At 72.3% G+C, this 57671-nt stretch carries 42 protein-coding genes; 22 read left to right on the top strand and 20 right to left on the bottom strand.

Annotated features, from left to right (window positions below):
* Positions 1–159 precede the first annotated feature (159 nt).
* From ACTG9Q_RS11965 to ACTG9Q_RS11945, 5 genes are all read right to left on the bottom strand, one after another.
* Entirely contained in the window at positions 160–1281 is a 1122-nt protein-coding gene (locus tag ACTG9Q_RS11965; RefSeq protein ID WP_455572781.1) for a GH12 family glycosyl hydrolase domain-containing protein, read from the bottom strand.
* Between the two features lie 91 nt (positions 1282–1372).
* Positions 1373–3016 (bottom strand): alpha-amylase family protein, encoded by a 1644-nt coding sequence (locus tag ACTG9Q_RS11960; protein WP_455572780.1) that lies wholly within the window; start codon positions 3014–3016, stop codon positions 1373–1375.
* Positions 3007–3966, bottom strand: coding sequence for a TIGR03885 family FMN-dependent LLM class oxidoreductase (locus ACTG9Q_RS11955; protein WP_455572779.1), 960 nt, complete (start codon positions 3964–3966; stop codon positions 3007–3009). Before ACTG9Q_RS11955 ends, ACTG9Q_RS11960 begins: the two co-directional genes overlap by 10 nt.
* A 113-nt stretch (positions 3967–4079) precedes the next feature.
* Positions 4080–7286, bottom strand: a complete 3207-nt coding sequence (locus ACTG9Q_RS11950; protein ID WP_455572778.1) for a S8 family serine peptidase — start codon at positions 7284–7286, stop codon at positions 4080–4082.
* 139 nt (positions 7287–7425) lie between these two features.
* Positions 7426–8124, bottom strand: a complete 699-nt coding sequence (locus ACTG9Q_RS11945) for a DUF899 domain-containing protein (RefSeq protein ID WP_455573079.1) — start codon at positions 8122–8124, stop codon at positions 7426–7428.
* 243 nt (positions 8125–8367) lie between these two features.
* On the opposite strand from ACTG9Q_RS11945, the gene ACTG9Q_RS11940 reads away from it, so the two are divergent.
* The 5 genes from ACTG9Q_RS11940 to ACTG9Q_RS11920 all read left to right on the top strand — a co-directional run bounded on the left by ACTG9Q_RS11940 (position 8368) and on the right by ACTG9Q_RS11920 (position 13561).
* A complete protein-coding gene (locus tag ACTG9Q_RS11940; RefSeq protein ID WP_455572777.1) occupies positions 8368–9336 on the top strand; it encodes an alpha/beta fold hydrolase in 969 nt (322 codons plus the stop codon).
* A gap of 340 nt (positions 9337–9676) precedes the next feature.
* Positions 9677–10297 carry a thermostable hemolysin gene (locus ACTG9Q_RS11935; protein ID WP_455572776.1) on the top strand — a complete coding sequence of 207 codons (621 nt, stop codon included), beginning with the start codon at positions 9677–9679 and terminating at the stop codon, positions 10295–10297.
* An 18-nt stretch (positions 10298–10315) separates the two neighbouring features.
* Positions 10316–11878, top strand: coding sequence for an AMP-binding protein (locus ACTG9Q_RS11930; RefSeq protein ID WP_455572775.1), 1563 nt, complete (start codon positions 10316–10318; stop codon positions 11876–11878).
* 4 nt (positions 11879–11882) lie between these two features.
* On the top strand, positions 11883–12839 hold the full coding sequence (locus tag ACTG9Q_RS11925) for a TauD/TfdA family dioxygenase (RefSeq protein ID WP_455572774.1): 957 nt from the start codon (positions 11883–11885) through the stop codon (positions 12837–12839).
* On the top strand, positions 12839–13561 hold the full coding sequence (locus ACTG9Q_RS11920) for a class I SAM-dependent methyltransferase (protein WP_455572773.1): 723 nt from the start codon (positions 12839–12841) through the stop codon (positions 13559–13561). Before ACTG9Q_RS11925 ends, ACTG9Q_RS11920 begins: the two co-directional genes overlap by 1 nt.
* Before the next feature lie 113 nt (positions 13562–13674).
* Here the strand turns inward: ACTG9Q_RS11920 and ACTG9Q_RS11915 are convergent, their stop codons facing one another.
* Positions 13675–14895, bottom strand: a complete 1221-nt coding sequence (locus ACTG9Q_RS11915; protein WP_455572772.1) for a glycosyltransferase 87 family protein — start codon at positions 14893–14895, stop codon at positions 13675–13677.
* Positions 14896–15151: 256 nt separating this feature from the next.
* Here ACTG9Q_RS11915 and ACTG9Q_RS11910 point away from each other — a divergent pair, with 256 nt between their 5' ends.
* The 7 genes from ACTG9Q_RS11910 to ACTG9Q_RS11880 all read left to right on the top strand — a co-directional run bounded on the left by ACTG9Q_RS11910 (position 15152) and on the right by ACTG9Q_RS11880 (position 22514).
* Positions 15152–15820: a response regulator transcription factor gene (locus ACTG9Q_RS11910; RefSeq protein ID WP_455572771.1), complete on the top strand. Its 669-nt coding sequence runs from the start codon at positions 15152–15154 to the stop codon at positions 15818–15820.
* 84 nt (positions 15821–15904) lie between these two features.
* Positions 15905–17335 carry an aspartate aminotransferase family protein gene (locus ACTG9Q_RS11905; RefSeq protein ID WP_455572770.1) on the top strand — a complete coding sequence of 477 codons (1431 nt, stop codon included), beginning with the start codon at positions 15905–15907 and terminating at the stop codon, positions 17333–17335.
* Positions 17332–18351, top strand: coding sequence for an NAD-dependent epimerase/dehydratase family protein (locus ACTG9Q_RS11900; RefSeq protein WP_455572769.1), 1020 nt, complete (start codon positions 17332–17334; stop codon positions 18349–18351). The genes ACTG9Q_RS11905 and ACTG9Q_RS11900 overlap by 4 nt, the downstream gene beginning before the upstream one ends.
* Entirely contained in the window at positions 18351–19358 is a 1008-nt protein-coding gene (locus tag ACTG9Q_RS11895) for a glycosyltransferase family 2 protein (RefSeq protein ID WP_455572768.1), read from the top strand. The genes ACTG9Q_RS11900 and ACTG9Q_RS11895 overlap by 1 nt, the downstream gene beginning before the upstream one ends.
* Positions 19355–20431 carry an endonuclease/exonuclease/phosphatase family protein gene (locus ACTG9Q_RS11890; protein WP_455572767.1) on the top strand — a complete coding sequence of 359 codons (1077 nt, stop codon included), beginning with the start codon at positions 19355–19357 and terminating at the stop codon, positions 20429–20431. The genes ACTG9Q_RS11895 and ACTG9Q_RS11890 overlap by 4 nt, the downstream gene beginning before the upstream one ends.
* Before the next feature lie 2 nt (positions 20432–20433).
* On the top strand, positions 20434–21429 hold the full coding sequence (locus tag ACTG9Q_RS11885; RefSeq protein ID WP_455572766.1) for a glycosyltransferase family 2 protein: 996 nt from the start codon (positions 20434–20436) through the stop codon (positions 21427–21429).
* A complete protein-coding gene (locus tag ACTG9Q_RS11880) occupies positions 21426–22514 on the top strand; it encodes an endonuclease/exonuclease/phosphatase family protein (RefSeq protein WP_455572765.1) in 1089 nt (362 codons plus the stop codon). Before ACTG9Q_RS11885 ends, ACTG9Q_RS11880 begins: the two co-directional genes overlap by 4 nt.
* On the opposite strand, the gene ACTG9Q_RS11875 is transcribed toward ACTG9Q_RS11880, so the two are convergent.
* The gene (locus ACTG9Q_RS11875) at positions 22420–24354 is read right to left on the bottom strand and encodes a glycosyltransferase (RefSeq protein ID WP_455572764.1); all 1935 of its coding nucleotides are present in this window, start codon (positions 24352–24354) and stop codon (positions 22420–22422) included. The genes ACTG9Q_RS11880 and ACTG9Q_RS11875 overlap by 95 nt on opposite strands.
* 368 nt (positions 24355–24722) lie before the next feature.
* Here ACTG9Q_RS11875 and ACTG9Q_RS11870 point away from each other — a divergent pair, with 368 nt between their 5' ends.
* The gene (locus tag ACTG9Q_RS11870) at positions 24723–26291 is read left to right on the top strand and encodes a S8 family peptidase (RefSeq protein ID WP_455572763.1); all 1569 of its coding nucleotides are present in this window, start codon (positions 24723–24725) and stop codon (positions 26289–26291) included.
* A gap of 89 nt (positions 26292–26380) precedes the next feature.
* Here the strand turns inward: ACTG9Q_RS11870 and ACTG9Q_RS11865 are convergent, their stop codons facing one another.
* From ACTG9Q_RS11865 to ACTG9Q_RS11855, 3 genes are read right to left on the bottom strand one after another with little or no spacing between them, the layout of a single operon-like run.
* A complete protein-coding gene (locus ACTG9Q_RS11865; RefSeq protein WP_455573078.1) occupies positions 26381–27622 on the bottom strand; it encodes an FAD-dependent monooxygenase in 1242 nt (413 codons plus the stop codon).
* 8 nt (positions 27623–27630) lie between these two features.
* Positions 27631–28677: a type III polyketide synthase gene (locus tag ACTG9Q_RS11860; RefSeq protein ID WP_455572762.1), complete on the bottom strand. Its 1047-nt coding sequence runs from the start codon at positions 28675–28677 to the stop codon at positions 27631–27633.
* A gap of 3 nt (positions 28678–28680) precedes the next feature.
* Positions 28681–29394: a class I SAM-dependent methyltransferase gene (locus ACTG9Q_RS11855; protein WP_455572761.1), complete on the bottom strand. Its 714-nt coding sequence runs from the start codon at positions 29392–29394 to the stop codon at positions 28681–28683.
* A 27-nt stretch (positions 29395–29421) separates the two neighbouring features.
* Here ACTG9Q_RS11855 and ACTG9Q_RS11850 point away from each other — a divergent pair, with 27 nt between their 5' ends.
* A complete protein-coding gene (locus ACTG9Q_RS11850; RefSeq protein ID WP_455572760.1) occupies positions 29422–30210 on the top strand; it encodes a UbiA family prenyltransferase in 789 nt (262 codons plus the stop codon).
* Here the strand turns inward: ACTG9Q_RS11850 and ACTG9Q_RS11845 are convergent.
* Entirely contained in the window at positions 30195–31469 is a 1275-nt protein-coding gene (locus ACTG9Q_RS11845; protein WP_455572759.1) for a cytochrome P450, read from the bottom strand. The two genes, ACTG9Q_RS11850 and ACTG9Q_RS11845, sit on opposite strands and share 16 nt — an antisense overlap.
* Before the next feature lie 157 nt (positions 31470–31626).
* Here ACTG9Q_RS11845 and ACTG9Q_RS11840 point away from each other — a divergent pair, with 157 nt between their 5' ends.
* A complete protein-coding gene (locus ACTG9Q_RS11840; RefSeq protein WP_455572758.1) occupies positions 31627–32787 on the top strand; it encodes a carboxylate-amine ligase in 1161 nt (386 codons plus the stop codon).
* Positions 32788–32889: 102 nt separating this feature from the next.
* On the opposite strand, the gene ACTG9Q_RS11835 is transcribed toward ACTG9Q_RS11840, so the two are convergent.
* The 3 genes from ACTG9Q_RS11835 to ACTG9Q_RS11825 all read right to left on the bottom strand — a co-directional run bounded on the left by ACTG9Q_RS11835 (position 32890) and on the right by ACTG9Q_RS11825 (position 35418).
* Complete coding sequence (locus tag ACTG9Q_RS11835) at positions 32890–33711, bottom strand: SDR family oxidoreductase (RefSeq protein WP_455572757.1); 822 nt, start codon at positions 33709–33711, stop codon at positions 32890–32892.
* Positions 33712–33724: 13 nt separating this feature from the next.
* The gene (locus tag ACTG9Q_RS11830) at positions 33725–34666 is read right to left on the bottom strand and encodes a Ppx/GppA phosphatase family protein (RefSeq protein WP_455572756.1); all 942 of its coding nucleotides are present in this window, start codon (positions 34664–34666) and stop codon (positions 33725–33727) included.
* Positions 34667–34782: 116 nt separating this feature from the next.
* A complete protein-coding gene (locus tag ACTG9Q_RS11825; protein ID WP_455572755.1) occupies positions 34783–35418 on the bottom strand; it encodes an META domain-containing protein in 636 nt (211 codons plus the stop codon).
* A 182-nt stretch (positions 35419–35600) separates the two neighbouring features.
* On the opposite strand from ACTG9Q_RS11825, the gene ACTG9Q_RS11820 reads away from it, so the two are divergent.
* Both ACTG9Q_RS11820 and ACTG9Q_RS11815 read left to right on the top strand, forming a co-directional pair.
* Positions 35601–36194 carry a TIR domain-containing protein gene (locus tag ACTG9Q_RS11820; RefSeq protein ID WP_455572754.1) on the top strand — a complete coding sequence of 198 codons (594 nt, stop codon included), beginning with the start codon at positions 35601–35603 and terminating at the stop codon, positions 36192–36194.
* Between the two features lie 7 nt (positions 36195–36201).
* A complete protein-coding gene (locus tag ACTG9Q_RS11815) occupies positions 36202–38586 on the top strand; it encodes a KGGVGR-motif variant AAA ATPase (protein ID WP_455572753.1) in 2385 nt (794 codons plus the stop codon).
* Between the two features lie 179 nt (positions 38587–38765).
* Here ACTG9Q_RS11815 and ACTG9Q_RS11810 read toward each other — a convergent pair whose 3' ends face one another.
* Together ACTG9Q_RS11810 and ACTG9Q_RS11805 are read right to left on the bottom strand one after the other, a co-directional pair.
* Positions 38766–42182 carry a ThuA domain-containing protein gene (locus ACTG9Q_RS11810; RefSeq protein ID WP_455572752.1) on the bottom strand — a complete coding sequence of 1139 codons (3417 nt, stop codon included), beginning with the start codon at positions 42180–42182 and terminating at the stop codon, positions 38766–38768.
* 152 nt (positions 42183–42334) lie between these two features.
* Positions 42335–43690 (bottom strand): glycoside hydrolase family 76 protein, encoded by a 1356-nt coding sequence (locus ACTG9Q_RS11805; RefSeq protein WP_455573077.1) that lies wholly within the window; start codon positions 43688–43690, stop codon positions 42335–42337.
* A gap of 557 nt (positions 43691–44247) precedes the next feature.
* Between ACTG9Q_RS11805 and ACTG9Q_RS11800 the strand changes: the two genes are divergently transcribed.
* Positions 44248–47712: a ThuA domain-containing protein gene (locus ACTG9Q_RS11800; protein ID WP_455572751.1), complete on the top strand. Its 3465-nt coding sequence runs from the start codon at positions 44248–44250 to the stop codon at positions 47710–47712.
* A 78-nt stretch (positions 47713–47790) separates the two neighbouring features.
* On the opposite strand, the gene ACTG9Q_RS11795 is transcribed toward ACTG9Q_RS11800, so the two are convergent.
* The 3 genes from ACTG9Q_RS11795 to ACTG9Q_RS11785 form a co-directional block, all read right to left on the bottom strand.
* Complete coding sequence (locus ACTG9Q_RS11795) at positions 47791–49665, bottom strand: S8 family peptidase (protein WP_455572750.1); 1875 nt, start codon at positions 49663–49665, stop codon at positions 47791–47793.
* Between the two features lie 381 nt (positions 49666–50046).
* The gene (locus tag ACTG9Q_RS11790) at positions 50047–51597 is read right to left on the bottom strand and encodes an MDR family MFS transporter (RefSeq protein ID WP_455572749.1); all 1551 of its coding nucleotides are present in this window, start codon (positions 51595–51597) and stop codon (positions 50047–50049) included.
* A gap of 32 nt (positions 51598–51629) precedes the next feature.
* Positions 51630–52217 (bottom strand): TetR/AcrR family transcriptional regulator, encoded by a 588-nt coding sequence (locus tag ACTG9Q_RS11785; RefSeq protein ID WP_455572748.1) that lies wholly within the window; start codon positions 52215–52217, stop codon positions 51630–51632.
* Between the two features lie 152 nt (positions 52218–52369).
* Between ACTG9Q_RS11785 and ACTG9Q_RS11780 the strand changes: the two genes are divergently transcribed.
* From ACTG9Q_RS11780 to ACTG9Q_RS11765, 4 genes are all read left to right on the top strand, one after another.
* Positions 52370–53656 (top strand): glycoside hydrolase family 18 protein, encoded by a 1287-nt coding sequence (locus tag ACTG9Q_RS11780; protein WP_455572747.1) that lies wholly within the window; start codon positions 52370–52372, stop codon positions 53654–53656.
* Between the two features lie 80 nt (positions 53657–53736).
* A complete protein-coding gene (locus tag ACTG9Q_RS11775) occupies positions 53737–54252 on the top strand; it encodes an RNA polymerase sigma factor (RefSeq protein WP_455572746.1) in 516 nt (171 codons plus the stop codon).
* On the top strand, positions 54242–54949 hold the full coding sequence (locus tag ACTG9Q_RS11770; protein ID WP_455572745.1) for a hypothetical protein: 708 nt from the start codon (positions 54242–54244) through the stop codon (positions 54947–54949). The genes ACTG9Q_RS11775 and ACTG9Q_RS11770 overlap by 11 nt, the downstream gene beginning before the upstream one ends.
* 62 nt (positions 54950–55011) lie before the next feature.
* The gene (locus tag ACTG9Q_RS11765) at positions 55012–55596 is read left to right on the top strand and encodes a hypothetical protein (protein WP_455572744.1); all 585 of its coding nucleotides are present in this window, start codon (positions 55012–55014) and stop codon (positions 55594–55596) included.
* On the opposite strand, the gene ACTG9Q_RS11760 is transcribed toward ACTG9Q_RS11765, so the two are convergent.
* Entirely contained in the window at positions 55580–57307 is a 1728-nt protein-coding gene (locus ACTG9Q_RS11760) for a chitinase (protein WP_455572743.1), read from the bottom strand. The two genes, ACTG9Q_RS11765 and ACTG9Q_RS11760, sit on opposite strands and share 17 nt — an antisense overlap.
* Positions 57308–57671 lie beyond the last annotated feature (364 nt).

Genomic DNA, 57671 nt, shown 5'->3' with positions numbered 1-57671 from the left:
GGTTGTCTGTCCGCCTTGTGTTGAAGGCGTCGCGGGAATCTGGAGCGGTGTTTCGGCGCGCACGGCGCTTCACTCGTTCGGCCCAGCGCTCAAAAGGGCCTCGCCCCGGTCGGTGAACGGCGCGTACACCGACCGGGGCGAGGGGTTTCGGGGGTGGGGTCAGGTGCAGGTGGCGCCGTTGAGGGTGAAGCCGTTGAAGGTGCCCGTCGTCGAGCCGGTGGCCTGGTAGCCGATGGCCACGCTCTGGCCGGGGGCCAGGGTCGAGCCCCAGCTGGGGGCCACCGCGGTGATGCGGCTGCCGGACTGGCTCAGGGTGGCGTTCCAGCCGCTGGTCATCGTCACGCCGCTGGGGACGTTCCAGGTGGCTCGCCAGTTCGCGGCGGGGGAGGAAGAGGTGTTGGTGATGGTGGTCTCCGCGGTGAAGCCGCCGCTCCAGGAGTTGGTGATGCGGTGGGTGGCGCGGCAGGCGCCGGGGCCGCCTGGGTTGGTGGTCGTGGTGGTGGGCGGCGTGGTGGGGCCGCCCGCGGAGACGCTGAAGGAGTTGACAGCCAGGCCGGGGCCGCCGCGCCAGGGCTCGAAGCCGAACTGGACGCTGGTGAGGTACCAGGAGCTCTGGATGTGGCCGCGGCGCATGGCGTCGTTGGTGAAATCGTTGACGCTGATGTTCAGCGACGTCGTGGTCTGCTGGCGGACGTAGGAGATCACGTTCCAGCCGATGTTGCCGAACCACACGTCCCAGGTGGCGCCCGCCAGGTTCGCGGTGCCCACGCGGCTGCCGATGGGCTGCGGCGGGCCCTGGTGCGAGCCCCAGATCATCAGCTCGGCGCCGGTGTTCTGGCCCGACTGGTTGGGGTTCGGGTCGAACCACAGGTCGTAGGCGGCGTTCCAGTAGCCGTCGGCGGTGCGGTAGCTGACGCTGCTGGTGATGGCGCCCATCCGGCTCACCTGCACCGGCAGGCCGCTGTTGGAGCTGCAGTTGCCGTAGTGGCAGCCCGCGTAGATCGACGGGTACCCGGCGGGCGCGCCGTTGGTCGGCACGTCGTGGTTGCCGCTGGTGATCGTGAATCCGGTGTCGCTGACGCTGATGCACTGGCCCGCGTTGTCGCCCCACTCGTTGTTCTGGACGACGTAGCGGCCACCCTGGATCTTGGTGGAGCCGTACTTCTCGCAGATCGTGGTCGCGGCGGAGGCCTGCGGCGGGCTGACGGCCACCACCAGGCCGACCACCACTCCTGCGAGGCCGAGCGCGAGCGCGGCAAGCCGGGATCTCCGTGAGTTCATGGTCGCGCAACTCCCTTGTCGAACGGCCGGAACGGGTGGGTTGAGAGCGCTCCCAACCCACCCTAGCCGTTCGACCCGCGATGGTGAAGGGCTACTGCGAGAGGCGGAACCACCGGCAGCCGTACGGCTCCAGCTCCAGGCTCACCGAGCCGTCGGACACCGGGACCGTGCCGTCCACCAGCACGTCGCTGAGTTCCCCGTCGGGCAGGTCGAGGCTCGCCTTGACAGCGGAATCCGACAGGTTGTGCAGGACGACAATGGTGCCGTCACCGAACGCGCAGGAGTGCGCGAGGACCGCGGGGTCGCCCGCGTCGAGCACCTCGACCTCGCCCCACGCCAGCTCGGGGCACTCGCGGTAGCACTCCACCAGCAGCTTGATCCACGTCAGCAGCGAGTCGGGGTCGCGGCGCTGGGCGGCGACGTTGACGTGCTCGGGGCCGTACTCCCCGGTCACCATCGGGGCCGGGAACCTCGACGGGTCGGCGGAGGAGTAGCCCGCGCCGGGCCCGCTCTCCCACTGCATCGGCGTGCGCACGGCGGCGCGTCCCTCGATGGCGAGGTTCTCGCCCATGCCGATCTCCTCGCCGTAGAACAGCACCGGCGTGCCGGGCAGGGAGAACAGCAGGCTGTAGACCATCCGGATGTGGCGCTGGTCGCCGCCGAGCATGGGCGGCAGGCGCCTGCGCAGGCCGCGGTCGTAGAGCTGCATGTCCTTCTCCGGGCCGAACGCGGCGAAGACCTCGGCGCGCTCGTCGTCGGACAGCTTGTCCAGCGTCAGCTCGTCGTGGTTGCGCACGAAGGTCGCCCAGTGCGCGTCACGCGGGGGCACCGGCCGCTCCCGCAGCGCGTTGGCCAGCGGCTCGGCCTGCGCGCGGGCCAGCGACAGGTACATCTGCTGCATCCCGACGAAGTCGAAGCACATGGTCAGCTCGTCGCCCACGCCGTCGGCGTCGCCGAAGAACGGCATCGTGTCGGCGTAGGGCAGGTTCACCTCCCCGAGCAGCACCGCCTCGCCGTTGCGGCGGGTCAGGAACGCGCGCAGGTCGTTGAGGTACTCGTGCGGGTCGGGCAGCGCGGAGGCGTCGGACTGGCCGTCGGTCTCCAGGAAGAACGGCACCGCGTCGACGCGGAAGCCGGACAGGCCCAGCTCCAGCCAGAAGCCCATCACCTTGGCCATCTCGTCGCGCACCGCCGGGTTGGCGACGTTGAGGTCGGGCTGGTGCTTGTAGAAGCGGTGCAGGTAGTACTGGTCGGTCTGCTCGTCGTGCTCCCAGAGGCTGTCCTCCTTGTCCGGGAAGACCACGCCCTTGGGGCCGTCGGCGGGCGGCTCGTCGCTCCAGACGTACCAGTCGCGGTACGGCGACTCCCGGCTCTCCCGCGCGCTCTTGAACCACGGGTGCTGGTCCGAGGTGTGGTTGACCACCAGGTCGGCGATCACGCGGATACCGCGGTCGTTGGCGGTGCGGACGAACTCGACGAAGTCGCCCAAGTCGCCCAGGCGCGGGTCGACTGAGTAGTAGTCGGTGATGTCGTAACCGTCGTCGCGGTCCGGAGTGGGCAGGAACGGCATCAGCCACAGGCAGGTGACGCCGAGCCGGGCGAAGTAGTCCACCCGCTGGGTCAGACCGAGGAAGTCACCGCAGCCGTCGCCGTTGCCGTCCTGGAACGTCTCCACGTCCAGGCAGTACACCACCGCGTTCTTCCACCACAGGTCCGCTGTCCTGGTCAGTCGCACAGTTCCCCCAACACCTTCGCGCCGAACGCGTCGATGAACGCGTCCTGCTCCTGGCCCACGTGGTGCAGATTGATGATCTCGAATCCAAGGTCGGCGTATCCGCGCAGCAGGGCCGTGTGCTTGCCCAGGTCAGCGGAGACGTTCACCACCTTGCCGACGTCGGCGGGCGAGACGAACTTGGCGGCCTCGTCGAAGTGCTCGGCCAGTTCGAGGTCCCAGCAGACTGGCGGGGCGAACACGTTGCCGCGCCACTGCTCGTAGGCGATGGCCATCGCCTCGTCGTCGCTGCCCGCCCAGCTCAGGTGCACCTGCAGCGCCAGCGGCCCGCGCCCGCCCGCGTCCCGGTACGCCGCGACCATCGCGCGCAGGTGCTCCTCCGGGGCGTTGACGGTGATCAGGCCGTCGGCCCACTCGGCGCACCACCGCGCGGTCTCGACGCTGACCGCCGCGCCGAACAGCGCGGGCGGCTCCTCCGGCCGCGTCCACAGCCGGGCCCGGTCGACCTTGACCAGCCCGTCGTGGGAGACCTCCTCGCCTGCCAGCAGCGCGCGGATGACGTCGACGCACTCGCGCAGCCGGGCCGAGCGCACCTCCTTGCGCGGCCACCGGTCGCCGGTGATGTGCTCGTTGGACGCCTCCCCGGTGCCCAGCGCCGCCCACAGCCTGCCCGGGTACATCGCCGAGAGCGTGGCGATGGCCTGGGCGGTCACCGCGGGGTGGTACCGCTGGCCGGGCGCGGTCACCACGCCGAACCCCAGCGACGTGGCCTGCAGCGCCGCGCCCAGCCATGACCAGGCGTACCCCGACTGGCCCTGCCCGCTCGTCCACGGGGAGAAGTGGTCGGAGGACATCGCCGTGCCGAACCCGGCCTGCTCGGCCCGCCGCACGGCCTCCAACAGCCGGGACGGGTGGATCTGCTCGTGTGACGCGTGGAACCCGTATACCGCCATGCCCGGGAACTACCCCGATTTGGCCGAGGTGACGCACCCCGCCGCGGAGGTGGGCGAACGGGGTGCCGCCCGCCCCTGCGGATGGCACCCCGGCACGCCTAATTCAAGGGCGCCTACTTCAGGGCGTACGCCCTGATGATCGTCTGGTCGACGGTCCCGCCCCCGGCGTCGCGGGCCTGCGCCCTCAGCGAGACGAACTCCGCGGTCGCCGGGTGGAGCAGGACGGCCTGCCAGCGGTCGCCGCCGCCCAGCACCGGCGCCGGGCGCCAGGTCCTGCCGTCGTCGTAGGACACCTGCACAGCGGGCTTGCGCACACCCTCGGTGGTGGACCCGTTGCGCTGGACGTACACCGGCACGGTGAACGCCTGGCCCGACGGCGCCCGGTTGCGGTCGTCCAGGGACGGGGCGAACCGGACCGCGAGCAGTGGCAGCGCGGCGGGCTCGTCGCCCGCCCCCGGCGCGGACCGGAAGGTCCAATCCGCGACGACCTTTGTGGACAGGGGGGACACGGACCGGGTCGCCTCGGCGTGCAGGCGGTAGGTTCCCGAGCCGCCGGGGTCGGTGCCGTCGAGGGCGCCCGCGTACTCCGAGGAGGCGATCAGGACGTCACCGCGGTGCAGGGTGGTCCTGGCCGTGTCGGTCGTCGAGTGGCCCCAGTGGTTGGGGTCCTGGTCGGTGAACATCGGGATGGATGCCTGGAACGCGTCGCCGTGGCGCCCTGCCCACTCGTCGACCCAGTAGTGGGCCGGGAACGCCGGGCCGTACACCGCCGCGTTCCACTTCTGCGCGGTGGGCCGGTCGAACTCCACCGGGCGCGCCACGGCCTGGAAGCCGTCCAGCGCGCCCGGGTTCTGCGCGTTCGCCTGGTCGAAGGAGTTGTGCCAGGCCACGCCACGTGAGAAGTACTCCGTCACCGTCAGCGGCAGTGGTCCGCCCGCCATCGACGCGATGTAGCCCGCGGCGTCCTGCCCTGCCGCTGTCGTCCGCACCGTCACCAGGTCGCGGTCGGCGAAATGGCGCTCCAGGTCGTCCGGGACGCCGCCGTCGTGGCTCCACCCGACGTTGTACTGGTACGGGCTGCCGATGAAGGTGCCCCTGGCGTCGGGCCTGGCCAGCAGCGAGGAGATCGAGAGCGTCGCCTCGCCCGGCGCGGTGGTCCTCGACGGGGCGAACGCGATGTCCTCGAAGGTGTTGCCTATCAGGCCGTTCCCCGTTGTGCCCCAGTCGGTCCGCCGGTCGAAGAACAGCTCGGCGCGGCCCATCGCGGCCTCGGGGCGGTCGATGGTGACCGCGATCGGGTTGCCCTCCCGGGCGTCCACGACCATCGAGGTGTCAGCGGTGACGGCGAACGCGGGCTCCTCGAAGAAGGTCAGCGGCCAGCGGCCATCCGCGGGGCTCTGCACGAACGCGTCGAAGAAGTACTCGCCCTTGGGGATGCGCGTGGTCAGCGTGCCGTCCGGGTCGTGGTTCACGTACGCCGTGGGCTTGGCGATGTCCACGAACCGGTAGAAGTACTCCGAGGTGCGCTCGCCGTCGAGGTTGAGGAAGGTCAGCTCGACGTCGTAGCTCTCGACCTCCTTGTGGACGCCGACCGGCGTGCGCACGGTGCTGGTCCCGTCCGTCGCGCTCACCGCCCCGCCGAAGGCGCCGTCCAGGGAGCCCAGGGACGTCGTCGCGGTCACCGTGACCTCGGCCTGGCCGCCCGCCTCGATGGTGACCTCGGCGGGGGACACGGTGAGCATGCCCGCGGGCGCGGCGGCGCCGGTCTCGTGGCGCAGCTCGGCGCTCACCCGCAGGGTCACCGGGGTGGTGGCGCTGTTGGTGTAGGCCAGCTTCCGCACGATCGGCGCGTCGTCGTGGTGCGGCCACGGCGCGAGGCCGAGGCTGAGGCTGCCCGGCGTGGCGGACACGCCCTGCCTGCTCGCCCGCGCGACGTCCAGCCTGCCCGCGCCCTGCTCGTACGGGGTGAGGTCGGGGTGGGGCTCGGCGCTGCCCATCAGCGCCGCCTTGATCCGCTCGGCGGGCCAGTCCGGGTGCTGCCCGGCGAGGATCGCCGCCGCGCCCGCCACGTGCGGGGCGGCCATCGAGGTGCCCGAGAGCGAGACGTGCCCGTCGCCGACCGGGTCGCCGATGCGGCCGTTGGCCGCGCGGGCGGCCACGATGCCCACTCCCGGCGCGGTGATGTCCGGCTTGATCGCGGCGTCGGAGATCCGCGGGCCGCGGGAGGAGAACGAGGCCAGCGCGTCGCCCCGGTCGACGGCGCCGACGGTCAGCGCGGCGTCGGCGCTGCCCGGGCTGCCGATGCTCGGGCTCGACGGGCCGGAGTTGCCCGCCGCGATGACGAACAGCGCGCCGGTCTCGGCGGTGAGCCGGTTGACCGCCAGCGACATCGGGTCGGTGCCGTCGGTGGGGGAGGAGCTGCCCAGGCTCATGTTCACGACGTCGGCGCCCGCCGCGGCGGCCCACTCCATGCCCGCGATGATGTCGGACTCGTAGCCCCCGCCGCCGTCGCCGAGCACCTTGCCGTTGAGCAGCACGCTGTCCGGGGCGACGCCCTGGTACCCGCCGTCGCCGGTGATGGTCGACGCGACGTGCGTGCCGTGGCCCATCAGGTCGTCGGTGGTGGCGCTGTCGCTGAAGTTGCGCGAGTCCACCACGGCGCCCGCGAGGTCGGGGTGCCGCTCGTCGACGCCGGTGTCCAGCACCGCCACCGTCGTCCCGGCCCCGGTGTGCCCGGCCGCCCACGCCGTCGGCGCGCCGACCTGCGCCACGCTGCGGTCGAGGTTCGCGCGCACGGGCCCGTCGAGCCACACCGTGCCCACCCCGGCGGTCCGGGCCGCGGACAGGAACGGGCTGGACTTGGCCGCGGTGAGGGACACGCCGTTGACGCTGGGCAGCGCGCGGACGTCCCGCGCGCCCGCCAACCGGGCCGCCGGGCCGTCGTAGGTGATGATCAGCGGCGTCACCGCGGTGGCCGCGTCGTGGTATCCGGCGCGGATCAGCCCGCCCACGTCGAACAGCCGCCCGTCGAGCCGGCCCGCGGCGAGGTCGGCGGCCACGTCCGTCGGCAGGACGTGCACGTCGCCTTCCTCGTCGAGCCGCTGCACGAACCGCACGTGCCCGCGGTCCGGCCCCGGCCGCACCCGCGCGCGGTCACCGGTGACCGTGACCCGGTCCCCGGTGATCAGCGTGACGGTGTGGCCCGGGACGTGCCGCGCGGCCGGTTCCGCCGCGGTCGCCCCCGGTGGGCTGACCACCGTGGCCACGGCCACGGCGACACCCAGCCCGATGGTCAGGCGTGATCGCCCGCCTCTGGTCATTCGCTCTCCCCCAGCAGATCGGTGAAACCCTTCACCGACCAGTACAACGGAGGAGTGCCCGGAGGTTGCCCGAGTGGGAAACCTCCGCCCGGATGGCCCCGGACGACCGTCGGGTGCGTCACCCTGAGGGGAAGGGTGCTCAGTACATGTCGTGGTGCTTGAAGTCGGCTATTCCGGTGCCTTCTTCCTGGCGGCCGAGCGGGGTGAGGTCGAGATAGTTGTAGGTGGTCAAAATGAGGTCCGGACCGCGGCCGTAGGTTGAATAGGTGTGATAAACGCGGCCGCTGTCCTGGAGGAAAACGCTGAGGCCGTGTTGTTCGCCACTGGCGTGCCACGGGGTGGTGGCCTCCAGTTCGGTGCGGTCGCGATAGTTGTAGAAGACCGGGGCGACCGACTCGTCCAGGGTGGCGTGGAAGTCGTAGTTGAAGTCCGAGCCGTGCGAGGACAGCCACGGGAAGGTCCAGCCCATGCGTTCCTTGAACGCGGTGAGCTTGGCCAGCGGCGCGCGGGAGACGACGACCAGGTTGGTCTCGCGGGAGCGCAGGTGGGACAGGTGCGGGAAGTTGTCCACCAGGAACGAGCAGGACACGCAGGCCGCGTCCCAGGCGGGGTCGAACATGAAGTGGTAGACGACCAGCTGGCGGCGGCCGTCGAACAGCTCCGGCAGCGCCACGGGGCCGTCGGGTCCGTCCAGGACGTAGGGCTTGTCGACCTCGACCATCGGCAGGGCGCGGCGGCGGGCGTTGAGCGCGTCGCGGGCGCGGGTGGCTTCCTTCTCCGCGGCCAGCAGGTCCCGGCGGGCGGCGAGCCATTCCTCGCGGCTGGTGACTCTCGGCAGGGAAATGAGAACTCCTCGGGCTCGGGTTTGCGTCGTCCGCGCGACCGTACTCGGCCCGGCGACACTCCTTCAAGGACGCATGACATTGTCATATGGCGAAGATTATTCGGTCATCACTCGAATGGGCCAGATTGACTTCGGGGTCTGGCCGGGCATATAACGATGGCATTCGCATTCGAGCAATTCTGCATGGGAGTTTGTGTGTCGCATGAGAAAAGAACGCCACGGCGAATTCGCCGTGGCGTGGCCGGGTCGCTGGTCGCCGCCGCGCTGCTGCTGATCGGGTCGGTCGCGAGCGCGGGCGGCGGGCGTCAGGAGCCGCTGGTGGGACCGGCGGTGTTCAACACCGCGTTCACCCACGGCACGGTCGCCGTGGAGGGCACCACCCTGCACTACGTGCGCGGCGGCGACGGGCCGCCGCTGGTGCTGCTGCACGGCTGGCCGCAGACCTGGTGGGAATGGGTCAAGGTGATGCCCGCCCTGGCCGAGAACCACACCGTCATCGCCTTCGACCTGCCGGGCATGGGGTCCTCGACGATCCCGACCGGCGGCTACGACAAGGTGACCGCCGCCAACCGCATCCGCGAGGGCGTGCACAAGCTCGGGTACACCCAGGTGTCGATCCTGGCCCACGACACCGGCTCGCTCGTCGCCTACCCCTATGCGCGCGAGTACCCGAACGAGGTCGTGCGCATGGCCGTGCTGGAGACGCCGCTGTCCGGCTTCGGCCTCGAGGACTTCTACGGGGTCAGCTGGCACCTGGGCTTCAACCAGTCGCCCGCGCCGATCCCCGAGACGATCATGGACAACGACGAGGTGTCGACCTACCTGGGCATGTTGTTCAACAACACCCGCCACCCCGAGCTGATCGACCAGCAGGCCTTCGTCCGGGCGCTCTCCAGCCCGGCGCGCAGGACCGCGGGCTACAACTACTACCGCGCCTTCAGCGGTGACATCGTGAACAACCAGGCCAACGCGCACAAGCGCCTGCCCATGCCGGTCCTGGCGATGGGCGCCCAGTACGCCTTCGGCCCGGCCGTGGCCGGTTCCTTCAGCCAGGTCGGCGACGACGTGCGGGGCGTGGTGGCCCCGGACTCCGGGCACTGGATCGCCGAGGAGAACCCGCAGTTCCTCATCGACTGCGCGAAGCTCTTCTTCGGCCCGTCGGGCGCGGTGGCGCCCCGGGCGGAACTCGCGAACTGCGTGGCATAGCTGCCGCGGACGAGGCCCCGTGCGGTGTTTCACGCCGCGCGGGGCCGTTCGCTTTGCTCCTCCACGCCCCTCGGTCCGACCGAATCCCTTGACCGGCCAAGGCGCCGCGACAAGCGCCGCCACCAGCGTGTTCAGCAGTCTGGGAGACACCGCGCCGACTCCCCACCCCCCACGCCGTCACGGCCCGCGCAGGGACCGGGTCCCTGATCCATCCATGACCACGTCATGCCGAGAGCACTGGCGAAGATGCGGCCCCCGCCCGAGCGGTGCGACTGTTTGCGTGCTGTGGGACCACTTGGGCCAGTCGGCTTCGCGCCGTGACCAGCGTTGGATGTGACTCATGACGATCGACCGCGCCTCCGCGCCAGTCCGGGCCTCCCGGCGGCGTTTCCGGATCGGCTTCGCCCACCAGGGCACGCTGCAGTACGAGTACTGCGTGGACCTGGTGCGGCGGAAGTACCGTGAGAAGTACCAGGCCGAGGTCGAGCCCGGGCCAGGGCTGTTCGTCACCGCCTGGGACAACACCCGTCACTCCCCGACGTTCGGCCGCACGCTGGGCGTCGCGGGCCTGACCGGCACCCAGGACGGGCCGCTGCTGTCGGAGAACTACCTGGACGACCCGGTCGAGGACGCCTGCGCCGCCCTGGCGGGCTGGGCCGTGCGCGGGCGCATCGCCGAAATGGGCCCCCTGGCGTCGTTCTACCCCGGGGCGGGCATGTTCCTCCTGCGCAACCTGCCCCGCGTGTCCGTCCACTTGGGATACGACTTCCTGCTGTCGACGCTCACCGACCGGCTGCACGACCTGGCCAAGGACGCGGGCTGGGACTTCCACACCCTCGCCAACGCCCGCCGCGACGACCTGAAGGGCGGCCCCAACGACTGGGGCACCTACTACAGCGCCCGTCCCCGAACCGGAATCCTCTGGTGTGGACAGAGCGACGCCCTGTCCGCCGCGGCCTGATCGATTGGGAGTCTGCTGATGCGTTGGCTGGATACCGCGCTGAGCCGCCTGGGCTCGCTGGACGCGGTGGCGGTGGAGGAGATGTCCTCGGCGGGGCCGTCCCGCACGCACACCTACGGCGCGGTGCTGGGCGCTGCAGTCCGGCTCGCCGACACCGTGCGGGGACGGGGCACGGTCGGAATCCTCACCGGCAACGGCGTCGAGGGCGTCATCGCCGACCTGGCGTGCCTGCTGGCGGGCGTGCGGTCGGTGCCGATCCCGATCGCCTTCGGGCGCGACCAGGCCCGGCACCTGCTCGCGCACTCGGTGCTCTGCCTGGTCGACGAGGCGGGCGGCAAGCGGCTGGCCGAGTGGGGCGGTGAGCGGGAGATCCTGCCCGCGGGCTGCGAGACCGTCCCGGTCGGCACCGGCGGCGACGCCGACCCGGAGGTGATCGCGGCCAGGGTGCGCGCCGCGGCCGGGTTCGACGCCGACGCCATCTGCAAGATCGTGCACACCTCGGGCACCACCTCCACGCCCAAGGGCGTCATGCTGCGCCGGGGCGCGGTGGACGACCTGATCACCTCCATCACCACCCGCGTGGGCGTCGAGGCGTGGCAGCGCTACGTCTCGGTGGTCCCGCTGAGCCTGCTGGTCGAGCAGGTCTTCGCGGTCTACCTGACCTTCCTCGCGGGCGGGACGGTGGTGTTCCTGCCCGAGGACGCCAAACCGCTGGGCACCGCGGGCGGCGACGTCGAGCGGGTGCGCGGCCTGCTCGCCCAGGCCAGGCCGACGGTGTCCCTCGTGCCACCGTCGCTCGTGGAATCCATCGCCGCCCGCGTGCGGACCGACCCGGACGCCGGGACGCGCGAGCTGTCTCGGGCGGTGTACGGCCGCGAGGACCCGATGCTGCTGTTCAGCGGCGGCGCGCCCGTCTCCGACGAGGTGCTGCGCACCATGTGGGACCGCGGGCTGCCCGTCTACGTCGCCTACGGGCTCAGCGAGAACGGCTCGGTCGCCACCCTCAACGGGCCCGGCCTGGTCCGCCTCGGCACCGTCGGCAAGCCGCTGCGGCACTGCGAGGTCCGCCGGGCCGACAACGGCGAGCTGCTGATCCGCAGCAGCTCGCTGCTGACCGGCTACCTCGGCTCCGAGGACCCGACCGCGCTGCCGCTCGACGCCGAGGGCTGGCTGCACACCGGGGACATCGCCGACATCGACGCCGAGGGCTACGTCAGCATCACCGGCAGGCTCAAGAACATCATCATCACCTCCAACGGCCGCAACGTCAGCCCGGAGTGGGTGGAGGCGCAGTACAAGAGCAGGCCCGCCATCGAGGCGGCGGCCGTGTTCGGCGACAACCTCGAACGCCTCGTCGGGCTGTTCGTCGTTCGCCAGGGCACGGACAAGGCCCAGGCGCTGGCGGAGATCAGGCAGGTCAACGCCGAGGTGCTCTCCGAGATCGAACAGGTCGGCACGGCCGCCGTCGTCGAAGGCGACGAGGCGTTCCACGCCGAGTTCTTCACCGTCACCGGGCGACCCCGTCGCACCGCCATCCGGGACGCACTCGTCGCAGGCAGATTCGAGTCAACGGAGGTCTGACCACATGCTCGACAACTTCGCCACAAGAGCGCACATCGATGGCAAGGGCCTGGTGGTCACCAGCTCCGACCGCGCGGGATTCGACACCATCGACCGCGTCGAGCTGCTGACCGCGCTCGCCGATCACGGCTACCTCCTGCTGCGCGGCTTCGACACCGACGCCACGACGTTCTCCGAGCTGATCAAGGGCGTGTCCGCGCGGATCACCCTCGACCCGGCGCGCAAGTTCGCGGGCGGCAACGTCGCGCAGAAGATCGAGGCCGGTCTGGTCCCGCAGGGCCTGCACGTGGAGAACGGCGCGACGCCCTGGGTGCCGGACCTGGTCTGGTTCTACTGCGAGACACCCGCGGCGACCGGCTCGCAGACCACCATCTGCGACGGCCTGCGCGTGTGGGACCGGCTGCCCGATGCCACCCGCGAGCTGTTCCTGAGCACCAGGGTCACCTTCGCCAGGCCGATGCCCGAGGACAAGTGGAAGAACCTCGTGCTGCGCCTGCTCGAGGGCCGCAAGCGGCTCGACCAGGTCACCTTCGACGACCTGCTGGCCGTCACCGACGACGAGGTGGACGTCAAGTACGTGCTGCGCGCCGACGGGTCGGTGCACTACAAGTACTACACCCACGCCGCGCACAGCACGCTGTTCGGCTCGGACACCGTCTTCGCCAACAGCATCCTGACGCCGTCGGTCAACTACGAGCCGCCGGTCATCGAGTTCGAGGACGGCCGCCCGCTCGACGCCATGCTGATGCGCCAGATCATCGAGGCCACCGAGCTGGAGACCGAGGAGATCGACTGGCACGCGGGCGATGTGGCCCTGGTCGACAACAGCAGGCTGATGCACGGCAGGCGGCGCATCCGCGACCCGCGCCGCTCGCTCTACAACGCCCAGAGCTACGCCCAGGCGGACTTGGTCGCCGCGGTGCGCGAGCTGCGGGCGCCCGCCTACGCGAAGGTGGGCTGATGCGCACCCAGTACGACGACATCGGCCAGTCCTACGAGCGGCTCAAGCGGCAGATGCCGCTGGCGCGGGTCGCCGAGCGGGCCACAGTGGAGGCGCTGCTCAGCGACTGCGCGGGCCGGACCGTGCTCGACCTGGCGTGCGGCACCGGCTGGTACAGCAGGCTGCTGCGCAACCTGGGCGCGGCCGAGGTGACCGGGGTGGACATCTCCGAGGAGATGGTCGCCGCGGCCGAGCGGGCCGAGGAGCGCGAGCCGCTGGGCGTGCGCTACCGCTGCGGCGACGCGCGGCTGCTGGGCGCCGTGGGCCGGTTCGACCTGGTGACCGCGGTGTGGCTGCTCTGCTACTCGCGCGACCGCGCCGACCTGACCGCGATGGCGCGCACCGCCTACGACAACCTCGCCGACGGCGGGGCGTACCTGGGCCTGGAGATGAACCCGGGATACGACTGGAACGGCCCGCCCGCCACCAAGTACGGCCTGACCCACCGCCCCGACGCGGACTTCCCCGGCGGCAAGCGGCTCACGGTGACCGCCCACGTGGACCCGCCGATCTCGTTCGAGGCGTACTTCTGGACCGAGGAGCCGATCGTGGCCGCGTTCCGGGAGGCCGGGTTCCGCTCGGTGGAGATCGTGCCCGCCCCCCTGCCCGCCGAGGCCCAGGACGCGTTCTGGGACGACTTCCGGGCGAACCCCACCATCGTCGGCATCCGGGCGGTGAAATAGCGGACGCTCGACCGCCACCCCACCGCTTGGTAGACGCGGTGGGGTGGCGGTCGAGCGCCACCGGCTTCTCGGCGCCGCGGGTTTCTCCCTCCGACGCGCGGGACCGGCCCGCCTCACGACGGCGCGTGCCGGGCTGGACCGGCTGCGCGCGGCGCTGGGCTCCTGAGCTCCCGCACGCCCGCGGCGGCGAGCACACCCAGTCCAATGAGGACGTAGAGGTTGCTGTAGACGAGCATCGGGCCGCCGAACTCGTTGTCCACGCCGAGCACCGACACCACCATGTAGAGCGCGGTCGAGAGGATCAGCGCGTACAGCACGACCGCGGTCCGGGCCGCCACCAGCAACAGCAGCGGCACCAGCCACACCCAGTGGTGCTGCCAGGACACCGGGGAGACCAGCAGGCCGGTCACGGCGCACAGCACGACCCCGGTCAGCGCCGCGCCGCGCCGGGCGGCGCGGACCGCCACCGCGATGCCCGCGCCGCCGATGACCAGCGCCAGCGCCAGCCACCAGAGCCGGTAGTCGGACTCCACACCGGACAGCCGGGCCAGCGCCGCCTGGACCGACTGGTTGTTGATGGTCCTGGGATCGTCGGTGACCCGCGCGCTGTCGGCGAACATGCTCGTCCAGTACACCCACGACGCCGATGGCAGCACCGCGAAACCCACCGCGACGGTCGCGGCGAACGTCCCGACCGCGCGCAGCGCGTCCCGGACCCTGCCGGTGCACAGCAGGTACACCACGAAGATCGCCGGGGTCAGCTTGACCGCCGCCGCGATCCCGACGCCGACCCCGCGCAGCCGGGCGGGCACGAGCCCGAGCACGTCGGCGAGGACGATGGCCATCAGCAGGATGTTCACCTGCCCCACCTGGAGGTTGTTCAGCACCGGGTACAGCGGCAGGCACACCCCGGCGACGACGACCGCGGCCAGTGCCCGCCGCCGCGGGTCGGCGAGGTCGGTCACGCGGGCCGCGATGCCCTGCCGCGCCTCCGGGGCGCCCAGCGCCATCCACACCACGGCGAACAGCGCCAGCAGCGACACCGCGGTCCACCCGAAGACGCTGCCGGTCGCGCCGAGCACGGCCAGGGGGAGGAACAGCACGGCGGCGAAGGGCGGGTAGACGTAGCGCAGCGCGTTGGCCCTTTCGCCGAAGTCGGTGAATGTGTACGGCGACTCCCCGGACAGCACCGCTTCACCGGCGTGGCGGTACACGCCCAGGTCGAGCCAGAACCGGCCGGTGGTGGTGTGAATGACCGCCGCCGCGGCGGCGCCCGCCAGCGCGAGCAATACCCACAGGCCGATTATCTTGCCGCGGCCGACGACAACGAGCATCCGGTCCTCCCATGCGGTCCCCGATATTTTTCGCAGACCGCTGGGCAAATCTAACGGGGACTGTCACAGGAGTCTTCAGTCGAAAGGTTGATCTGCCTGCGGGCGCTGCTCCGCCGTCCGGACGATTTTTCTTCCGGCCGCCTCGGTTGGCGTCATTGGCCGGCTAACCTGGCCGGGTCCCAAATACAGCAAGGAGAATGCGGCCATGGCGGCACGGCACATGGGAAAATACTCCGATCGGACCAGACCGGTGTCGGTGGTCCTGGCTGACGCCCATCCGCTGCTGCGGACCGGGCTGCGCGTGGTGCTGGAGGCCGACCCGAACCTGCGCGTGGTCGCCGAGGCGGTGTCGGTCGCCTCGCTCACCCTCGCCGTGCGCACCCACAGCCCCGTCGTCGCCGTGGTCGACGTCGACCTGCCCGGCATCGACGCCGCGGCCGACCCGGCCCGCGCGCGCACCCAGCTCACCGGCCTGCCCGTGCAGATCCTCCTGGTGGGGGAGACCTGCGACTCCGACCTGGTGCTGCGGCTGCTGGCCGACAGCGTCCGCGGCTTCGCCCGCAAGAGCTGCTCGCCACCGGAACTGGCCTGCGCGGTGAACGCCGTCGCCACCGGCCACGCCAGCCTGCCCAGCGAGGTGGCCGGGCGGCTGCTCGACTCCTACCTGCTCGACGCCCCACCGGGCCGGATCGGGCTGGACGTGCCGCTGACCCGCCGCGAGCGCGACGTGCTGCGCCTGATGGTCGACGGCAATTCCACCGCCGAGATCGCCAGCGCCCTGGTGGTGCAGACCAGTACCGTGAAATCGCACATCTACCATTTGCTGCGCAAACTCGGGGTCAATGACCGGACCCAGGCGGTGGCCCTCACCTATCGGTCCGGGCTGCTCCGCTCGACCATTGCCGGGCACACCGTCGCGGGCTGAGTCCGCCATATGGCTGGGGCCGCGGGGGAAACTCCAGCCGTCAAGGCGAAGACGTCCGCCGAATAACCGGCATAGCGTTGGGGAATGCCTGACCTCATCGGTCTCGACGAGTGCGAGACACTGTCGACGAAACAAGTGCACGACCTATACCGGCGGCACGTGAGCCGCAGCCAGGTCTCCCTCATGACGTCCTTCGGGTTCGGCCGCGAATTGGTCGAATCCGCCGAGGGGGCCTGGCTGCGCACGCGCGACGGCAGGCGCGTCCTCGATTTCACCGGCGGGGTCGGCGTGCTCAACCACGGCCACAACCACCCGCGCATCCTGGCCGCCCGCACCCGGTTCCAGGCGAACAAGCGGATGGAGGTGCACAAGACCTATTTCTCCCCCTACGTGGCCGCGCTGAGCCACAACCTGGCGCAGGTGCTGCCCGGGGACCTGTCGATGTCGTTCTTCCCCAACTCCGGGGCCGAGGCCGTCGAGGGCGCGGTCAAGCTGGCGTACAAGTACCACGAGGGCGCTCGCGGCACGATCCTGCACGCGGACATCAGCTTCCACGGCAAGCTGCTGGGCTCCGGCAGCCTCACCGGCAGCCCGCAGAACAACTTCGCCTTCCCCGGCATCCCCGGCGTGCGCACCTTCACCTACGGCGACCTGGACTCCGTGCGCGCCGTGCTCGAGGAGACCCGCGGCGCGCGCGGGCGCAGCGACATCTACGCCATCCTCATCGAGCCCTTCAGCGCCTCGACCATGACGGCGTGCTCGGAGGACTTCCTGCGCGGCCTGCGGCAGCTGTGCGCCGCGGAGAACATCGTGCTGGTCTTCGACGAGATCTACACCGGCTGGGGAAAGACCGGCAGCCTGTTCTACTTCATGCGCTATCCGGGCCTGGTGCCCGACATCCTCACCACGTCGAAGTCCTTCGGCGGGGGGAAATCGTCCATCTCGGCCTATGTCGCCCGCGAGCCGGTCTTCCGCAAGGCCTACGACAACCTCGCCGACTCACTCATGCACAGCACGAGTACGACCTATTACGGCTTCGGCGAGGAGACCGCGACCGCGCTGGAGGCGGTGGCCATCGCCATCGAGGACGACTACCCGAAACGCGCGCGCGTTCTGGAGGACGTGTTGGGCCCGGGACTGTCCGAGCTGCGCGAGCGCTATCCCGACGACATCGCCGACATCCGCGGCGCGGGCGCGCTGTGGGGCGTCTTTCTCGATTCCGGATCACGAATGCTGGACCTCGTCGGGCGGCTCATTCCCGGCGGCCTGGGCGCCGACCCGCAATTCCGCACCAAGGTCATCACCTCGGCGGTCGTCAACGCCCTCTACCGCGAGCACGGCGTCTACGCCTACTACACCCTCAACGGCCGCAACCCGCTGGTGGTCGGCCCGCCGCTGGTGGCAGAGCCCGCCGACGCCGAGTACTTCCTGGACAGCCTCGACGCGGTGCTCGCCCGCGGCCTGCCCCGGCTGCTGACCGATTTCGTGCGGGAGAAGGTGACGTCGCTGTGGTGAAGGTACTGGTGACCGGAAGCGCGGGCGTGCTCGGCGGCAGCCTGGTCCGGCACCTGGCCGGGTTCGGCCACGAGGTGCACGGGGTGGACCTGCGGCCCGCGGCCGTGCCCGAGGCGGTGCACCACATCGCCGACGTGCGCGACAGCGCCGCCCTGGGCGCGCTGGCGGCCGGGATGGACGCGGTGGTCCACACCGCCTCCGCGCTGCCGAGCTACCCCGCCGACCAGATCCGGTCGGTCATCGTCGACGGCTCCCGCTCGGTGCTCGACGCCGCGTGGCGCGCGCGGGTCGCCCGGGTCGTGCACATCTCCTCCACCGCGGTCTACGGCCTGCCGCCGCTGGTGCCCACGCCCGAGGACTACCCGCAGGTCCCGGTGGACACCTACAGCGCGGCCAAGGTCGACGCCGAGGTGGTGTGCCGGGAGTACCGGGACAAGGGCATGTGCCTGTCGGTGATCCGGCCCAAGACGTTCCTCGGCCCCGGCCGGATGGGCCTGTTCGCGATGCTGTTCGAGTGGGCGAGCGAGGGCCGCAACTTCCCGGTGCTCGGCCGGGGCGACGTGCGCATCCAGATGCTCGCGCTGGAGGACCTGGTCGAGGTCATCGCCACGGTGCTGCGCGCGGAGCCCGGGATCGCCAACGACACCTACAACGTCGGCGCCGCGGAGTTCGCCACGCTGCGCGAGGACTTCCAGGTCGTGCTGGACGCCGCCGGGCACGGCAAACGGGTGGTGTCGCTGCCGGTCGGCCCGGCGCTGGCGCTGCTGCGCGGCCTGGAGCGGCTCAAGCTGTCCCCGGTGTACGGGCGGCTGCTGAGCAAGCTCAAGGCCGATTCCCACGTGAGCATCGACAAAGCGGTGTCCAGATTGGGCTTCGCGCCGAAATTTTCCAACCGCGACGCCATCTTGGCCACCTACCGGTGGTGGACCGAACAGCCACCGGCCACCGGCAGCGGGACGTCCTCCCGGGAGCCGTGGCGCCAAGGCGCGCTGTCACTGGCGAAGGCGCTGTTCTGATGAGGGTCTCGCTGATCATCCCCAACTACAACTACGCCCGGCCGCTGGAGGAGTGCCTGCGGGCCGCGCTCGCCCAGACCCACGCCGACACCGAGGTCATCGTCGTGGACGACTGCAGCACCGACGACTCGCCCCGGGTGGCCGAGTCCTTCGGGGTGCGGGTGATCCGCACCCCGGAGAACGTCGGCGCGCCCGGCGCGCGCAACCACGGGGCCGCGCACGCCGACGGCGACGTCCTGATGTTCGTCGACTCCGACGTCGCGCTGGCGCCGGACGCGGTGGCGCGGGCCGTCGCGCTGCTGGCGGCCGACGCCGGGATCGGCGCGGTGTGCGGGACCTACGACCCCGAGCCGCTGTTCGTCGACAGCCTCGCCGAGCAGTACCGGGCACTGCAGCAGCACTATTGGCTGGTGGAAGACGAAGGGGAGATCACCACCTCCTACACCGCGATCCTGGCCGTGCGCCGCGAGGTGTTCACCGCGCTGCGGGGCTTCCACCCGACGATGCGCCACACCGACAACGCCGAGTTCGGCGCCCGGCTCTCCCGGCGCCACCGCATCCTGCTCACCTCCGCGGTGCGCGGGCGCCACGACTTCGACGACACCCTGCGGATGGTGCTGCGCAAGGTGTTCACCCGGGCCCGGCTGACCATCCCGATCTACCTGCACCGCTCCGACCTGACCGGCGGGCTCACCAGCGGCCCGCGCGCCTACGCCAGCCTCGTCACCCTGTTCGCGCTGGCGACGGCCCCGCTGCCCGCGCTGTTCGGCGCGGTCTTCGCGGTGGTGCCCGCCGCGGCGCTCGGCGTGGCGCTGGTGTGCGACCGGGCGCTGTACCGGTTCGTCCTGCGGCGCCGGGGGCCCGCGTTCCTGGCCTACTTCGCCGCCGTCCACGCCCTGGTGAACGCCACTGTGGCCGCGGCGGCCGTCGTGGGGGGCGCGCAGTGGGTGCTCTCGCGGCGCTTCCGCCGGATGTACGACGGCATGCCGGGCTGGGCGCCCGGATGAGCGTCGCGGCGCTCGAGCGGCCGGTCCGGGGCCTGGCCGTCGCCGTGCTCGCGGTCGCGGCCGGGTGGGCGGTGGCCGTGCTCGGGCACCTCGCGCTGTCCGGGCGGGTGTGGTGGTGGACGGTCATCGATCTGGCCATGACCCCGGTGGTCGTGATCGCGGTGCCGCTGCTGGTGCTGGCCGTGGTCGGCCTGCGGTGGCGGCGGCTGCCCCAGCGCGTCCGAGTCGTCGCGGCGGTGCTCGCGCTGGCGGAGCTGACGACGGCGCTGGCGGGCGGGCAGGCCGATCTCGGCCCGCTCGCGGGCTGCGACGAGGTCACCCCCGGTGCGCACACCGTGCGCGTCACGTCGTGGAACACGCTGTTCTGGCACGTCGACAACGACGTCGAGGGCTTCTACGACCTGCTGAGCGCCCAGCGGGCCGACGTGCTGGTCCTGCAGGAGTACATGGGCATCGGCGACTCGGCCGCGGTCCCGCTCGACGACCTGGCCCGCGTGCGCGCGGAGTTCCCCGGGGCGCACATCGCCGTGGCGGGCGAGCTGCTGACGGTCTCCCGCTTCCCGATCGTGGCCGAGCGCGTGCTCACCGCCGAACCCGCGCGACCGGCCACCGACTGGCGCGAGTACTGGACGGTCCGCGTGCTGCGCACCGACCTCGCGGTGCACGGGAAGGTGCTCTCGGTCTACAACGTCCACCTCGCCGACCCGATCGACATCGCCGCCAGCCCGCTGTCGGCGGAGTTCTACACCGCGGCGGCGTACCTGGGCCGGTGGAAGTCCGCGCAGCTGGACCTGCTGCGCGCCGACCTCGCCGCCAACCCGCACCCGGTGCTGCTGACCGGCGACGTCAACTTCCCGCCCGGCTCGGGGGAGGAGCGCGCACTGGACCCGCTCGCCGACGCGGCGTGCGGATCGCCGCTGCCCACCACGTTCGCCTTCCGGGGGCTGTGGTGGTGGCGCCTGGACCGCACGTTCACCAGCGCCGAGGTGCTGACCCACGACTACGCCGTGCTCGACCCGGGCGCGCAGTCCACCCACAAGCCGCAGAACCTCGTCATCTCGATCAAGGAGTGAGCGTGCTGGTCTCGGTCATCGTGCCCAACTACAACGGGGCGGCCACCCTGCCGCTGTGCCTGGCCTCGGTGGCGGCGCAGACCCACCCCGACATCGAGCTGATCGTCTCCGACGACGCCAGCACCGACGACTCCGCCGCGGTCGCCGCCGCGCACGGCGCCCGGGTCGTGCGCGGGACGGTCAACGGCGGCTGCGCCGTGGCCCGCAACGCCGGGGTGGCCGCGGCGTCCGGGGAGGTCCTGTTCTTCCTCGACTCCGACGTGGCCATCGAGCCCGACGCGGTGGCCAGGGCGGTCGGGCTGCTGGCCGCTGACCCGGCGGTGGGCGGGGTGTGCGGGGTGGAGGACCCCGAGCCGCTGCTGCCCGGCGGGTCGGTCAAGCGGTTCCGGGCGATGCAGTACCACTACTGGTCGATCAGCTCCGAGGGGCCGATCTCGTTCCTCTTCCCCAACATCTGCGCGATCAGGGCCGAGGTGTTCGCCAGGACCGGGCCGTTCAACGCGGCGCTGCGGCACACCGAGGAGGTCGACTACGGCCACCGGATCAACCGCGCGCACGTCCTGCTGCTCACCTCGGCCGTGCGCGGGCGCCACGACCACGACGCGCGGCTGGCAGTGCTGCTGCGCAAGCTGTTCCACCGGGGCCGGATGCGGATTCCGCTGTACCTGGGGGCCCGCCGGTTCGCCAGCGGGTTCGAGACGGCCACCCGCGCCTACGCCGCCGTCGCGGCGCTGCTCGCCGTGCTGACGCTGCCCGTAGTGGCGTTGGGTCTGGTGTGGACAATGCTGCCGCTGGGTTTCCTCGCGCTGTCGATCGGTCTGGACGCGGGCATGTACCGCTTCGCGCTCCGGCACGCCGGGCCCGGGTTCCTGCCCCGGTTCACCGCGCTGCAGTTCCTGGTGAACGTGACCATCGCGGTGTCGGTCGGCGTCGGGGTGCTCCAGTGGCTCACCTCGCGGCGGTTCCGGGGCATCTACGCGGTGGGGGCCCCGGCGTGAGGTGGTGCCTCGGCAGCAGGCTGCTGGTGGCCGGGGCGCTGCTGTGGGCCGGGTTCGTCCTGGCCCACCTCGGGCTGTCCGGGCGCTGGTGGCTGTGGTCGGTGGTGGACGCGGCGCCACCGCTGGTCTTCGTGGTGGCGCCGCTGCTGGTGCTGGCGGTGCTCGGCGCCGTCGTGTGGCGGGGGATACCGGTGCCGCGCGCCGCCCGGTGGTGGGTGGTCGTCCCGACCGTGGCCGCGCTCGCCGCCGGGACCGGGCTGGCGGGGCTCAACCCTGGGTGGGCGTCGGCGGGCGCGGCGCCCCCCGACGCGGTGCGCGTGTTCTCGTGGAACACCGAGTACTGGAGCCAGCACGACGACCCGGCGGCGTTCTACGCCTACCTCAAGCAGCAGCGAGCCGACGTGTACCTGTTGCAGGAGTACGTCCACCACGCCGACGGCGTGGCCGACGTGCTCGCGGCCCACTCGCCCGTCGACGACACCGCCCGGCTGCGGCGCGAGTTCCCCGGCCACAGCGTCCACGCGCGCGGGGAGCTGCTCACGCTGTCGCGGTTCCCCGTCGTCGCCCAGCCCCTGGTCGGCCCGGACCAGCCCGGCCTGGAGCGGCCGCTGGAGTTCCGCGACGCCAAGGTCCTGCGCACCGACCTGCTCGTGCGCGGCGCCGTCACCTCCTTCTACAACACCCACATCCCGGTGCAGTACAACTTCGCGGGCGGCTTCCTCGACCACCTGGCCACCGCCGCCGGACAGCGGCGGGCCCAGCTCGACGGCCTGCTCGCCGACGTCGCCGCCAACCCGCACCCGGTCGTCGTGGCCGGGGACTTCAACACCAGCCCCAGCATGGGCGAGCTCGACGCGCTGCGCGACGTCCTCGTCGACGCGGTCGGCGCGGGCACCGGGGTCTACCCGACGTCCTGGCACCTCGGCCCGTTCGGCTGGCGCCTGGACTGGGCGTTCACCTCGCCGGAGGTCGCCGTGCACCATTACGGGTTCACCGATCCGCGAGGACTGTCCGACCACCGTCCGCAGGAGCTGCTGCTCTCCCCGCCACCAGCGCGGACACCCCCGCCGCGAGCAGTTCGCTGACCAGCACCACGATCCGGCTCAGCACGACCACCGCCGCGGCGGAGGGCCAGGGCAGGATCGTGGCCAGCGGCAGCACCAGCACCACCTCCCGCGCGCCGATCCCGTCGGGGACGACCACCACCAGGCTGCCCACCAGCATCGCCACCGCGAACCCGCCGACGCACACCGGCAGCGCGGGACCGGCCGGGGCGCCGAACAGGACGGCCAGCGCCCACAGGTGCAGCCCGGACACCAGCCACGACACCAGGGAGAACCCGATCGACGACCGCAGCGCGCCCGGGGAGGCGAACCGCTCGGGCGCCTGCCTGCGCAGCACCCGCAACCCGAACGCCACCAGCCGGTTCACCGAGTCCGGCCACCAGAACACCGCGACGACCGCCGCCGCGGGGACGGCCAGGACCCACGGGTCGAGGACCGCGGGGGCGGCCACCAGCCCGACGAGCGCCGCGGTCAGCAGCCCGACCGGGATGTTGAGCAGGTACACCGCCACCATCCGCGCGGGCGCGACCCCGGCGGCGCGGCCGTAGCGCACGTGCGTCAGCACCGACCACACCCGGCCGGGCACCAGTTTCGTGACCATGCCGAGGAAGAAGATCCGCGCGCTGTCCCGCAGCCCCACCCGGGGGCCGCTGTCGACCAGGACGCACCGCCAGCCCAGCATGGCCAGCACCAGCCCGCCCAGGTTCGCCGCCACCGCGGCCAGCAGCAGCGGCGCCGCCGCGGGCCGGGACAGGGTCGATCCCAGCGCCGACCAGTCCAGCCCGGCCAGCGCCCAGACGGCGAAGACGAGCACGACCGCGGTGGCCACCACCGCCAGCGCCCGCCCGACCCAGCGCGGCCGGACCAGCCTGCTCGGCCCGAAGTCCTTGTCCACCAGCATCCGCAGCGCCCCGACCGAGGCGCCCGCCACGATCGCCACGTGCAGCAGGAAGTGCACCGCGGTGAACCTGATGAGGAACCACACCCCGCGCTCCCGCGCCACGAGGGCGGACAGCGCGGGCTCGGCGACGGCGAACACCCCCAGCATGGCCCCGGCGACGATGAGCGCCGGTGTCCACAGCAGACCGGCCACCAGCGCGGCCATGGCCAGCCCGGCGGCGGCCACCCCGGAGAACCGGTTGGCCCGCACCCCGCCGCGCCCCCCGCCGCGCTCCACCAGCGCCACCGGCACCAGCATCCGCGCGCGCTTGAACTGCGTGCGCAGCAGGGGAAGCAGCCTCGACTCGTCGTCGTGGCCGCCCTGCACGGCATCGGTCAGGCGGATGCCGAAACGCGGGTGCAGGCGGTCGGAGTACTCCACGTCCTCGGACTCGCGCAGGTTCTCGTCGAACGGCCCGACCTCGTCGAACACCCGCCGCGGCATGGCGGCCAGGGCGAAGAACGCGGTGCGGACCCGGCCGACCTGGCGCTGGTGCCAGTGGTGGCTGTGCAGGAGCCGGTAGCGGGCGATGAACCCGTCCCCGGTGAGCGGCTCGGTGGTGTACATGCCGTGCACGCAGCCGAGGTCCGGCTCGGCGGCGAGCAGCCGCACGGCGTTGGCGATCGCGTCGGGCTCCAGGGCGACGTCGGAGTCGAGGAAGAACAGGACCTCCCCGGCACTGGCCGCCACACCCCGGTTGCGCGCGCCGGAGGGACCGGTGTTGACCTCGGATTCCACCACCACGGCGCCGAAGCGCGCGGCGATCTCCCTGGTGTCGTCGGTGCTCCTGTCGTCGGCGACGACGATCTCCAGCGGTTGGCGCGTCTGCGCGCGCACGGCGCGCAGGCACGCGGGCAGGGTCTCGGCGCTGTTGTAGCAGGGGATGACCACCGACACCGTCGGCAGGGCGCAATCAGCCATGGTCCGACGCTAGGCGCGCGACCCGGCGCCCGTCTTCGGCTGCTGGGCTGGACTGCGCCCGGCCGCTCTCCGTCACATGGCTGTTGCCCGCATGGCTGTCCCACACGAGAGGAGACAGCCCGGACACCCGGATGACACGCCGCGGCGGCGAAATCCACCCGGCGGGCATTTCCCGCTTACCGGTCTTGTGGGGAACCCGCTGCTCAGCGGCGTGTGGACATTCCCGACCGGACGATCGTCGGTTGGCCGCCGCCCCGAAGGCACCTACCGTTCCGCTCCGTCCGCCACCCCTGCGACTGGCGGAGCAGACCCGCGTCGGACCGACCCTGCATCCGGTCCGAGCGGGCGACGTGAGGGAGATCGTTGCGATGAAATGTGTTCGGAAGAGGGGCCGCGCCGTGGCCCTGGCCGGTGTGGGCACCGCCACCGCGGTGGCCTGCGCCGTCATGGCGGCCCTGCCCGCCGCGGCCGAGGGCCGGGTGCTCACCGCGGCCGACGCCATCGACGGCAGCTACATCGTCGTCCTCAAGGACGGCCCGTCAGCGCAGTCCTCCGGCGAGGCGGCCCGCGAGCTGACCGGCAGGCACGGCGGCCGGGTGGGCGCGCTGTACTCCAGCGCCCTCAACGGCTTCAGCGCCGCCATGACCGACAAGCAGGCCCGCGGGCTCGCCGCCGACCCCCGGGTCGCCTACGTCGAGCAGGACCACCGCGTGGAACTGGCCGACGTCCAGTCCAACCCGACCTGGGGCCTGGACCGCGTCGACCAGCGCGACCTGCCGCTGGACAGCCGCTACGAGTACGCCACCACCGCCTCCGGGGTCAACGTCTACGTCATCGACACCGGCATCACCATCACCCACCAGGACTTCGGCGGCCGCGCGGTCCACGGCCGCGACGTGGTCGACAACGACAACGACACCAGCGACTGCCAGGGCCACGGCACCCACGTGGCGGGTACCGCGGGCGGCACGGCCTACGGCGTCGCCAAGGGCGCCACGCTGGTCGGCGTCCGGGTGTTCGGCTGCTCGTCATCGGGCACCGCGGCGGACATCCTGGAGGGCATCGACTGGGTGACCCGCAACGCGGTCAAGCCCGCGGTGGCGAACCTGAGCCTGCGCACCGGCAAGTCCACCGCCACCAACGACGCCGTCCAGCGGATGATGGACTCCGGCGTGGTCACCGCCGTCGCCGCGGGCAACTACGGCCAGGACGCGTGCGGGGACTCCCCGTCGAGCACCCCGGACGCCATCACCGTCGGCGCGACCGACCGCAACGACGGCCGGGTCGACAACAGCGTCTGGACCTCCAACTACGGGTCCTGTGTGGACATCTGGGCGCCGGGCGACACCATCGTCTCCGCCGCCCACAACAGCACCACGGGCACCGCGACCAAGAGCGGCACCTCGATGGCCACCCCGCACGTCGCGGGGGCTGCCGCGCTGTACCTGGCCGCCAACCCGGGCGCCACCCAGCTCGCCGTCCGCGACGCGCTGGTGGCCAACTCCACGAAGGACACCCTGACCAACCTGGGCACGGGCTCGCCCAACCGGATGCTGCACACCGGCTCCGGCGGCACCACCCCGCCCCCGACCTGCGCGGCGCGCACCAACGGCGCCGACGTGGCCATCCCCGACGCGGGGGCGGCCGTGACCAGCTCGGTCGCCGTCGCGGGCTGCGCGGGCAAGGCGTCGGCGACCAGCAGGGTCGCCGTGGACATCCGCCACACCTACGTCGGCGACCTCCAGCTCGACCTGGTCGCCCCGGACGGCAGCACCTACCGCCTCAAGAGCACCAGCAACGATTCCAGCGACAACATCACCACCACCTACACGGTGAACGCCTCCACTGAGGACCGCGACGGCACCTGGCGCCTGCGCGTCCAGGACCGCTACCGCGCCGACACCGGCCACATCAACACGTGGACGCTGACCGTCTAGGAAACACCGCCCAGGGCCTGTCCTCAAACCCCGGCCCGGCTATCGCGATCGGGTTCGAGGACAGGCCCTGGTAGCAGGCGCGGACCGCGTCAGGCCCCTGGCGCGGTCCGCGCCACCGCACCGACCGACCTGGTCAGCCGGGCCATCGCCGACGCCGTCCGCGCGGTCCCGGCGACGATGCCGTCCGGGCGGACCAGCGCGTCCCCCGACACCGCGAAGTCCCCGGCGTCGAAGCCCGGCAGCGGCCTCCCACCGCCGCGGCGCACCAGCGGTCCGCGCCGCAGTCTCGGGGCGACCGCGGTCTCCGACACCGGCAGGTGCGAGGCCAGCCGCAGCACCGCCTGCCGCGCCCGCCCGCCGCTCATCGCCCACCCCAGCAGCATCGCCGCCCGGATCGTCATGACCGCGTGCGGCAGCCGCTCGGCCTGGTAGGTGTCCAGGAGCGACTCCGGCGCCCCCCGGTTCAGCACGTACTCCAGCTTCCACGCCAGGTTCGCCGCGTCCCGCAGCCCGGCCCCCAGCCCCTGCCCGGCGAACGGCGGGGTCAGGTGCGCGGCGTCGCCCAGCAGGAACACCCGGTCCCGTCGCCACTGCCGGGCCACCCGCGCCCGGAACGTGTACCGCGCGGCCCGCACCACCGTCACCCCGCGCGCGTCCCACGGCGCCAGGACCTCGTCCAGCGGCAGCCCGTCCTCCCCGGGCCGGAGCCGGAACTCCCACCGGTACCGCTGCCCGGTCACCCGCATGAACGTCGCGGGCCGCTCGGCGCACACCTGGTGCACCCCGTCCCAGTGCGGGAGCCGCCGCGGCGACACCGCGTCCACCACCAGCCACCGCTCCGGCGACCGCAGCTCCCGCACGGCCGAAGGCCCCCGCACCACGCTGTCGGCCCCGTCGCACCCCAGCACCGCGTCGCCCCGCACGAGCGACCCGTCGGCGCACCGCACCACCGGCCCCGGCCCCACCCCGACGACCTCGACCCCGCGCCGCACCACCCCGGCGGGCAGGGCGGCGGCCAGCAGCGCGTCCAGGTCCGGCTGGTCGAACAGCGACGCCTCCGGGTGCCCGAACCGCCCCGCCTCCGCCCGCCGGAACTCGGCGAGCGGGCGGAGCCGGGAGTCGACCAGGCGCAACCCGGGCATGGCGCGGCTGACCGCGGCGAACTCCCGCGCCACCCCCGCGGCCCGCAGGATCTCCACCGCCTCCCCGTCCAGGTGCACGGCCCGGGGCAGCGGGTAGGGCTCCGGGTGGCGCTCCAGCACGGTGACCGCCACCCCGCGCCGGATCAGCAGCAGCGCGGCCGTCAGCCCCACCGGCCCCGCGCCGACGATGACGACGCTCAGGACTGCGCCACCATCAGCGCGGCCGAGAGGGTCAGCCCCGGGCCGAACGCCATCGCCACCACCGCCTCACCCGGGGCGGGCGGCGTCCGCAGGATGTCGCGCATGATCAGCGGCACCGTCGCCGACGAGCAGTTGCCGTACTCGGCCAGCACGTGCCGGGACTCGGCCAGCGCGCCGTCGGGCAGGCCCAGCCCCCGCTCGACGGTGTCGAGGATGCGGGGCCCGCCGGGGTGCACCGCCCACCGGCTGATGTCGGCGGGCGTCAGGCCGTGCGGGTCCAGCAGGTCCTTGGCCAGCAGCTCGACCTCCAGCCCCAGCACCTCCGGCACCCGGGGCGAGAGCCCCATCCGGAACCCCTGGTCGGTCACCTCCCACGTCATGTGGTCGCTGGTGTCCGGGTGGGTCCGCCACGCGGTGTCCACCACCCGCAGCCCCGGCCCGGCGCCGGGCATCAGCACCAGCGCGGCGGCGGCGTCGCCGAACAGCGCGTGGCAGACCACCTGGCCCGCGTCCGCGGTCCGCGGCTGGGCGTGCAGCGAGGTCAGCTCCAGGCACAGCAGCACCGCGGGCTTGCCGTTGGCGTTGACGTAGTCGCTGACGCTGTCCAGCCCCGGCAGGGCCGCGTAGCAGCCCATGTGCCCGACCAGCAGCCTGCGCGCCCGCGGGTCCAGCGGCAGCGACCCGGCCAGCGCGATGTCCACCCCCGGGGTGCCGTAGCCGGTGCACGAGGCCACCGCGAGCAACCCGACCTCGGAGGCGTCCAGCCCGGCGTCGGCCAGGGCCGCGGTCACCGCGCGGTGGGCCAGCGGCGGCGCGGCCTCGGCGTAGCGGCGCATCCGGGCCGCGGTGGACCAGTCGGAGACGTCCTCCGTGCGCGGATCGGCCACGGCGTGCCTGCGGCGCACCCCCGAACCGGCGAAGATCCGCTCGGCGGCGCGGCTGCCCGCGAACCGCTCGCGGAAGTGGACCTCCCACATGGTCCGCTGGTCCAGGGGCTGGGGCAGGGCCGCACCCAGCCCGCGCACGACAGCGCGTCGTTCCACCGCTCATCCCTTCTTGCGGCCGACGCCCTGGAACAGCACGCCCGTGTCGCGCACCGGCCGCAGCCGGACATCGGGGCGGGCGCGCAGCAGCCAGGCGGCCAGATCGGTCGCCGCGGGGCGGATGCCCCGCAGCCGCAGCGGGATGCCCACTGCCGCGCATAATCGGACCAGGGCGGCCCGGTCCACCAGCAGGGCCGGGTCGTGCACGCCGCGCGGGGCCAGTCCGGGCACCCGCTCGGCCAGGCCGATCGCCACGAACCGGCACCGCCGGGTCGCCGCGAGCGTGTCGAGCACCAGCAGGCCGCCGGGGGCCAGCACCCGGCCGATCTCGCCGACGGCGGCGGCCAGGTCCGTCACGTGCTCCAGGATCTCCCCGGCCGCGACGACGTCCGCGCAGCCGTCGCGCAGCGGCAACCGCAGCACGTCCCCGCGCACGGCGCCGACCCCGTGCTCGGCGGCCTGGCGCAGCGCGCTCGCCGAGAGGTCCACACCGACGTGCCGGTAGCCCTTGCCCGCCACGTGCGGCGCGAGCAGGCCCGCGCCGCAGCCGAGGTCGACCAGGACCGCACCCGGCCGGGACGCGGGCGGGATCAGCTCGCCGCGCGCGGCCGCCAGCCAGTGGAGCATGGCGAAGACGCCCCTGGGCCGCCACCACTGGTCGGCGAGCCGGTCGTAGAGCCGGATGTCGTTCCTCGGCAACTGCTCGGTCGGTGACACGTCCCCCAGGCTGGCACACTCGGCGAAATGCAGCAGGCCGTCGACCTCGTCCGGGCGTGCCACCCCGCTCCCACCCTGACCGTGACGGTCCTGGCGGGCGCGCTCGCGGCCGCGGCAGGCCACCCCGGCACCGCGGTCATCGGCCTCGCGGTCGCGGTCCTGTGTGGACAGCTCTCGGTCGGCTGGCTCAACGACCTCGTCGACGCCCCGCGCGACGCCGCGGTCGGCCGGGCGGGCAAGCCGGTCGCCGAGGGGCTGGTGCCGCGGCGGACAGTGGGAGTCGGGGTCGGCGTCGCCGGGGTCGCGGCGCTGGCGCTGACCGCGCTGTTCGGGCCGTGGGCCCTGCTCGCCCACGCGGTCGCGCTCGGCTCGGCCTGGGCGTACGACCTGGGCGTCAAGGCCACCGCGGTCTCGGTTCTGCCCTACGTGGTCTCGTTCGGCCTGCTGCCGGTGATCGTGGCCCGGGAGCCCGCGCCCGCCTGGCTGATCGCCGCCGCGGCGCTGCTGGGCTGCGCGGCGCACTTCGCCAACGCCGTCCCCGACCTCGCCGACGACCTCGCCACCGGGGTGCGCGGGCTGCCTCACCGCCTCGGCGCCCGGGGGTCGCTGGCCGCCGCGGCCGTCCTGCTCCTGGCCACGGGCGTGGTCGTCGCCCTCGGCCCGCCCGGCCCGCCGCGGGTGGTGGCGCTGGTCGCGGTCGCGGTGTCCGGGGCGGTGCTGGCCGCCGGGGTGGCCAGGGGCGGCCGGGCGCCGTTCGCCTCGGTCATGGTGGTCGCTCTCATCGATGTCGCCGTGGCCGCTTACGCGCTGACCTGACGGCGCACCGCGAAGCGCAGCCGGAACGGGTCGAGCCCGGCGGGCATGGGCCCGCCCAACGGCTGAGCCGACACCAGGTCCGCCCGCGCCAGCAGCGCCGAGACCAGCGCGGAGGTGACGAACAGCACCAGGTTGCGGCCGGGACACCCGGCCGGGCCCGCGCTGAAGGGCAGCAGGGCCGGGTTCAGCGCCGCGCGGCCGTCCAGCCACAGCTCGGGGTCGAAGCGCTCGCCGGAGTCGCGGTGGAACAGCGGGGTCACCACGGCCACCGTGGTGCCCGCCGGACCCCACTCGGTGGGCTCGGTGGTGTCGCGCAGGATCACCGGCGTCGTCGGCCACAGCCGCACCGCCTCCAGCACGCAGGCGCGCAGCACCGGGTGGCGCGGGTCGTCCTCCGCGCGGACCGCGGCGAGCTGCTCGGGGTGCCCGGACAGCGCCGCCAGCGTCCGCATCACGGTCATGCCCGCGGAGTCGAAGGCGAAGAGCCAGTGCGGGAACTGGTCGGCGGCCTGCAATCCCTGGGCGGCGGTCAGCCCGGCCAGGCTGCCCGGCTCGGCCCGGTCGATGTGGACGCGCAGCCGCGCGTCGAACAGCGCGCGGCGCTCGGGGCGGCGCGGGTGGAAGTAGGACCAGTTGCCGTTCGAGCGCAGGGTGTGGAGCAGATCGATCAGCTCGGTGTCGTCCCTGGCGCCGATGCCCAGGGTGACGCGGCGGGCCAGCCGCCACCAGCCCCCGGCGAACGTCGGCCAGTCCAGCTCCCCGCCCGCGGCGTCCAGCATCGCCTCGGCCTCGTCGTCGACAGCCGCGCTGAACGGCGCCGCCAGACGGTGCGTGGGCAGCTCGGTGTCCAGGATCTGCTCGGTGAACCAGCGGCGCTCCCGGCGCTCGGGCATCGGCGAGATGAGCACGCCGTGGGGCTGGAAATGACGCAGCGCGCCGACCTTCTCCCGGTTGGCGGGGGAGAACGGCACCGGGGTGTCGGCCACGACGCGGGCGGCGTCCTCGGCGTCCAGCGGCAGGACGACCGTGCGGCCCACCAGCCGCAGCACCAGCGGGCCGGGACCGTAGCGCGCGCGGAGTCTGCGCAGCTCATCCAGCATCGCCTGGTCGGCGCCCGCTTTCGTCAGCAGGCTCAGCACGCGCGGTCTGCGCACGATCATCCCGCCCGCCACCAACGGCGCGCCGACGCGCAGGCCGAGCCGGGCCGCGTCGGCCTTGGACAGTCGCGCGCCTGTCCGAGGCGCGGCGGTGTGCGTCATGGCGGGGATTACCTCTGCCCGTTGGCGGGCAAACCTGGCCGTACCGGTCGGCGGCCGTGCGGCCACGCCCAGAGTCGGGTATCCATTCTGTTGTGCCGCCGACCCCGCGTCGTCGCACCATGATGGGGAGCCGCCTTTGGCGAGGATCGGAGCAGCCATGCCCACCACCAAGCACCGGAACCGCGCCGACGCGGGCGCCACCATCGGCATCGAGGAAGAGTTCCTGCTGGTCGACCCCCACACCGCCGAGCCAGCCGCCTGCGGCCCGGACATCGTGGACCAATGCGAGGCGGACCAGTGCGATGGAGGGCTGTGGCAGCCCCAGCACGAGTTCGCCCGCAGCCAGATCGAGATCGCCACCGGCGTCTGCCACACCGCCGCTGAGGCCGCCGCCCAGCTCGCCCAGGCCCGCGCCCGCCTCGCCGAGCTCGCCGCGGGCCACGGTGCCCTGCTGGTGGCCACCGGCGCCCCGATCGTGGCCACCGAACCCGTCCGGCTGAACCCGGGACCCCGCTACGCGCGCGTCGGCGAGCACTACGGCGCCATGTTCGCCGACTACCAGTGCTGCGGCCTGCACGTCCACGTCGGCGTGCCCGACCGCGACGTGGCCGCGGCGCTGCTCAACCACCTCACGCCCTGGCTGCCCACGCTGCTGGCGCTCTCGGCGAACTCCCCGATGCGCCAGGGCCGCGCCGTCGAGTTCTCCAGCCTGCGCAGCCTCATCCAGGCCGGGATGCCGACCTACGGCCCACCGCCCTGGGTGGACTCCGCAGCCGACCACGACCGCCAGATCGCCCGGCTCGTCGAGTGCGGCACCCTCGTCGACGACCGGATCACCTTCTGGCAGGCCCGGCTGTCCCCCCACCTGCCGACCATCGAGGTCCGCGTCGCCGACTCCGTGCCCACCCCGGCCGACGCCACGCTGATCGCCACCCTCTGCCGGGCGCTGGTCGTCGCCGCGGCCGACGACCTGGCCGCGGGCGTCCCCGCGCCCCGGCCGGACCCGCAGAGCGTGTCCGCCGCGACCTGGGCGGCCGGGCGGTTCGGCCTGGACGGCGCGGCCGTCGACCCGGTCACCGGCCTTCGGACCTCCGCGCGCAAGCGGCTCGCCGCCCTGCTGCACCGCGTCCGCCCGGCGCTGGCCGAGTCCGGCGAGCTGGGCGCGGTCACCACCGGCCTCGAGGACCTGTTCAGCCGCGGCACCGGCTCCGAGCTGCAGCGGGCCGCCGCCCCGGCGGGCCCCGCCGCCGTCGCCGCCATGCTCGCCCTGCACACCGCGGGGCTGACGCCCGTGGAAGCGGGATACACCTCGGCATGAGCAGGCTGCGGGCTGAGCGGGCTGCGGATTGAGCGGGCTGCGGATTGAGCGGGCTGCGGGCTCAGCGTCCGGGTTGGGCGCCGGGGAAACGGAGGCTGGGCGTCAGGGGGTGCGCCAGGAGTCGTCCGGCAGGGCGCCGCTGGCCTGCGGGCCCATCAGCAGCATGCCGCCGTCGACGACGTACGACGCGCCGGTGACGTAGCCCGCGGCGGGGGTGGCCAGGAAGGCGATCACCGCGGCGACCTCGTGGGCGTGGCCCGGCCTGCCCAGCGGGTAGCCCGGCCGGGCCTGCTCGCGCGGGTCGACGTCCGCCTGGCCGGTCATCGGCGTGGAGATCTCGCCGGGGGCCACCGAGTTCACGGTGATGCCGTGCGGGGCCAGCTCCACGGCCAGCACCTTGGTCAGCATGCCCAGGCCCGCCTTGGCCACGCAGTACGGACCGGCGCCCACCCGCGGGGCGTGCTCGTGCACGCTGGTGATGTTGATGATCCGCCCGCCGCGCCCGCCGTCGACCATGTGCCAGGCGGCCCGCTGCGCGCACAGGAAGGCGCCGTTGAGGTCGACGTCCAGGACCGTGCGCCACTCCTCGAAGCCCATGTCCAGCAGCGGGGTGGACGAGCCGGTGCCCGCGGCGTTGACCAGCACGTCCAGCCCGCCGAGCCGCTCGGCCACCTCGTCGACGGCGCCTGCGGCCGTGGGCAGGTCGGTGAGGTCCAGGCGGGTCACCACCGCCCGCGCGCCCGCCTCCTCGACCTCCCTGGCGGTGGTCTCGGCGCCGTCGCGGTCGGTGTGCCAGGTGATGCCCACGTCGACGCCGACGCGGGCGAGCGCCACCGCGGTGGCCCGGCCGATCTCGGAGTCGGAGCCGGTGACCAGGGCGCGCCGGGGCGCGCCACCGCGGTCCTGGGGCAGGGGAGCGGGCATGGTCGGTCTCCTCTCAGCGCAGGCGCAGCGGGGCCAGCGGCAGTGCCTCCGCGGCGCGGCGTCCGTCGAGGTGGTGCAGCAGGATGCCTTCGCGCAGCGTCCAGGGGCATAACTCCACTTCGGACACTTCGAGCGACCGCATGACGGTGCGGGCCACGACCGCGCCCGCCAGGATGTAGGGCGCGCGGGCGGTGGAGATCCCGCGCAGCCGGGCGCGCCGGGACGCGGGCATCTCGGCCAGGCGCGGAATCCACTTGTCCAGATCGGACAGTCGCAGGACCTGGCGCTTGCGCCCGCCCGCCCGCTTGGGCGGCGAGCCCGCCAGGCGGCCCAGCTGCTGCAGGATGCGGGACGCGGCCACGGCGCGCTCGAACTCCGAGCTCTCGGGCAGCTCGTCCAAGGAGTGGCGCACGTGGCGCTTGAGGCGGCGCAGGTCCTTGTCCGTAGGCGGGTCGCCGGGCAGGAACGTGCGGGTCAGCGTGCCCGCCCCCAAGGGCAGCGACAGGGTCAGCTCGGGGACGGCATCGGCGCCCATCACGATCTCGCTGGTGCCGCCGCCGACGTCGAGCAGCAGCATCCGGCCCGCCTCCCCCGTCCACTGCCGCGCGGCGTGGTAGGTCAGCCAGCCCTCCTGCGGACCGGTCAGGAACTGCAGCCGCACGCCCACCGCCTGGTACACCGCGTCGACGACCTCGGCGCAGTTCACCGCGTCGCGCACCGACGCCGTGGCGAAGCAGAACAGCTCCCGCACCCCCGCCTCCCGCGCGACGGTGACGGTGGCCCGCGCCGCCCGCACCACCCGGCGCACACCGCGCGGGCTCAGGGAGCCGTCCGGCCGGATCTCGCGGCCCAGCCTGGTCGGGTACTTGTAGGCCGCCGTCAGCGGCCCGTCGTCCGCCCACTGCAAACAGGCCGACATCGAGCCAATGTCGATGATCCCCACGCGGCCGTTCACCCGGGACGTCCCCTTTCGTAGCGGACTCACATCATCCCGGGTAAATACCCCAATTGGTACAGGCCAAACGACGCAATAGCTTACTACCACCTGAATGAGGCGACAATCACCCGATTTCAGGTGGCGCGCAGGCGGATTCCCTTGTTGTTCTTCAGCAACGTCATCGTCTGCCCGTCGACGGCCAGCTCCACCCGGCCGTCCAGCACGGCGACCATGGCGTCTTCCAGCTCCATCACCTCCGGCGCGCACGCCATCCGGGTGAGCACCGGCTGCTCGAACACGACCGCCGCGCCGCTGAGCCGGTAGCCCGCCGACCCGGTGTTGCAGCCGGTGTCGATGGCCACGGTGTCCGCGCCGAACCGCAGCGAGGCCCCGCCCGGCGTGGAGGAGGCGACCTCGCCCGCCACGACGGTGTCCACCACCCAGTCGGTGTTCAGCAGCGGCGGCAGCGCCTCGCGGCCCAGCACCAGCTCGGTGCCCTCACCGGTCAGCACCAGCCGCTCACCGTCGACGCGCCATTCCGGCGACGCCGACAGGAAGCCCGCCAACCACTCGTCCTGGGCGTGGAGGGCCCCGTCGCAGCCCATCTCGGTGACCGACAGCTCGGACACCACGACCTTGCCGCCCCCGGTCTCGACCCGCCCGCTCATCGTGTTGCACCCGGCGCCCGCCAGCAGCCTGCCGTCATCGGTGAAGTCCAGCCGGACAGCGGTGTCCCCGACCAGCTGGTGACCCGATTGGCTGACGAACACCCCTCTCGGCCCCGCCCCACCCGGCGAGATGCCCACAGGCGTGCCGCCCCCGCAGGCCGACAGAGCCATCAGCAGAACCACGACACCGACAAGAGTCCTCATGACCGCCAAGACGGAAGGGGCCGCACCCGAGGTTGCGTGTGGGACGCTGTCGATCACGGTACGGCGGTCAGGGAGCACGGGTGGGCTACGAGTACGACGTGTTCATCAGTTACACGCGCAAGGCCGGGGCGGGCACGTGGGTGAAGGAGAACTTCTACCCGGCGCTGAAGGACTCCCTGGACAACGAGATGGGCCGCGAGCCCACCCTGCACGTGGACTGGGAGCAGGAGACCGGCGTGTCCTGGCCGCCGAACCTGGAGCGCTCCCTGCTGCGCTCGCGGGTCATGGTCGCCGTGCTGTCCCCGCCGTACTTCCGCTCGTCGTGGTGCCTGGCGGAGTGGGCGAGCATGGACGCCCGCAACCAGGCCCTCGGCCTGGGCACCTCGAACAACCCGAAGAACCTCATCCACGGCGTCCGCTACGCCGACGGCAGGCACTTCCCGCCAGAGGCCGCGTGCGTCATGATGCGCGACTTCACCGCCTGGAACGTGCCCCTGCACTACGACGCCTTCAGCCGCACCCCCGCCTACGTGGACTTCTACGCCGCGGTCCAGGTCCTGGCCCGCGACATCGCCGCCCGCATCGACGACGTCCCGCCGTGGGACTCGGCGTGGCCGCCGCTGCGCCCGGACCCGCCCGCCGAGCTGCCCACGGGCACCCTGCCCAGGCTGTGAGGACGCCGTGATCGCGACCTTCTACTCCTACAAGGGCGGCGTCGGTCGCTCGTTCTGCCTGGCCAACGTCGCCGTCCAGCTCGCCCGCTGGGGCAACCGCGTCCTCTGCGTCGACTGGGACCTGGAGGCCCCCGGCCTGCACACCTACTTCCGCCCGTGGCTGCCCGCCGCGCCGACGTCGGGCGTGGTCGAGCTGGCGACCGCCGCCAAGGAAGGCCCGGTCGACTGGCGCGACGCCGTCGTGCCGGTGCCCATCGACGGCATCGACGGGCTGCGCCTGATGCCCGCGGGCCGCATGGACGACAGCTACGTCGACCGCGTCCAGTCCATCTCCTGGCCGGAGCTGTACGCCGAGCACAACCTGGGCTGGCGCTTCGAGCTGATGGCCAAGGAGATGCGCGCTGAGTACGACCACGTGCTGATCGACAGCCGCACCGGCATCACCGACATCGGCGGCATCTGCACCGCCCAGCTCCCGGACGTCCTGGTCCTGTGCCTGACCCCGAACCGCCAGAACCTCGACGGCGCCATGGACGTCGCCCGCCGGGCCGCCGCCACCCGCGACCACCTGCCCTACGACAAGGCGGGCCTGCTCGTCCTGCCCATCGTCTCCCGCTTCGACGCCCGCGAGGAGTACGAGCGCGCCCGCCACTGGCGCGAGGAGATCACCCGCTGCTCCGCGGGCCTCTACGACACCTGGCTGCCGCAGAACGTCGGCAAGCTGAGCATGATCGAGCGCACCACGATCCCGTACCTGCCGTACTGGAGCTTCGGCGAGGACCTGCCCGCCGTCACCGAGAACAGCGACAACCCGGAGATGGTCACCCACTACCTGGACAACATCGCCGCCCTCCTCGCCCACGGCCTGACCGACGCCGACGTCCTCGCCTCCAGCCGCGACACCTACGTCCACACCGCCCGCGACCGCCTGCGCACCACCGAGCTCTCCCCATCCGACGTCTACGTGCACGGTTCCAGCCGCCGCGCCGAGGAGATCCGCGACGCCCTGGCCGCCTTCGGCCTCCGGGTGGCGGCGACGTCCTCGGTCCGCGCGGCCCTGCTCGAAGCCCGGCACGTGGTGGTGGTGGACGCGGAGCGGCCCCAGCCCGGCGTGGTCGACCTGGTGGAGCACTTCACCCTCGCCCAGCGGGAGTCCGAGGTCGGCAGGCTGCTCATCCCGGTGGTCGGGGACAGGAGCAGGCCCGCGGCCGTGCTCGGCCACCACCAAGCCCTGGTGGACCGCGGCGGCCCGGCCGAGGAGGTCGCCGCGGGCGTCCTCCTCGCCCTTTCCCGCACGGTGACCGACGACCGCGCCCACTGGGCGTCCGCGCTGGTCGCGGCGGGGTACTGGATGCTGGACCACGACGGCGCCGAGGCGGCGGGCGTCATCGCCGACGAGGCCGCCGCGCTGATGCCCGCCGACCCGGTGAGCCTGTGGCTGCTGCAGGGCCGGATCGCGTTCGAGACCGGTGACTATCTGGCGGCGGCCGACGTCCTCGCCTCGGCCCTCGACGTGGTCCCGATGGACGCCGTCGAGCGCTTCCCGCTGCTGATGCTGCTCGGCCGGTCGCTCTGGCTGGTCGGGGACCTGCCGGTGGCCGAGGAGCTCCTGAGCGGCGCGCTCGGCATCGCCGACGGCGAGCAGGAGGTCACCGCCCGGCGCGTGCTCGCCCAGGTGCTCGTCGCCATGAACCGCGACGGGTCCGCTCGCCAGATGCTGGAGACGGCGCTCGACACGGCCGAGGAGGGCTCACCGGCCTGGCTGGAGACCGCGGTCGACCTCTCGGTGCTGGAGCGCAGGCATGGCCGGATGCGCAGGGCCGAGGCGCTGCTCAGGTCGGCGGCCCGCGTCCCGGCGCGCCCGGAACTCCGCCTGCTCGCGAACCAGCACCTGGCCAGCGTGCTGGAGCAGCAGGGCAGCGAGGCTGCCATGCGGATGTGGGCCACGACGGCGAAACTGGCGGCCGAGACCGGCGACATCGACGCCATGGCGGAGGCCGCGCGCAACGTGATGCGGCTCCACGGGACCGGGTCCATGCTCTGGCTGGCGGAGATGGTCCACCTGGTCGCCGACGTGGGCAGCCGGGCAGGCGAGCGGGGTCGACGGGATGAGGCGGCCGAGCTGCGCGAGCTTGGCGGCCTCCTGCTGATGACAGCCGAGAACCACGGCGAGGCCGCGGTCGAGTTCACGAAGGCGGTGGCCGCCTACCGCGCGCTGCGCGACCCGGCGGGGATCGCCCGTGGCCTGGCCCGGCTGGCCGCGCTCGACCTGCGCGCGGGCCGCGACGGCGACGCCGCCGTCCGGCTGGCCGAGGTGCGCAGCCTCCTGCCCGAGCTGCGCGGTGAGCAGGCCACGACGGTGCGGGACCTGATCGCGGACGCCCTGAGGTGAGGTCCCTGGCGGAGTTCGTCGGACCGCCCGCGGACTGGGCAAGCGCGGCAAGGCCGCGAGCACCGGAAAGCCGCGGTCGTGGCCAAGCCCGTCCAGCCCCGGCCGCTCGGTTGGCCACCCGCTGAGGACCGGTGGCCCGGTGCTCGTCGTTGAGCGCCGGGCCACCAGCCTCCCCCAGGTCAGGAGAGCGCCCACCTCTGGTTGGCGCCGCCGCCACAGGTCCAGATGATCAGCTGGGTGCCGTCGGCCGAGCTGGCGCCGGTGGCGTCGAGGCACTTGCCCGCGTTGCGGATCGTGCCGTCGGCCTGGACCGTCCAGTTCTGGGCGGCGGTGCCGTTGCACGTCCACAGCTGAACGATCGCGCCGTCCGCGGTGCTGCCGCCGTTGACGTCAAGGCACTTGCCCAGCGCCGAGATCGTGGAGCCGCTGACGGTCCACTTCTGGTTCGCCTGGCCGCTGCACGTCCACAGCTGGACCTTCGCGCCGTCGGTCGACGCGCCGCCGTTGACGTCGACGCACTTGCCGCCGATGCCCACGATCTGCCGCGCGCCGCCCGTGCCGGTGCCGACGCCCTGGCCGACGAACCGCACCGAGTCCAGGTCGTAGATCCGGTTCGTGGTCATCTTGAACACCGCGAACAGCTCCGTGGTGCCACTCGGCCTGGACACCGGGACCGGCGGCAGGCTGACGTAGGTGTCCCAGCCCCCGGTGCTCGGCACCGGCGACGACGCGACGAGCGCGCCGGTCGGCGACCCGGCGCGCAGCTCGATCGAGCCGCCCCCGGTGGGCGAGGACACCCGGAACGACACCTGGTCGATGCCGGTCAGGTTCACCGGGCTGTAGGAGATCCAGTCGTTGTTGTCGATGTCGCCGATCCGGGAGCCCGCCTCCGCGCCCGCCTGCGACACCACGCGGATGCCGGAGGAGTTGGTGTAGTGCTCGCCCTGCTTGTGCTTGGGCTGCAGCAACACCTGGGTGCGGCCGGTCAGCGCGGGCACCCCGGTGGCGCCCCGGTCGGTGTAGGTGGCGTCGGCGACGTAGAACAGGTTCGCCTCCGCGCCGTGGCCGCCGTCGCTCTGGATGGGGATGACCCCCGAGCAGCCGGGGATCTGGTTGATCGGGTGCGCGTGCTGGTCGTGGCCGAGCGCGGGCTGGGTGATCACCTTCGTGCAGTCGACCGTGCCGTCCTCGGGGTCGGTCACGCTGAGCGAGTACGCGACGCTGTCGCCGAAGTCGAACATGCCGCCGTGGACCGGGCTGGTGAACCGGACCGCGGGCGCGGTGTTGCCCGAGGTGACCGTCACGTTGGCCACCCCGGTCTTGCCGGTCGGGTCGGTCACCGTGAGCTGGGCGTTGAACTGCCCGCGGGCGGTGTAGGTGTGCGAGGGGTTCGCCGCGGTGGAGGTGCCGCCGTCGCCGAAGGTCCACCGGTAGGTCAGCGCGCCGCCCTCCGGGTCGCTGGAACCGGCGCTGGAGAAGGCCACCGTCAGCGGGGAGGTGCCCGAGGCGGGCGTGGCCGAGGCGCGGGCCACCGGACTGCGCTCGCCACCGCTGTAGTCGATGCGGTGCAGCCCGGAGTCGGGGTTGTCCCTGCCGAAGCCCGAACCCCACTCCAGCAGGTACATCGACCCGTCGGGGCCGAACTTCATGTCCATCGGCGACTTGAACGACATCGACGACAGGAAGTTGTTTATCTTCAGCAGGTTCCCGCCGGAGTCCAGCCGGAACTCGAACATCCTGTTGCGCGCCCACTCGCCGAAGAACGGCGTCTGGTCGAAGTAGGCGGGGAACTTGGTGGGCGAGGGGTTGTTCGCGTCGTAGCGGTAGATCGGGAACGCCATCGGCGCCTCACCGCCGCTGCCCATCTCCGGGAACGCGTTGCCGTTGGCGCCGTTGCCGTACCAGACCGTCGCCGCGCGGGAAGCCGGGAGGGTGGTCAGGCCGGTGTTGTTGGGCGAGTTGTTCACCGGGGCGGCGCAGTTGAACTTCGCGCCCGAGGCGCCGGTGGCGAAGTTGTAGTCGTTGAACGCGATGTTGTTGGCCACGCAGTAGGGCCAGCCGTAGTTGCCCGGCGAGGTGATCGCGTTCCACTCCACCAGACCGGCGGGACCGCGGTTGGCGTTGTCCGACCCGGCGTCCGGGCCGTAGTCGGCCATGTAGATGGTGCCGTTGACCGGGTGCACGCTGAACCGGAACGGGTTGCGGAAGCCCATCGCGTAGATCTCGGGCCGGGTCCGCGCCGTGCCGGGGGCGAACATGTTGCCCGCGGGGACGGTGTAGGTGCCCGCGGTCTCCGGGTGGATGCGCAGGATCTTGCCGCGCAGGTCGTTGGTGTTGGCCGAGGTGCGCTGCGCGTCGTAGAGGCTGCGCCCGGCCCGCTCGTCGATCGGGGCGTAGCCGTCGGAGTTGAACGGCTCGGTGTCGTCGCCGACGCCGATGTAGAGGTTGCCGCCGGGGCCGAAGGCCAGGTAGCCGCCGGTGTGGCCCGGTTCGGACTGGCGCGAGGCGGGCAGCGTCAGCAGGACCTTCTCGCTGGCCGGGTCGAGGGTGTCGCCGTTCATGGTGAACCGGGAGACCCTGGCGACCTCGGCGCTGCCGGTGGGGGAGTAGTTCAGGTACACCCACCGGTTCGTGGCGAAACCGGGGTCGAGGGCGAGGCCGGTGAGGCCGTCCTCCCCGCCGCTGTAGACGCTCAGCGTCGCCGCGGTGACCGTCGTGCGGGTGCTCGGCTTGTAGATCTTGAGCTTGCCGCCGTACTCGATGTAGAACACGCGGCCGTCGGGCGCGACCTCCAGCGCCGCGGGCGCCAGGGTGTTGCCGTCCAGCTCGGTCTTCTCGAAGCTGCTCCACACCGTCGGGCCGCAGTCCGCGGCGACCGCGCCGCCCGCGGTCTCCACGCCGCCGGTGATGTGCGAGCGGAACAGCGGCTCGGAGTAGCTGGAGCCCTGGTGGCCCATCGCGGTCGCCCAGAGCCTGCCGCCCTCGAAGTTGCGGCACCACGAGATCGGGTGGTCGGCGCCCATCCTGGAGCCGCCCGGGTCATAGGTGCTCTCGTCGGCGGTGACCAGCACGTGCACGTCGCCGCGGGCGCTGCGGTTGAAGTTGTACCACTCCTCGGTGCGCGTCCAGCGGTCCGGTAAGCCCTGGCCGGAGGGGTGCTTGCGGTCGGCCACCTTCGCCGTGCCGGGCACCGTCGCCGAGTGCGCGGTCATCGTCATGCCCAGCATCTGGTCCCACCAGGGGAACTGGGTCTCGATGTTCATGTCGGTGGCGTTGTGGATCGCCACCACGCCGCCGCCGTTGCGCATGTAGGTCTGCATCGCGGTGCGCTGCGCCGCGGTGTCCCAGACCATCCCGGAGGTCTGGAACATGACGACCACGTCGAAGGTGGCCAGGTTGGCGTTGGTGAAGACCGCCGCGTCCTCGGACTTGGTCATCTCCCACTGGCGGTCGGCGGCGATCTGCTCGAACATGGCGACACCGGCCGGGATGGAGTCGTGCCGGTAGGCGCCCGCCGCGGTCTTGGTGAACAGCAGGACGTGCAGGCCCTCCGGGTGCGCCGACGCCGCGGTCGGCACGAGTCCCGCTATCACCACCAGGACTCCCAGGATGACTGCCGGGAGTCTCCTCAGTTTCACTTTCACTTACTCTCCTTTGTAGAGGGTTGCCCGCCCCGCCACGTCACCGGCCGTGGGGGGCGGGCGTCGGCCCGCGGGTGCGCGGGCCATGTCCGGGGAACGGCGGCCGTTTACCTGGCCGCGTTCATCAGGTCGAGGGCGCTGTGCTGCCGGGCCGGGTCGCTGACGTCGAACGGCCCGGCCCAGCGCAGGCCGTACTGGTCGAGCGCCGTGCGGTTGCTGCCGTGGGCGGCGTCGGCCTGGCGGCGCAGGTAGGTGGTGTAGGGGCGGTCGGGCAGCGCCGCGTTCAGCGCGCCGAGCCCGCGGACGTAAGCGCCCTTGAACGAGGGCCCGTCGCCCCCGCACGACCCCGACTCGCAGGGCTCGCGCAGGACGCCCCCCGGGTTCAGGCCCGCGTTGGCGGTCGAGGCGTTCGCCAACTGCCGGGCGCGGGTCAGCAGCGCGGGGTCGCCGGTCGCGCGGTTCAGCTCGGCCAGGGCGGCCAGGATCACGCCCTGGTTGTAGGTCCAGGTCGGCTGCCCGTTGTTCTGGCAGCCCGCGGTGAGGCCGTCGTTCACCAGGCTCGCGCCGTTGATCATGCCGCTGGCGCTGAACCAGGACCAGCCGCCGCGCGCGCGGGCCAGGTAGGCGGTGTCGCCGGGGAGCCGGTTGTGCAGCGCCGCGTTGACCTGGATGTAGAGGGCGTTGGTGATGGCGTTCTTGTAGGCCCTGTCGTCGCGCCACCACACCCCGCCGCCGCAGACGCCGTCCCAGAAGGAGTGCATGTAGTCCGCGCCCGCCCGCGCGGTCGCCAGGTAGCGGCTGTCGCCGGTGAGGTCGTAGGCGGCCACCCAGGCCAGCGCCCACCAGCCGGTGTCATCGATGTACTCGTTGCGGAACTGGCCGCGCCCGGCGTTGACGTTGCGGTCGTAGGTGGTGGCGATGGCGTAGCGGTAGCTGCCCATCCCGGACACGCGGATGTTGTCGATGACAGCGGTGAGGGCGTTGGCGGAGTTCCACCAGCCGGTGCCCGCGAACAGCCCGGTGTCGTTGCGGTAGGACTGCATCAGCGCGGTGGCCGCGGCCGTGCGCCGGTCCCAGGCGTTCCACGTGGTGCGCGCCCACGCCGTGCAGGCGACCTCCGGCCGGTCGCCCGCCTTGCCGCAGGCCCGCAGCGCGCCGACACCCCGGTTGGCCCAGTCGTCCACGTTGAACATCGCCGTCCGCGCGCCCGTCGCGCCCGCGGCGATCCTGGTGACGCCGAGGCGGCTGCCGGACGCCCACGTGCGGCCGCCGTCGAAGGAGCGGTCCAGCCACAGCTCGTCGGCGGGGCTGCCCGTGGCGACCGCGGCCCAGCCCATCGCGTCGGTGTCGTTGAAGTGCAGGGAGACCCGGCGGCCGTGGACGGTGGCCGACACGGCCTCCCTGGCCTGGGGGGCGAGCGCGGTGTCGCGCCCGTCGCAGAACTTGTTGCACACCACGGCCATCGGCGCCGCCGCCCCGGGTGGCGCTGACGACGTTGATGACGGGGATGACGCGGATGACTGGGACGCGGATGGCGTGGGCGGCGCCGATGGCGCCTGGGCGGTGGCGGGGACGGGGGCGCCGAGTGCGGCGGCGGTCAGGGCAGCGGTCAGCAGCAGTCTCACCATTGAGACCTCCAGGGATGAAGCTCCGAACGCGCAGGGGAGGTGCCGCCGACGCGGTCGAGCGTCCCTTCCGACTTAGGTATGTGACCCAACCTGGTAGCGGCGAAGTGCACATGAAGATAGATCGATTAGGAAGATCAACACACGTCTTTAGCTTGAATGGAGCAGACTTCTGATTGCTGACAGCCAAATCTGACATGCGCAACAGACTGTTCGGCTGCGTTCATTACGACGAATGGTCCCGTTATGTTGTTCTGGTCGCCATCTTGCGGACATTCGCCTCCCACAAGGACTCTTCCGCGACGTGAAAACTTGTGCTTATGATCGGCACGCACCAAAAGGCGTGGTCGGCGCACGCCTGTCGTCACAGCGCACACGACAGGAAGGCTCCGAGCGTGAAACGCAGGATCGCTCTCGCAGGCATCGTCGCCGCGGCAGCACTGGGCATCACCCCCACCGCCCAAGCCGCGCCGGACTTCACCGTCCTGGTGTTCAGCAAGACCGCGGGCTACCGCCACGACTCCATCCCGGCGGGCATCACCGCCATCCAGCAACTCGGGCAGCAGAACAACTTCGCCGTCGAGACCAGCGAGGACGCCGCCCAGTTCACCGACACCAACCTGGCCCGCTTCGCCGCGGTGATCTGGCTCTCGACCACCGGCGACGTCCTCAACGCCACCCAGCAGGCCGCCTTCGAGCGCTACATCCGCGCGGGCGGCGGCTACGCGGGCGTGCACGCCGCCTCCGACACCGAATACGACTGGCCGTGGTACGGCAGGCTCGTCGGCAGCTACTTCGCCAGCCACCCGGCCCCACAACAGGCCACAGTGGACGTCCAGGACCGCCAGCACGCCTCCACCGCGCACCTTCCCGCGCAGTGGAGCCGCTTCGACGAGTGGTACAACTACCGGGACAACCCGCGCTCGCGGGTGCACGTGCTCGCCACCCTCAACGAGGGCAGCTACTCCGGCGGCACGATGGGCGCCGACCACCCGATCGCCTGGTGCCACGGCTACGACGGCGGCCGGTCCTGGTACACCGGCGGCGGCCACACCCAGGAGAGCTTCGCCGAGGCCAACTTCCGCACCCACCTGCTCGGCGGCATCCGCTACGCCGCCCGCGGCACCGGCGGCTGCGGCACCGCCCAGCCGCCCGGGCAGTTCACCCAGGTCACCCTGGCCAAGGGCGTCGCGGAGACCGGCGAGCCGATGGGCTTGACCGTGCTGCCCAACCGGGGCGTCCTGCACACCTCCCGCGACGGCACCGTCCGCTACACCGACGTCAACGGCAACACCAAGGTGGCGCTGACCCTCCCGGTCTACACCCACGACGAGGAGGGCCTGCAGAGCGTCAAGGCGGACCCCAACTTCGCCACCAACCGCTGGGTCTACCTCTACTACGCCCCACCACTGTCCACACCGGCCGGTGACGCCCCCGCCACCGGCACCGCCGCGGACTTCGCCCGCTTCAACGGCGTCAACCGGCTGGCCCGCTTCACCGTCAACGCCGACCACACCCTGGACGCCGCCTCCGCGGTGACCGTCCTGGAAGTGCCCAGCAGCCGCGGCATGTGCTGCCACGTCGGCGGCGACATCGACTTCGACGCCGCGGGCAACCTGTACCTGTCCACCGGGGACGACACCAACCCGTTCGACTCCGGCGGGTACACCCCCATCGACGAGCGCGCGGGCCGCAACCCCGCCTTCGACGCCCAGCGCACCTCGGCCAACAGCAACGACCTGCGCGGCAAGGTCCTGCGCGTCAAGCCGTCCGCGGGCGGCGGCTACACCATCCCCGCGGGCAACATGTTCGCCCCCGGCACCGCCAACACCCGGCCCGAGGTCTACGCCATGGGCTTTCGCAACCCGTTCCGGATGAGCGTGGACAAGGCCACCGGCGTGGTCTACCTCGGCGACTACGGGCCCGACGCGGGCACCGCCAGCCCGACGCGCGGCCCGTCCGGCCAGGTGGAGTTCGGCCGGATCACCGCCCCGGGCTTCCACGGCTGGCCGTACTGCTCCAGCTACAACGACGCCTACGTCGACTTCACCTTCCCGTCCGGCCCCTCCGGCGCGCCCTTCAACTGCGCCGCCCCGGCCAACAACTCGCCCAACAACACCGGCGTCCGGACGCTGCCCGCCTCCCAGCGCGGCTGGCTGCCCTACGTCGGCTCCAGCCCGCCGGAGCTGGGCGGCGGCGGCCTCTCACCGATGGCGGGCCCGGTCTACCGCTACAACGCCAACCTGGCCTCCAGCGTGAAGTTCCCGGCGTCGCACGACGGGCTGTTCTTCGCCGGTGAGTTCGGCAGGCGCTGGATCAAGACCATCGGCACCGGCGCGACCCCCGGCCCGATCAGCGCGTTCCCGTGGACGGGCACCCAGGTCATGGACATGGAGTTCGGCCCGGACGGCGCGCTCTACGTCCTGGACTACGGCACCGGCTGGTTCGGCGGCGACGCCAACTCGGCGGTGTACCGCATCGAGCACACCACCGGCGGCGCGGGACGCCCGCCCGTCGCCCAGGCCGCGGGCACCCCGACCTCCGGGCGCGCGCCGCTGACCGTGGCGTTCAGCTCGGCGGGCAGCTCCGACCCCGACGGCGACCCGCTCACCTACGCCTGGGACTTCACCACCAACGGCTCGGTCGACTCCACCGCGGCCAACCCCTCCTTCACCTACACCGCCAACGGCTCCTTCACCGCGACGCTGACCGTCAGCGACGGCACCAGGACCGCGTCGGCGAGCGTGCCCGTCTCGGTGGGCAACAGCGCGCCGACGGTGCGCATCGAGCTGCCCGGCAACGGCCAGACGTTCACCTTCGGCGACCGGGTGCCGTTCCAGGTCGTGGCCACCGACGCCGAGGACACCGCGATCGACTGCGCCAGGGTGAAGGTCGACTACATCCTCGGCCACGACACCCACGGGCACCCGATCACCAGCGCCACCGGCTGCTCCGGGTTCATCCAGACCACCGCGGACGGCGAGCACGACGTCAGCGCCAACATCTTCGGGGTCATCAACGCCGAGTACAGCGACAGCGGCACCCCGCCGCTGACCGCGCGGGCCACCGCCATCCTGCAGCCGCGGGTGCGCCAGGCCGAGCACTTCGGCGCGCAGAACGGCGTCACGGTCGTGGACAAGGCCACGGCGGTGGGCGGCAAGGCCCTGGGCTACATCGAGAACGGCGACTGGATCTCCTTCACCCCGTACTCGCTGGCGGGGGTCACCTCGTTCACCGCGCGGGTGGCCTCGGCGGGCGCGGGCGGCACGCTCTCGCTGCGCACCGGGTCGGCCACCGGCCCGCTGCTCGGCTCGGTCGCGGTGGCGCCGACCGGGGGCTGGGAGAACTTCGTGACCGTCACCGGCACGCTCACCCCGCCCGCGGGCAGCCACACGCTGTACCTGGTGTTCACCGGCGGGGCGGGCAGCCTGTTCGACATCGACGAGTTCGCCTTCGGCACGGCGGCCCCGCCGTCGGAGAACGTCGCGCTGAACAAGCCCGCCACGGCGTCCAGCACCGAGTCCGCGGCGTTCCCCGCCTCGGCCGCGGTGGACGCCAGCCCCACCACCCGCTGGTCGAGCCAGTTCACCGATCCGCAGTGGATCCAGGTGGACCTGGGCGCGACCGGTCCGGTGAACCGGGTCAAGCTGACCTGGGAGGGCGCCTACGGCTCGGCCTACCAGGTGCAGACCTCGACCAACGGCACGACGTGGACCACCGCGCGCACCGTGACCGGCGGTGACGGCGGGGTCGACGACCTGACCGCCCTCGGCGCCTCCGGCCGCTACGTGCGCGTCTACGGGACGACGAGGGCCACCGTCTGGGGCTACTCGCTGTTCTCCTTCGAGGTCTACCGCTAGACGGCGACCGAAGTACCGACCAACAGCAGCCTGCCCGGCGGGGATGACCCCGCCGGGCAGGCGTTTCTCAGCTGTGGATCACCCCGCGGTCAGCGCGAGGTCGTCGAGCACGAACGAGGTCTCGTAGGACCAGTCCTCGACGCCGGTGAAGCTGACCGTCACCGTCTGGCCCGCGAACGCGCCGACGTTGAACGAGCGCAGCGCGTAGCCCGACGGGTTGAGGTTGGTGTAGGTCGCCAGGGTGGTCGAGCCGACCTTCACCGTGAACGTGTCGAACACGGCGGGCTCGTACTCGGCGGTCGAGATCTTGAGGTACATCGACAGGGTGGAGTTGGTGCAGCCCGCCGGGATGGTGACGCTCTGCTGCAGCGTCTCGGTCTGGGTGTAGCCGTAGCCGCCGATCCACGACGAGCGGGTGCCCGAGCGCGGCGCGCCGACACCGGTCCACGGGTAGATCGTCCAAGTGGCGTTCGACCAGCCGGTCGTGCCGCTCTCGAAGCCGGGGTTCACCAGCTTCTGGCCGGGGCTGGAGCAGTTCCCGCCGCCCTCCTTCGTGACGGTCCAGGTGAAGGTCGTGCTGGCGCTGCGGTTGCCGCTGTCGGTGACCGTCGCGGTCACCGTGTAGGTGCCCTCCGTGGTCGGGGTGCCCGAGATCTGCCCGGTCGCGGTGTTGATCGACATGCCGGGCGGCAGCCCGGTCGCCGACCAGGTGTAGGGCGCCGTGCCACCGCTCGCGCTCAGCTTCACGCTGGCCGGGGTGCCCACGACGCTGTTCTGCGGGCCGGGGTTGGTGATGCTCGGCCCGGTCGGCGGCGTGGAGGTGCTGACGTGCAGCAGCCGGTTCGGCGAGCCGGTCCCCGGGCTGGTGATCTTGTTCGGGGTGGACGCCGAGACCATGGCGGAGGCCACCTGCGCGGGCGTCAGCGACGGGGACGCGCCCAGGATCAGCGCGGCCCCACCGGCCACGTGCGGCGCGGCCATCGACGTGCCGCTGATGGTGTTGGTGGCGCTGTCGCCGGTGTGCCAGGCCGAGGTGATGTTCTGGCCGGGGGCGAAGATGTCGGTGCAGGTGCCCCAGTTGGAGAACGAGGCCCGCGCGTCGGTGTTCGTGCTCGCGTTGACCGTGATCGCCTCCGCCACCCGCGCCGGGGTGAAGTTGCAGGCGTCGGAGTTGGAGTTGCCCGAGGCCAGCGAGTACACGACGCCGTCGGCGATGGAGTTGCGCACCGCGTTCTCGGTCGCGGCGTCACTGCCCTGCCCGCCGAGGGACATGTTCGCCACCGCGGGGCCGGAGGTGTGATGGCCGGTCACCCAGTCGATGCCCGCCGCGACCCCGGCGAAGGAGCCCGAGCCCTGGCAGTTGAGCACCTTCACCGCGATCAGCCGCACACCCTTGGCCACGCCGTGCGCCGCGCCGCCGGTCGTGCCCGCCACGTGCGTGCCGTGGCCGTTGCAGTCGGAGTCGTTGCCGTCCCCGGTGGTGTTGGTGCCCCAGGACGCCCGGCCGCCGAAGTCGCTGTGCGTGGTCCGGATGCCGGTGTCGATGATGTACGCGGTGACGTTCGCGGCGGTGTTGGGATAGGTGTAGCTGTTGTCCAGGGGCAGGTTCCGCTGGTCGATGCGGTCCAGCCCCCAGGACGGCGGGTTGGGCTGGGTGTCGGCGATGCTGACCGCGCCGTTCTGCTGCACGAAGGCGACATCCGGTTCCGCGGCCAGCTGCCGCGCCGCCTTCGCCGAGAGCGCCCCGGTGAAGCCGCGCAGGGCGTGCCGGTAGGTGTAGTCGACATCGGCGCCGTACTTGTCGGCCAGCGCGCTGGTCATCGTGTCGACGCCGAGCGCGCCGACGGAATCCTTGAAAACGACGATGTAGCTGCCCTGGATGGGCTTCTCAGCCGACAGGATCGTGCCCTCAGCGGCGGCTGCGGGAACGGCGACCGCCATCGTGGCGAGCATGGCTGTTGCTCCCGCCGCGACTAAGCGCGCGGGCCAGGCTCGACGAACAGGTCCCATGGAAGTGTTCTCCCTCGGAGCGAGTCCCGGCTGGCGGGAGTGGCCGCCAACCGGAGTACAGGGGGGTCGAACACGTCCGCGCGAACGTATTTCGGACATTAGACCAGGTATTCGGGGAAAACCATTGCCAGTTTTGCCACTGCGACGTTGGCACCAACGCAGATTGCGGCGAAGGGGGCTTCAGCGCGCTTTTCCTACGGTGTTCGCCGCGTTTCGGTGCGCTGAACAGGGTAGTTGGCGTGAACAAATGCGCTGTCCATTGAGGACAAACGCGGGGGTCGGCCATCGCCGGCCGACCTCCGCGTTTCGTCAGTGCCTGCCGGCTCAGTGCCCGGCCAGCTCGGCGGCCAGGCGCTCGTCACCGCTCTGCGTCTTGAGCGGCTTCTCCTTGATGAACAGCACCGCCACCAGCGCCACGACCCCGATCGGCGCGCCGATGAGGAACAGCTCGGCGGTCGCGGTGGCGTAGATGTCGGCGACGATCGCGCGCACCGGCTCCGGCAGGGTGGCCAGGTCGGGCACCTGCCCGCCGCCCTCGACCGCGCCGAAGCGCTCGGTCATCTGGGTGGTGACCGAGTTGGCCAGCACCGCGCCCAGCGCGCTGACCCCGATCGCCCCGCCCAGGCTGCGGAAGAACGTCAGCGCCGACGTCGTCGCGCCCAGGTCCTTGGCCGGGACGTCGTTCTGCGCCGCCACGACGAGGTTCTGCATCAGCAGGCCGACGCCGACGCCGAGGATCGCCATGTGCACCGACACCACCAGCACCGTCGTCTGCGCGCTGATGGTCGACAGCAGCACCATGCCCGCCACCATCACCGCGCCACCGGCGACCAGGAACACCTTCCACCGGCCCCACTTGGTGATCAGCTGCCCGGCGACGGTGGAGGACACCAGCAGGCCGAAGATCATCGGCAGGCTCATCAGGCCCGCCTGCGTCGGCGTCTTGCCCAGCGCGATCTGGAAGTACTGCGACAGGAACACCGTGCCGCCGAACATCGCCACGCCCACCAGCGTGCTGGCGATCGTGGTCAGGGTGACCGTGCGGTTGGCGAAGATCGACAGCGGCACGATCGGGTCCACCGCCCGCGACTCCACCCACACCGCGAAGCCCAGCAGCACCACGCCGACGCCCACCATCAGCGCCGTCCAGCCCGACGCCCACGGGAACTGGTTGCCCGCCAGCGTCGACCACACCAGCAGCGTGGAGACCCCGCTGACGATCAGCGCCGCGCCCAGGTAGTCGATCTTGACCTCTTTGCGGACCACGGGAAGGTGCAGCGTGCGCTGCAGGAGCACGATCGCGGCCAGGGTGAACGGCACGCCGATGAGGAAGCACCAGCGCCAGCCCAGCCAGGAGGTGTCGACGATGAGCCCGCCGATGAGCGGCCCGGCGATCGTGCCGACGCCGAACACCGCGCCGAAGAGCCCGGCGTAGCGGCCCAGCTCGCGCGGCGGGATCATCGCCGCCATCACGATCGTGGCCAGCGCGGTCATGCCGCCCGCGCCGAGGCCCTGGGCGATCCGGCTGGCGATGAGCACCTCGACGTTGGGCGCGAGCCCGGCGATGAGCGAGCCGACCACGAACAGGCCGAGGGAGAGCTGGATGAGCAGCTTGCGGCTGTAGATGTCGGCGAGCTTGCCCCACAGGGGGACCGTGGCGGTCATGGCCAGCAGCTCGGTGGTGATGATCCAGGTGTAGACCGACTGCGACCCGTCGAGGTCGGCGACGATGCGCGGCAGCGCGTTGGCCACGATGGTCGAGGCCAGGATGGCCATGAACATGCCGAGCATGATCCCGGTCATGGCCTGGCGGATGTCCCGGCGGGAAGCCTTGCCCGGCGTCTCGGGCAGGGGCGGGTCTTGGGTGGCGGTCATGCGTTCCTCGTCGGTAGTGCGGGCGGTGAGGGTCAGCGCGGGTCGGGCAGACCCGAGGCCAGGAGCTGGAAGCACTCGTCGAGCAGGTCGGGCAGCGGCGGCGGCTCGGCCAGCGCCGACCACCGGGTCAGCGCGACCCGGAAGGCGGCCGAGGCGGCGGCGGCCAGCAGCAGGGGATAGGCGTCGGTCGCGGCGGCGCCGGTGCGCTCGGCGATCCCGGCGACGATGTGGCGCTCCGCCTCGGCCCCGCCCGCGAACGCCTTGGCCAGCAGCGCGGGGTGCTGCTCGAGCACCGCGATGTGCAGCGTCCACAGCTTGTGGTCGCTGGCCAGCTCGGTGATCTCCGCGTGCAGCGCCTGGCTCAGCGCCTCCATCGGCGTGCGGTCGGCGGGCGCCGAGGTGATGCCCGCGCGGATGCGCGGCCCGGACTCCGGGTCGGGCCCGACCAGGGCGTCCTCTTTGGTGGCGAAGTAGTTGAAGAACGTGCGGGGGGCGACGTCGGCGGCGCGGCTGATGTCCTCCACGGTGACGTTCTCCAGCCCGTGGTCGGCGACCAGCTCCAAGGCGGCCCGCACGAGCGCGCCGCGCGTCTGCCGCTTCTTGCGGTCCCGCAGACTCATGGCTTCCACGGTAGCCGACGAATGTGCACGCTGTGCAAGTTTGCAGTGAATGCGCATTCGTGAGGTGGGCCACGGCCGGATTAGGCCGTTCGGTCGATATCTGTGGTTTAGACCAACTCCTACTGTGGTCCAGACCATACAAGAGGAGTCGCATGTCTGGACCGAGATGGGCCGCGGGCGCGCTGACCGCCGCGCTGCTCGTGACCACCTTCGGGGCCGCAGCCCCCGCCCAAGCCCACCGCGGCCACGACGGCCCCCGCACGGTCGGCTACTACACCCAGTGGAGCGGCTACGGCCGCAACTTCCTGGTCAACGACCTGGTCAAGAACGGGACCGCGTCGCGCCTGACCCACCTCAACTACGCCTTCGGCTTCCTGGACCCCCAAGGTCGCTGCGTCAGCGCCGACCCGTGGGCGGACTACCAGCGCCCCTTCACCGCCGAACAGAGCGTCAACGGCCAGGACGACGTCGCGGGCCAGCCGCTCTCCGGCAACCTCAACCAGCTCCGCCAGCTCAAGGAGCGCAACCCGCGCCTGCGCGTGCTGATCTCCCTGGGCGGCTGGACCGGCTCCAAGTACTTCTCCGACGCCGCCCTGACCCCCCAGTCCCGCGCCGAGCACGTCCGCTCCTGCATCGACATGTGGCTCAAGGGCAACCTGCCCGACGCCGCCCCCGGCGCGGCCGCGGGCGTCTTCGACGGCATCGACCTGGACTGGGAGTGGCCCGGCAGCGAAGCCGCCCCCGGCAACGTCATCCGCCCCGAGGACAAGCAGAACTTCACCCTGCTGGTCAAGGAGTACCGCAAGCAGCTCAACCGGCTCTCCCGCCACGGCCACCGCTACGACCTCACCGCGTTCCTGCCCGCCAACCCCGGCATGGTCGAGCGCGGCTTCGAGGTCTCGAAGATCTTCCGCGACCTGACCTTCGCCACCGTCCAGGGCTACGACTACCACGGCGGGTGGGAGTCGGTGACCAACCAGCAGTCCTCCGTGCGCACCCCGGCCGACAGCCCGGACAACCCGGACTTCAGCTCCCAGGTCGCCATCGACGCCTACCTCGACCGCGGCGCGCCCCGCGACAAGCTCGTGCTCGGCGTCCCCTTCTACAGCCGCGGCTGGACCGGCGTGAGCGGCGGCGGGGACGGCCTGTTCCAACCCGCCACCGGCCCCGCCCCGGCCACCTGGGAAGCGGGCTACGAGGACTACAAGGTCCTCAAGTCCCGGCTCTCGGAGTTCACCGTCCACCGCGACAACCGCGCGGGCCACGCCTGGCTGTTCGACGGCACCACCTTCTGGACCTTCGACGACCCCACCGAGATGCGGCGCAAGGCCCGCTACATCACCGACCGGCGCCTCGGCGGGGCCATGATCTGGTCCCTGGACGGTGACACCACCGACGGGGAGCTGATCCGCGCCCTGCACTCCGGACTGCGTCGCTGAGTTCCGGAACCGATCTCCCGCCGGCGGTGTAAACAAGCCGGACACACCAGACGGGAGCAGGCACGCTGGACGAGGACGCCGTGACCAGGGCGCGCGCCGGGGACGCGGGCGCGTACGCGGAACTGGTGCGCGCCCACGCGGGTCCCGCCCTGCGCGCCGCCCTGCTGTTCGGGGCGGGCGCCGACGCCGAAGACGTCGTGCAGGAATCGCTGGTCAAGGCCTACCGGGCCCTCGGCGGCTTCCGCGACGGCGCGCCGTTCCGCCCCTGGCTGCTGCGCATCGTCGCCAACGAGACCCGCAACCTGGTGCGCTCGCGACGGCGCAGGGGAGCGACCGAGGCCGCGGCGGCCGAGCCGGAGTTCCCGGCCGACCCCGCGGCCTCGGCGGCGCAGCGCCAGCGCCGCGCCGAACTGCTGGCCGCCGTCGCCGCCCTGCCCGAGCGCCACCGGCAGGTCGTCACCTGCCGCTACCTCCTCGACCTCGACGAGCGCGAGACCGCGACCGTCCTGGGCTGGCCGCGCGGCACGGTGAAATCCCGGCTCTCGCGCGCCCTGCGGACCCTGCGCGTGGAGTTGGAGGACGCCCATGTCTGCTGACCCGCTCCCCACCGAACTCCGCGACCTGGGCCGCTCCCTCGAAGTCACCGTGACCGAGGACTTCACCGCGGCCGTCATGACCAGGATCGAGGCCGAACCCGCGCCCCGCCGCCGGGGCACGGCCTGGCTCGCGCGGCGCTGGCGCGCCCTGGTGGGAGCGCTGACGGCCGTGGTGCTCGTCGGCGCGCTGACCCCGCCGGTGCGGGCCGCGGTCGCCGAGTGGCTGGGCCTCGGCGCCGTCTCCGTGCGCACGGGGACCGGCGCGCCGCCGTCCTCCGCCCCGCCACCGCCCACCGCGGCCGGGGGATCGCTGGACCAGGCGCGCTCGCGGGCGGTGTTCCCCATCGCCGTGCCCGCCCGGCTCGGCGACCCCGCCTCCGTCGAGGTCTCGGCCGACGGGCGGGTGGTCTCGATGTCCTGGCGCGACGGCGCCGTCCGGCTCGACCAGGTCGCGGGCACCCTGTCGCCGTACTTCACCAAGACCGTCCACGGCCAGGTCGTCTTCACCACCGTCCGCGGCGCCGAGGCGCTGTGGCTGCCCGGACCACACCGGCTGGTGGTCGACTCCAGCGGCGTCGAGCGCGTCGAGCCGCCCCGGCTGGCGGGCGCGACGCTGATCTGGCAGACCGGCGACATCACGCTGCGGCTGGAAGGCGACCTCTCGCGCGCCGACGCGGTCGCGATCGCGGAGTCCTGAGCGGGAACCCGGCGGCGCCGGGCGGTGTATGTGGGGGCAGCACCGTCTCCCGTGGAGGACCCATGCGCGCCATCCGGCTGATCCTGCTCGTCGCCCTCGGCCTGACCCTCACCGCCGGGCCCGCCAGCGCGGGCGGGCCGACCAGCGTCCTGCTCACCTCGCCGGAGAACCAGCGGGCGGCCGCTCTCTACAACGGCGACACCGCCTACATCCGGTTGCAGTCCCTATTGGACACGGGCCGGGTCGTCTCCGGTGAACCGCAGTACGACGGCTCCTACGTCAACGTCACCTGGCTGGTGCACGACGTGCACATCTGGCGCAGCGACCGCGTCGAACTGGACACCGACGGCGGCCCGGTGGTCGAGACGACCACGTTCATGGACCCGTCGGGCGACCCCGCGGTGACCCGCCGCAAGCTCGACAACCCCCTGGAGGTCACCGCCCTGCTGCACACCCTCGGGCTCACCGGACCGGCGCCCACCACGAGCCCGGCGGCCGCCCCGGTCGTCGACGTGGCCCAGCGGACGCCGCTGGTGACCGAGGCCACCGGCGACGCCCGCTGGGAGTGGGGCATCGGCGGACTCGTGCTCGGCGCGCTGGCCGCCGCACTGGTCGCCCGCCTGCGCAACGTCAGGGCAGCGCGTTGAGGAACGGCCGGTGGCTGTTCTGGAACTCCCAGCCGTAGTACCGGTCCCAGTTGATCGACCACGTCATCAGGCCGCGGATCGCCGGTGACGCACCGCCCCGCAGCGTGTACCCGCCACAGTTCTGATTGCGCGCCAGGCAGTTCAGGGCCTGATGCACAGCGGCGGGCGCGGTGTGGCCGTTGCCCGCGCTGACCGCGGCGGGCAGGCCGAAGGCGATCTGGTCCTCCCGCAGGCCCGGGAAGCGGTGCCCGGTACTGGCCACCGTGAACCCGGCCTTGATCATGTCGGTCATCGCGATGTGGAAGTCCGCGCCGCCCATGTTGTGGTACTGGTTGTCCAAGCCCATGACCGGCCCGGAGTTGTAGTCCTGCACGTGGAGCACGGTCAGCGCGTCGCGCATCGCGTGGATCACCGGCAGGTACGAGCCGGTCCGGCTGTCACCGCCGCCCGCGCCGCCGTAGAACTGGTAGCCGACCTGGACGAAGAACGTCTCCGGCGCCATCGTCAGCACGAACTTGCTGCCGTAGCGGGCCTTCAGGCTGCGCAGCGCCGAGATCAGGTTCACGATCACCGGCGTCGTCGGGTTGCGGAAGTCGGTGTCACCGCGGTTGAGGTACAGCGAGTTGCCCTCGAAGTCGATGTCCAGGCCGTCGAGCCCGTAGCGGTCGATGATCGCCGACACCGAGCTGACGAACTTGTCCCGCGCCGCCGTCGTGGTCAGCTGCACCTGGCCGTTCTGCCCGCCGATGGAGATCAGCACCTTCTTCCCGCGAGCCTGCTTGGCCCGGATCGCGGCGGTGAAGTCGGCCTCGCTCTCCACGTTCGGGCACTCGGCGACCGGGCACAGCCTGAACCGGATGTCCCCGGAGGTCACCGACGTCGGCTCACCGAACGCGAGGTTCACGATGTCCCAGGCGTCGGGCACGTCGGCCATCCGCACGTACCCGGAGCCGTTGGCGAAGCTGCTGTGCAGGTAGCCGATGAGCGCGTGCTTGGGCAGCCCGCTGTCGACACACCCGGTGGTCGTCCCCGTGGTTTCGCTGCTGCGCGGGGACTCGCCGGTGCTGTTGTAGGCGGTGACGGCGAAGGTGTGCGTCGAACAGGCGGCGAGACCACCGACCGTCGCCGACGTGCCGCTGACAGTCGCCCGCAACGTCTGCCCCTCATACACCCGATACCCCGACGCCCCGGTCACCGAGGGCCAGGACAGGGCGATCGAGGAGTTGCTGACCGCGCCAACGCCCGGCGCGCCCGGAGCGGCGGGCGCGCCCGGGTTGCCGGGCCCGCCGCCGGGACCGTCGAAGCTGACGTCGTCGGCGTAGTAGGTGCCGGAGCCATACCAGCCATGCAGGTAGAGCTGGGCACTGGTCTGGGCCGCGCCGGTGGTGAACGTCAGGGAGAGCTGGGTGTACGCGGCGCCCCCCGTCCAGGTGGACGGCCCCCCGGTGACCCCGAGGTACACCGGATTCCCCCGCACCCACGCCGACACCGAATACGTGGTACCCGGCACAACCGACACCGTCTGAGTACAGCGCGCGTTGTCGGAAGCGGTAGCCGCCCCCGCAAGCGCGTACCCCCCGGACCGAACCCCACTCGCCGTAACCGAAGCGGACGAACAAGCCCACCCCGCCAGCGACCCCGCCTCAAACCCAGGGTTGGCAAGCAAATTGGCCGCACCAGCCGTACCCGCCAAGGCGGCAAGCCCACCCACAGCGAGCGCCGCCGTCGCCACAACAGCAACAACCCGACGACACACGAGGACGTGTTTCATCGACGACCTCCTCCGCGGCGCGCAGGGAAAGCCGCCGCCTGGATATTGTCTAGACCAATCAATGCCACTTGTCCAGACCCGGCAGATCCCACCCCCCACCCCGCCCTTCCACACACACCTGCACCACAGCGACCAACCGACCCCAACCACCCGCCGCGCTGACGCCAGTGACCCGCCGCACCGACCCTGATCGCACGCTGGCCCCGAGCCCCGAGCCCCGAGCCCCGAGCCCCGAGCCCCGAGCCCCGAGCCCCGAGCCCCGAGCCCCGAGCCCCGAGCCCCGAGCCCCGAGCCCCGAGCCCCG

This window comes from Actinokineospora lacus (genome assembly GCF_053813445.1).
This window is presented reverse-complemented; position numbering and strand designations above follow the sequence as displayed.

Excerpts from the sequence above, each read along its gene's own strand:
- ACTG9Q_RS11890 (WP_455572767.1), top strand. The coding sequence starts at position 19,355 with ATGAGCGTCGCGGCGCTCGAGCGGCCGGTCCGGGGCCTGGCCGTCGCC.
- ACTG9Q_RS11790 (WP_455572749.1), bottom strand. The coding sequence starts at position 51,597 with ATGACCGCCACCCAAGACCCGCCCCTGCCCGAGACGCCGGGCAAGGCT.
- ACTG9Q_RS11930 (WP_455572775.1), top strand. The coding sequence starts at position 10,316 with ATGCGTTGGCTGGATACCGCGCTGAGCCGCCTGGGCTCGCTGGACGCG.
- ACTG9Q_RS11895 (WP_455572768.1), top strand. The coding sequence starts at position 18,351 with ATGAGGGTCTCGCTGATCATCCCCAACTACAACTACGCCCGGCCGCTG.
- ACTG9Q_RS11840 (WP_455572758.1), top strand. The coding sequence starts at position 31,627 with ATGCCCACCACCAAGCACCGGAACCGCGCCGACGCGGGCGCCACCATC.
- ACTG9Q_RS11875 (WP_455572764.1), bottom strand. The coding sequence starts at position 24,354 with ATGGCTGATTGCGCCCTGCCGACGGTGTCGGTGGTCATCCCCTGCTAC.
- ACTG9Q_RS11870 (WP_455572763.1), top strand. The coding sequence starts at position 24,723 with ATGAAATGTGTTCGGAAGAGGGGCCGCGCCGTGGCCCTGGCCGGTGTG.
- ACTG9Q_RS11835 (WP_455572757.1), bottom strand. The coding sequence starts at position 33,711 with ATGCCCGCTCCCCTGCCCCAGGACCGCGGTGGCGCGCCCCGGCGCGCC.
- ACTG9Q_RS11965 (WP_455572781.1), bottom strand. The coding sequence starts at position 1,281 with ATGAACTCACGGAGATCCCGGCTTGCCGCGCTCGCGCTCGGCCTCGCA.
- ACTG9Q_RS11765 (WP_455572744.1), top strand. The coding sequence starts at position 55,012 with ATGCGCGCCATCCGGCTGATCCTGCTCGTCGCCCTCGGCCTGACCCTC.
- ACTG9Q_RS11845 (WP_455572759.1), bottom strand. The coding sequence starts at position 31,469 with ATGACGCACACCGCCGCGCCTCGGACAGGCGCGCGACTGTCCAAGGCC.
- ACTG9Q_RS11950 (WP_455572778.1), bottom strand. The coding sequence starts at position 7,286 with ATGACCAGAGGCGGGCGATCACGCCTGACCATCGGGCTGGGTGTCGCC.
- ACTG9Q_RS11905 (WP_455572770.1), top strand. The coding sequence starts at position 15,905 with ATGCCTGACCTCATCGGTCTCGACGAGTGCGAGACACTGTCGACGAAA.
- ACTG9Q_RS11915 (WP_455572772.1), bottom strand. The coding sequence starts at position 14,895 with ATGCTCGTTGTCGTCGGCCGCGGCAAGATAATCGGCCTGTGGGTATTG.
- ACTG9Q_RS11770 (WP_455572745.1), top strand. The coding sequence starts at position 54,242 with ATGTCTGCTGACCCGCTCCCCACCGAACTCCGCGACCTGGGCCGCTCC.
- ACTG9Q_RS11935 (WP_455572776.1), top strand. The coding sequence starts at position 9,677 with ATGACGATCGACCGCGCCTCCGCGCCAGTCCGGGCCTCCCGGCGGCGT.
- ACTG9Q_RS11925 (WP_455572774.1), top strand. The coding sequence starts at position 11,883 with ATGCTCGACAACTTCGCCACAAGAGCGCACATCGATGGCAAGGGCCTG.
- ACTG9Q_RS11780 (WP_455572747.1), top strand. The coding sequence starts at position 52,370 with ATGTCTGGACCGAGATGGGCCGCGGGCGCGCTGACCGCCGCGCTGCTC.
- ACTG9Q_RS11785 (WP_455572748.1), bottom strand. The coding sequence starts at position 52,217 with ATGAGTCTGCGGGACCGCAAGAAGCGGCAGACGCGCGGCGCGCTCGTG.
- ACTG9Q_RS11795 (WP_455572750.1), bottom strand. The coding sequence starts at position 49,665 with ATGCTCGCCACGATGGCGGTCGCCGTTCCCGCAGCCGCCGCTGAGGGC.
- ACTG9Q_RS11955 (WP_455572779.1), bottom strand. The coding sequence starts at position 3,966 with ATGGCGGTATACGGGTTCCACGCGTCACACGAGCAGATCCACCCGTCC.
- ACTG9Q_RS11805 (WP_455573077.1), bottom strand. The coding sequence starts at position 43,690 with ATGGCCGTGGTGTGCAACAAGTTCTGCGACGGGCGCGACACCGCGCTC.
- ACTG9Q_RS11920 (WP_455572773.1), top strand. The coding sequence starts at position 12,839 with ATGCGCACCCAGTACGACGACATCGGCCAGTCCTACGAGCGGCTCAAG.
- ACTG9Q_RS11850 (WP_455572760.1), top strand. The coding sequence starts at position 29,422 with ATGCAGCAGGCCGTCGACCTCGTCCGGGCGTGCCACCCCGCTCCCACC.